A 54,873-nucleotide genomic window follows, 5' to 3' on the forward strand; every position below is an offset into this window, starting at 1 on the left:
CCCGCGCCAAACCGTGCATACGAGCACCAATCTGGCATTTTGCCGCACAAAAGTGTCCCTTGTGGACACTCAAGGCACGGCTCCCGTGGTCGATCCGGAACCCCGGCACGAAGACCTTCCGTCTCCCCTTGAATCAGCGAAAAGTGTCTTCATCACAGAGTCTGCACAACGCTACCTTTGCCTTACTCCTCACTACTTGAGTACCAGCGACCGCGTCATCTGCTTGAAGGCGGGAAGCTGGTCGCCGTCCTTGGCCGGGTCGAAATCGCCGCCGACGAGGATGTACCCGGTTTCGGTGAACGTCATGACGGCGTAGGTGGTCTTGCCCTTGCTGTCGTGGCCGACGATCTCGAAACCGGGCATCCCCGCGATCGTCACCTCGGTCACCGTGTCGGCGGACGGCGCCGACGGCATCTTCCCGAACCTGTCGACCGCGTAGCCACGCTTGTCCTCGGGCAGTCGCGGATCGCCCATCGACGGTGAGGCGATGAGTTTGGGGCCGCCTTGCGCGCCACGGGTGAAGCTGAGGCTCGCGGTGGATTCCTTCCGCTGGTAGCCCGCCGCGGGGGTCAGGTCGAAGCCGATGCTTCCCGGCGCGGTTTCGGTGCTCCAGCGGGCGCCGGTGATGGCCTTCTTGAAGTCGTCGACGGTCAGCGGATCTCCCGGTTCGAGGGTGCCGGTGATGATCACCAGCACGTCCCCGGCGGCGAGGAGCGCGTCGACCTTGGCGAAGGTGCCCATCGAGGCCCGCTGGACACCGCTGGTCAGGTAGGCCGGGAACCCGGCGATCGTGGTCTCGACCGGTTTCTCCAGATCGAGCCCCTACTGCCGGGCCTGTTCGCTGGTGAAGCCGGCCGCTATCTCGGTCATCGCTTCGCGGGCCGGTTTGCCGCTCGTGGGCTGCTCCACGACCACGATGGAGGTCCCGGAGTTCGACCGGCCGAGGCCGGGCAGACTCGGCTCCACGTGCATGCCCTCCGGAACCGGTAGCGAAATCCGGGTGCGCGGGATGGCCTGCTCGGTCCCGGTGGGAGCCGCCGTGGTCGCCGGACTCGACGCCGCGGTGCTCGGCACAGAGACATGGCCGGTTTTCTGCGTGCTTCCGCATCCGGCGACGAACAAGATCAAGACAGCACAGGACACGGAACGAAGACGCACTGATTCCCCCTTGGATTCACGGGGACTTTACGCCATGGGGCCGGTGAGCAGCGTCTCGATTTCGTCGATGCTGTCCCGGTGCGCCGCGGTCATCAGCAGGCGGTGCGCGAGGTCCGGCTCGGTCTCCGGCGGGACGACCAGCAGGGTCAGCCGCCGCCTGCCCGCGGTGCCGATCACCGTCACGGTGCCGGGGTGTTGCGAGCGGAACCCTTCGAGCCGGACCTTTCCGCTCTCGACGACGAGCCGCCGGGGAGTGGACGGCCAGGCCGTGAGGTTGTAGGTCACCCGCTCGACGTGTTCCAGCTGGGCGGCCAGTACCACCAGCAGGAACGGCAGTTCCGCGGCGAGGTCACGGGAGGCGGGCCACCACGCGCCGTCGACGTGACCGGTCGCGGACGCTTTGGGCTTCAGGCGCAGGCGGGCGACATGTTTCGGAGGGGCAACGGTGTTCCTGTGCGAGACCGTCGTCATGGCGGTGCTCCGTCCCGGGCCGAGCGGCCGGATGGGGCCGAGGACGACGCGGACTCGAACGCCTGCGCACGAGATGCTCTCGGATACCCTGAGTCTACGCCACGCCCCTGCGTTTAGACTGAAGGTCTATTTAAGGGGCCCCAAGTGGACCAACTCACTCTCGGCGTAATTTGTCACTCGCGAAAAGAAAACGAGTGGCGGCTTCCGATCCATCCGCGACATCTCGAGCGGATCGACCCTGGTCTCCGAAAGTCGATTTTTCTCGAAAACGGCTACGGTGAACGCTTCGGCATTCCGGACGAGGACCTCGCGCCCCTGGTCGGGGGGACGCGTTCCCGTGAACGACTGATCGCGGACTGCGACGTCATCCTCCTGGCCAAACCCCTCGCCGACGATCTGGCCGATCTACGGCCGGGGCAGATCCTGTGGGGCTGGCCGCACTGCGTCCAGGACGACAAGCTCACGCAGCTGGCCATCGACCGGAAGCTGACCCTCATCGCCTTCGAAGCGATGAACCATTGGCGCCGTGACGGTTCTTTCGGCCTGCACGTCTTCCACAAGAACAACGAATTGGCGGGCTATTGCTCGGTGCTGCACGCGCTTCAGCTGATCGGCTCGACGGGCGACTACGGCCGTCGTCTCCGAGCGGTCGTGATCGGCTTCGGCGCGACGGCGCGCGGTTCGGTGACGGCGTTGAACGCGCACGGGATCCACGACGTGCACGTCCTCACCCATCGCGGCGTCACCGCGGTCGGGTCGCCGATCCACTCGGCGAACATCGTGCATCTCGACCACGATCTGAAGGGCCCGGCGGACCTCCGCCGCAGTCACGCGATCACGGAGGACGGCCGCGTGCCGCTGGCGGAGTTCCTCGCCGGGCACGACGTCGTCGTCAACTGTGTACTGCAGGACCCTAAGGCGCCGTTGACGTTCCTCGTGGAGGAAGACCTCGCCGCATTCCGGCACGGGAGCCTCATCGTCGACGTTTCCTGTGACGAGGCTATGGGTTTCGGCTGGGCCAAGCCGACGACGTTCACGGAGCCGACCTTCCAGGTCCGCGGCGTCACCTACTACGCCGTCGACCACAGCCCGTCCTACCTCTGGGACTCGGCGACCTGGGAGATCAGCGGTGCCCTGCTGCCGCATCTGGAGCGGGTGCTGGCGGGGCGCTCCGCGTGGGCCGCCGACCCGACGCTCGACCGGGCGATCGAGATCAGGGAAGGCACGATCCGGAATCCCGACATCCTGGCCTTCCAGCACCGCTCGCCGGAGTATCCGCACGCGCACCGGTGAGCCCGCCGATGAGAAAGTTCTCATCGAGCCCTCATCGGTGACTCACCCGCGCCGGGCAGCCTGGTGGTATGCGAGTCCGAATGATCGTCCTGGCCGGGGTCGCCGCCGTCGTGGTGGCGGCCACCGGCACGTTCGCCGTCATCGCGGCCACCGCGGCCTCGCCACCCGACCTCGGCCCGGCGGTCGTCGCCCCGGCAGGGCAGGCCGTCACCGGGCCGGGTGAAGCGGGTGCCCCGCCCGCTGTCGTCCCGCCCCGGCTGGCCGGACACGACGACGACCTCGATGATGGCGATGACCATGCCGGTGACGACCATTTCGACTTCGACCTCGACGACTGAGCCGGGCCGATGAGCGCCCGCGCCCGGATCCTCGCGTGGGTCCTGCTGGTCGTGCTGCTCGCGCTCGCCGGATCGCTGCTGGCCACCCGCACCGTCCTGCACAACCAGCTCGACCAGCGCCTCGACAACGAGATCGCGCACGAGACCGGCAAGCTCAGGGCCTTCCTGGCGTCGCCCGATGCCCGTCCGGCAGGGCAGCCCGCCACCGTCGAGGCGGTCCTCGGCCGTCACCTGGAACGGAACCTGCCCGAGAAGTACGAGACGTTCTTCTCGATCAGCGACGGCGCCGCGTCGAGGCGGAGCGCGATCGAGCCGCCGGTCCGGCTCGACACCGACCCGAAGTTCGTCGCGGAACTGTCCCGGGCGACGAGCCCGGCGTACGGCACGGTCACCACCGCGGTCGGATCCGCGCGGTACGGCGTCGTCCCGGTGACCATCGAGGGCACGCCGGGCCGCGGCGCGCTGGTGATCGTCGAGTTCGTCGACCACGCCGCCGGCGAGATCAACGACGTCGTCGGCGTGATGGCCGCGATGTCCGGGGCCGCGCTCGTGCTGGCCGGGCTGATCGGCTGGCTGGTCACCGGCCGCATCCTCGCACCGGTGCGGGAGGTCCGGCTGGCCGCCGAGCAGATCGGCGAGACCGATCTGTCGCGCCGGATCGAGGTCCGCGGCTCGGACGACGTCGCCGCGCTCGGGCGCACCTTCAACACGATGCTGGACCGGCTCGAAAGCGCCTTCGCCGGGCAGCGCGAGTTCATCGACGACGCCGGGCACGAACTGCGCACGCCGATCACCATCGTCCGCGGCCATATCGAACTGATGGGTGAAGATCCCGAGGAGAACGCCGCCACGCGGCATCTGGTCCTCGACGAACTCGGGCGTATGCAACGGATCGTGGACGACCTGCTCGTCCTCGCGAAGTCCGGCGGCCCCGACTTCCTCACGCCCGGTGAGACCGACCTCGCCGATCTCACGGTGGAGACCCTCGCCAAATCCCGTCCGCTGGCCGACCGCGTCTGGCGGCTCGATGCGGTCGCCGAGGTGAAGGTCCGCGCGGACGGCCAGCGGCTCGCGCAGGCGTTGCTGCAACTGGTCTCCAACGCCGTCCGGCACACCTCTCCCGGCCAGGAGATCGCCCTCGGTTCGGAGGTGACCGCGACGACGGCGCGCCTTTGGGTCCGCGACACCGGCGAGGGGGTCCCGCCGGATTCGAGAAGCCGGATCTTCGAACGGTTCAAACGCGGCAGCAACTCGAACGGCGACGACGGCGCCGGGCTCGGCCTGGCGATCGTCGCCGCGATCGCCGAAGCGCACGGTGGCCGTGTCCTGCTCGACACCGTGCCCGGCGAAGGCGCGCGGTTCACCATGGAGATCCCCGTCGCGGAAGGTGCGGACCGGTGACCAGTGTGCTCGTGGTGGAGGATTCCGCCCGGATCGGCGCGTTCGTGGAGAAGGGCCTGCGGGCGCAGGGTTTCGCGACCCGCTGGGTCAAGACCGGCTCCGAGGGGCTGACCGAGGCGCTGACCGGCACGCACGGCCTCGTCGTCCTCGACCTCGGGCTCCCGGACCTCGATGGTTCGGATCTGCTGCGGGCCCTGCGGGCGGCGGGCCGGACGGTGCCGGTGATCATCCTGACCGCGCGGGACAGCGTCGTCGACCGCGTGGCCGGGCTGTCCGGCGGCGCCGACGACTATCTGGCCAAGCCGTTCGCCTTCGAAGAACTGCTGGCCCGGATCCGCCTGCGGCTACGGGGAAATCCCGAAGCCGAGCCGGCGGTGCTGCGCGCCGGGGAGCTCTCGCTCGACCTGCGCACGCGGAAGGTTTCGGTGGCGGGGGAGGAGAAGGACCTCACCGCCCGCGAGTTCGCGCTGCTGGAGACGTTGCTGCGGAATCGTGGCCAGGTACTGTCCCGGGAACAGTTGCTCGGCGGGGTCTGGGGTTTCGACTTCGACCCCGGATCGAACGTGGTGGACGTCTACATCCGTTACCTGCGCGGGAAGATCGGCGCCGAGCGGATCGAAACCGTGCGAGGCATGGGATATCGGCTCGGTGAGTCCGGATGAGACGGTTCTCATCCGGCTCTCACAGCGGTCTCTTCTTCCTCCGCCACAGTGGTTTTCATGACCACGACACTGCTTCATCTCGCTGTCGACCTCGTCGTCGCCGTCATCCTCGCGTACGGCATCTACGCCCGTCGCCACCACCGCGGTGATCTTGCCTGCGCTTATCTCGCGCTGAACGTCGGCGTCTGCGTTTCGGTCGCCGTGCTGCTCTCCGTGTCGACCGCGAGCGCGCTCGGACTCGGCCTGTTCGGCGTGCTGTCGATCATCCGGCTGCGGTCCGATTCGATCAGTCAGCAGGAGGTCGCGTACTACTTCGTCGCGCTGGTGCTGGGGCTGGTGAACGGATTGCCGTCCGCGGACTGGCGGATCGTCGCGGTCTTCAACGTCCTGCTGCTCGCCGTCATGTACGTCGCGGACCACCCGTCGCGCACGCGCGGCCCGCAGCGGCGCACGGTCGTGCTCGACGCCGTGTACCCCGACGAACAGACGATGCTGATGGAACTGCGGGCGCGGCTCGCCGGAACGGTCGTGCGGCACAGTGTGTCCGAAGTGGACTATGTTCGTGAGGTGACCGTCGTCGGCGTCCGGTTCCGCCCGGACGCCTCCGTCGTCGTCCACGGCGCCCCGGCGGGGCAGCGGTGAGCGGACGCGCAACGGCCACCGTCGCGGTGGTGGCGAAAGGGCTTCCGTCGCTGTCGCTGGCCGAAGTCGTCGCCACGAGCGGGCTGATGAGCCGGACGGACCGCAAGTACGTCCTGCCGCTCAACGACTTCCTGGCCGTCACCGAAGTTCTTTCGCTGCGCTGCCTCGAGATCGACGGGCAACGCGTGTTCGGCTACTCGTCGACGTATTTCGACACCCCGGACCTCGCGATCTACCGGGCGCACCGGCAGGACCGGCGGCGCCGGTTCAAGATCCGCACCCGGACCTACACCGACTCGGCCGACACCTACTGCGAGCTCAAGGTCAGCGGGAAGCGCGACGAGACGGTCAAGGTCCGCCGTCCGCACCCGGCCGAGGCGGCGCACGGCCTGACCGCGCCCGCGCTGGCGTTCCTCGACGACGCCCTCACCGCCGCTTACGGCCGCCCGGCGCCCCGGCCGCTGACTCCCGCGCTGATCACCGACTACCGGCGGACCACCCTCGTCGCCGCCGATGCGCGGATCACCTGCGACACGTCGCTGGTCTGGCGTTCGGGTTCGCGGAGCCTCGCCGCCGGGGGTGATCTGGTGCTGCTGGAGGTGAAGTCGGCGGCCGAGCGCAACAGCGTCACCGAGGCGCTGGCGAAACTGCGGATCCGGGAGCAGTCGGTGAGCAAGTACTGCGCGGGCCTGGTGGTGCTGGGGCTGGCCACCGGCGGGAACCGGTGGCGACCTGCGCTGCGGCGGCTCGGCGTGGCGTAACGATCGCGGCATGGCCGCCGACCCAAGCTGTCGGGCCGTCCGGCCCCCAGTGAGGGAGGACGAACATGAGGACCAGGGAAAGGCCGCGCTCGCCGTGGCGGGGCTGGCCGTCGCCGCGGCCGGAGGCACCGTGTTCGCCGGGACTTCCGGCGCCGTCGGCCCGTCGCCGTCACCGAGCGTGCAGGCCGCGGAGACGTCGTGCGTGACCGACGGAGCCGGGATGTGCACCGTGCGGCACGCGCTGGGCGCGGTCCCGGCGGTGGTGGTCGTCTCGGCGAACACGCCGGGACAGTTCAACGCGTACATGCTGAACACGGTGCAGGGTTCGTACACGGCGACCACGTTCCAGGTGCGGGCGATGTTCACCCAGACCACGCCGAAGGCGGGCGGCTGACCGTCCAAAGAGGACCGGTAATCGACTACCTCGGCGGCGGCTGGTCGTCCAGCTCATCGGAGAGGATCGCGTCGACGCGGAGACCGGCTCGCCGCAGTATCCGGATGCTCGCCCTCAGTAACACCACTACGCCGAGGACGGCCACGACACCGAGCCCGATGGCGACCGGATTCGCCACGAGCGCCTCCCTGCCCGATGGGCCCGGGCGGCGTGCCGCCCGGCGCTGGTCCCTGAAACCTAGACGAGCCGGCTTCGCCCGGCGCCGGAAACCAGCTGATCGGCCTAGGCGATCGTGGCAGGTGAGCGCTGTGATAACTTGGAGCGAACTGGGACTTCTGTGCGTTCGCAAACCCGCTGTTCGGGCTGGGACGGCTCCCGCGGAGGTGTCAGGGCACCGTTGGGGCCGGTAGCTCAGTTGGTTAGAGCAGGGGACTCATAATCCCTTGGCCGTCGGTTCGAGCCCGACCCGGCCCACCACGTCAACATCGTTGCCGACCTGCAGGGATGTTGGTCCTTCGGCAGCAATTTCTCCTAGGCGTTAATCGCGGTTGGGCTCCGTTTCGTCTCCGTTTGCTCCGGTGTGCCGTTCCTCGCCCCTGTCGACCGTGGTGACATGATCACGCCAACGGGCGGATGGCGCCGGGGTGGTGGTGCTCGGGTGATGGCCGAAGGTTGCTCATCGGCGGTCGCGGGGAGTACGTAGCGCCGCGAGGGTCAGCATCTCGACGATCGTGAGCGCCGCGGCGCGGTGTGCCGGTTCTCGGGTGGCGGATGGCGACCAGGTTTGCACGGCTACTACCGGCTCTTCCCGAGCTGTATCCGTGGCGACTCGGTGATGCAGCGTGGATCACGCCTTGCCGCCGTCGGCCTTGCTTGCCGATGAACCGGCGCCAGGTTGCGCTCTCGGGCTCCCTTGTGGCTTGGTCCTCGTGGTGTGGCGGCGTAGCGTTCTGGGGGCGGTGTGCCGGTGACCCAGATTCTGCCAGGAGCGGGCTTTTCCGGAGGGATCGCCTGCGTTGCAAATCGTTTCAGCACCATTCAGGTTGGAATACCGGCTGGTAGAGGTTGCGAGTGGTACCGCCGCTCCCGGAGTATCGGCGACGCACCAGCAATCAACAGCATGGCTCGCGGCCTGCTGTGCAGTGCTTGAGGAGGGCGGGAAACCGTGGCGAGCATCTTCGGGAATCACCTCGGATGGGTTCCACAGCCGGCGCCTGCGGTTGCCATGAAATCCGCAGGTGGTACGGGGGGCTTCCTCTTCGTGGGAATGATGGCTCCTGCGGCGCCGATCGGTCAGCTCCTCGCTTGGGTTTCGGTTCTGTCGACGCATGTCCATTTCGGACCGTCCACAGAGGTCGTTCCGAGCCGCACGCTCCGGAAGGCTTTTGAAGATGAAGTCGCGTTGCGCGAAGCCGATGGCACTCGGGCATTGATGAGCATGGGCATGGACTTCGTGCTCTCGTCTGCCTTGTCGCTTGCGGCGGTCGTGCTGGAGCAGGATTTGGGCCCGAATCGCCTGCCCTGGGCGGACCGCTGCTCGCCGCGCCCTGCTCCAGGGCAACCGTCCGCACGGATAGTCAGGAATTCCGCTCTCCGCGGCGCCGGCCTGGGCTCTCGGCCGACGCGGCCACTGCGGCGGCAGGATGCCGGCCTCTCGTGCGGATGCTGGGCAGGGCACCCTCACTACTTCTGCCCCGATCCAACCGGTGGTGGGATGGCATCGGCGATTGCCAGGCTGGTGGATCCCTCGTATCGAGAGCGGAATCCGCTGACCAAGCCAGCGTGGCTTGACGCCCTCTCTTTCATTTTCGGAGACCGGTACGCACTCGGGATCGCAGGGACAGGCCGAACGGGCAGGCGAAGCTTGGTTGCTGCCGCGGAGAACCAGGATCTCGGCATACACCATGGCCGTACCCCGTTCGGCGACTCCGCGCAACGGTCGTACGCTTCGCCGCTGCCGCCGCTGCCGCCGCTGCACATGTTCGTCAGCCTCTCCGATCGCGGCAAGAGTCACACGCAGCAGTGGCTTCAGCTGATCCTACGGCTGGAGCGCGACGCAGAACATGCCGATCAGCTCGCCACACTGGTCCATTGCAACCGCCGAGCCGCCCGCATACGCCGCCACGACGAGCACCTGATGGTCATCCCCGGCGCCGAGCCGGGCAGACGGTCCGGCCGGTCGGTGTCCGGGATCGAGAAGTACGAACGGATCGCCGTGCGGAACCCACCGTGCCGTTCGCTGGCTGGACAACGACGAGCCAGGCCTTCGGGCCACGATGGGACGCTCGGGGTGACAGGTTCGCATACGGATTTGGTTGCGCGCGATTCCCAGCCTCAGTTTGGAGGCGGAACCAGCGGAATCGTTGTCATCGACGATGGGGTGATCACCGTCGGTCCGCTGGACCTCTTCCGGACCGCGCTGGTGGAGCGGCCGTCGCCCGTGGGTCAGGAATTACGCGCAAGCCTGCTGCTCTCCAATCTCTCAAACAGCGTTGTCACGGTCGCGGGAATCGGAGCCAGACCAGCGGCTGAACTCGACGGAGCACATCGGCTCTGGGGTGGACAACGCCGCCACGGATCGTTGGCCTCGCAGCCCCGCAACGTGGTGGTTGTGCCACCGTTGGCGACGTGCCCCCCAGTCATCGAGGAATGCGAGGACACCGGACTCGAGTTCACTCCTTCGGTTGGCGAGTCAGCCAGCCGCGTCGAAGCGCACGAGCCTGTCTGCTCACGATCCGTTCACTGCGACGGCATCAGCCGTCGCTCCCGGTCGACGACGGGACTCAGTAGGCGTGCGAGCCGACCCGGTCACCTGGGGAACCGGCCGAACCGGGGAGCGGCACGCGGCGATTGGGTCCGGCCGCATGCCGCGCGTGCTGGGACGGCTGGCATGGTGCGGAGGTCCACACCGATGCCGGGAGCCTGCGGCGCGCGACCCGCATCGCCTCTCGCTGCGATGTCGACGTCGGCATCCGCAGGTGACTGGCGGCGGCCGCGGACAGCGCTGGGGCCGGCTGCAGCACCTGCGATGACATGCCCGGTCGAGGGTTCATAACGGAAGTATCGTTGCGAAGTCTGTTGCGGCTGCCACCTTCCGGACGTACCGTGGGAATAGGTAACCCCGACCTCCGCAGGAGTCTCTGACCTGCGCTGATAGAACTCCATAGTCTCCCGTTCAAATCCAATCCGTGGTGCGGTTGAGTTTGCTCGGGGATCAGGAAAGCCTCCGCGTCTCGTCAGCGCAGGGGGCTTTCCCCTTTCAGGGGCAATCGTTTTCCCGCGCGAACCTCGTAACGAGGTGACGGCCATGGCTCTGAATATAGAACGTTCGCAACCGTCGTCACGGTCATGACATTTTGATGCGGTCTTACTATGCGAGCCGCCACGTTATTGGATCAGGATTGATCCAAATTTAGGCTATCTATTTTTCGGCCTGACTCGAATTTGGAGGGCTACTTTCCGGTTGCTAACGTGATGAGAGCCTGAGTGCCTGCTCCGGATTTCGCTCGATTATCACTGAAAGTGACATGTGGTTGTCGATGAATAACCGGCCGCCCTTTTCATGGCGTCTCAGAACGTTCCAATTTCCGCTCATCCTGATATCCGGCTAAGAGTTGGGTTGGCTCCGATTGCCGGGCTCGGAGCGATTCATGTATTACTTGGGGTGGCGAGTCGGTTGCTTTGACGGGTGGCCGATGGTCTCGCCGAAAAATCCGCACCACGGACTGGTTTGAATGGGAGGAGGTGATCTTCCATGAACATTCGCATCATCGGTGTCGTCCTGGTACTCGCGACGATGCTGCTCTTCCTCGCGGAAGCGATGGCCTTCGGGCACGACCTGGGTACCGCTGTCGGCTTTGCGGGCGCGGTAGCCCTGGTGGCTGCAGAAGTTGTTCGCCGAGGGCTCGGCGGCGGAGACGGTGACGGGTTCGTCCCGGCCATCTGCCGGCCGTAAGTCCGAGCGAATGCCGTGAGGTGAGAGCGTCCAGACGGACGTGCTCACCTCACGGCGCGGCTACCCATTTTTCAGTCGTACCAGGGAGATCATCATGTCAGACCGCAAGTTCACGCCGGACGTCGGCGAGGTCGTGCAGTTCCTCCGCGACCTCGGCACGATCAAGGTGTACGCCGGCGATCCATCGCTGGCGACGATCAGGAAGCGCGGCAAGGACCTCGCGATGAACGGCCGGAAGGTCACTGAGGTCTCGAACGCGACGCTGAGCCGGATGTTCACAGGGACGGCGTTGCCCAGATGGGAGTCCGTCGAGTTCTTCCTGCGTGCGTGTGGGATCGACGAACGAGAGGTCGAGACGATCTGGCTGCCGCGGTGGGCCCTGCTGAAGGCCGGCCCGGAAGCAGCGGTCCGGCCCGGCGCGGCACCGTCGCGATCGTGCGGGCACGCGTGCGAGACGTGCGAGACGGAGACGTCCAGGAGCACGGCGACCCGCCCGCAGCTGACCGTCGTGACCGCCTAACCGGACGCACTACCAGCAGGGGGCCCCGCCGACGACCCGTCGGCGGGGCCCCCTGCTGGTAGTGCAGCACCGAATCATGAGCCTCCGATGCCCTCGTCCGGTCGAGCGTCCGCATGAAACGGATCTGGGAAGTCCTTGTCACCTCTACCTGCTTTCGATGGCGCGACCGTCTAAGATCTCGCCCTCGACGTCCTTGGGGGTCGGCGCCGGCGGCATCACCTTCCTCGATCTCGAAGACGAAACCGGCATGCTCAACATCGTCGTGACCCAGCGCCTCTTTCACCGGAGTAGGACGGTGTTGCTGGCGAGCAACGCGTTGCTGATCCGCGGAATCGCTCAGGTGACCGAGGGAACCTGCACCGTCGTCGCGGATCAGGTGCGGCCGTTGGATCTGCAGGGTCTGGTGTCGAAGTCGCGTGATTTCCGGTGACCGGGGCGAACCGGGAGTGGCGGACGCTGGAGGTGCCGATCCGGCCAGGGGCGGGCGCCCCGAAGCGGTGACCGTTGGGTCACGACCTGGCGGTCGGCGGGGTACGGCAGGGTTGGTCGCAGGACTATCGGGCGCCGGAGTGGTTGTGCGAGGCCTGCCACGCTCTTGCGGGTGATGGCGGCGTCTGGGCGGTGGTCGACACCGCTGTCGAGCGGCAGGTCATGGAAACCGGTGTGGACGAGTACGGGTTGAGGTTGGTCGTCGTGCCCCCACCTGTTGCGGCGGGCACCGGAGTCATCCAGCTTCGTTTAGGGCACACGGTTTTCGGTGAAGTTCGCCTGTCGTTATGCCCGGTCGATAGGCGGGCGATCTTCGTGCACGTCGAGGTCGAGGAGAAACACCGTCGTCGCGGCGCGGGACGTGTGCTGGTGAACGCCGCCCTGGACCGAGGAGCCCGGTATGACTGGACGATGCTCCCGATCGGGCGGGATCCGGTCGCCGTCGGTTTCTGGGCCCGGGTCGGAGCGGCCGGGCCAGCGAGTCCGCATCCGTGCACGCATCAGATCGAAGCGAAAGTGGTCCCCGCCGAGGCGCGCTGGACGAAGTGGTGGTGACCGGCTTCTGGAGTCATCACTGCAGGATCGCCGCCATGCGAGCGTTCAGCACCTCGTGTCACGTTCCGCGTCGGTGAGGCGGGCGGGCCGGTCGGCGAGCGGGCCGCCTGAGCGGAGCAGGGTTTCCAGGGTTCCCAGCGGTTCAGGGACGACGGTGTACCAGCTCCAGGTTCCGCGGCGTTCCCGTTCGAGGATGCCGGCGGAGACCAGCACACGCAGGTGATGACTGAGTGAGGGCTGGGGCATGTCGAACTCTTCGGCCAGGTCGCAGAAGCACGCTTCGCCGCCCGGCGAGTACCGCACGAGCGAGAGCAGGCGGATCCGGACGGGGTCCGACAACGCTTTGAACAGCTTCGCGGCGGCTTCTGCGTCGCCGGGGTCGACGACAGCGGCGGGTTCGGCCATGAGCAGGGTCACCGCGATCGGTTTGCGGGTACGGCCGGTCTCGCTCGCCACGGGCCCTCCTTCACTCCTGACGTCCCTCGAAGCTCACCATACCCGCTGAATTGACAAAGCTCGATCCAAGCTCTTCAATTGCATCGGCAGACTTCGATCCAGCTAGCCGTGTCTCCGAGGGAGATGTCATGACCTATGCCACCGAGGGCCTGCCTGGCCGTGAGGTGCTGGACCAGCTCGACCGGATCACCGACGAACTCACCGACAAGTTCCATGGCACGTTCGGCCGTGCGACGGTTGAGCGGTTTGTGGAGGAGACCTTCGGGCTGCTGGATCGCTCGGCGACGGTCAAGGTTCATCTTCCGACGCTGACCGCCCGTTTCGCCCGTCAGCGTCTGGTCGACCTCGCCAAGGTTGATGGGCTCACCTTGGTGACCGCGCCGCAGGTGCTGTTCGTGTGCGTGCACAACGTCGGTCGTTCCCAGCTGGCGGCGGCGCTGCTCAACCACCATGCCTTCGGGCATGTGATGGTCCGTTCCGCTGGATCGCAGCCCGCCGGCGTGATTCCGCCGGTCATCACCGAGGCGCTGGCGGAGCTGGACATCCAGCTCGCGGGCGCCTATCCGAAGCCGTTGACCGACGAGGTGGTCCGCGCGGCCGACGTCGTGGTCACGATGGGCTGTGGGGACGCGTGCCCGGTCTATCCGGGCAAGCGGTATCTCGACTGGGACGTGCCCGACCCGATGGGCCAGCCCTTGACCGTGGTCCGCGGGATCCGGGACGACATCGGCCGCCGCGTCCGGCACCTGCTCGACGAACTCACCGACTGACCTCTCCAGAGAAAGGAAACGGGCATGACCCGCACGCCTGAAGTGCTGTTCGTCTGTGTCCACAACGCGGGCCGGTCGCAGATGGCCGCCGCGCTGTTGCAGCACTACTCGCTCGGCCGCATCGCCGTCCGGTCCGCCGGGTCGGAGCCCGCCGAGAAGGTGAACCCGGCCGCCGCCGCGGCGCTCACGGAGTGGGGATTGGACATCACGGCCGAGGTGCCGACCAAGCTGTCCACAGAGGACGTCGAAGCGTCCGACGTGGTGATCACCATGGGATGCGGCGACACCTGCCCGGTGTTCCCCGGAAAGCGCTACCTCGACTGGCCACTGGAAGACCCCGCAGGGCAGGGCGTGGAGGCTGTGCGCCCGATCCGGGATGAGATCGACCGCCGCGTCCGTGGCCTGGTCGCCGAAATCCTCGACGCCTGACCCTCACCTTCCACACTTTCTGGAGACCAGCCCGTGACTCAAACCGCCGACAAGGCCGGTACCCCGGCCGACACCGACGTCCTGCACAAACTGTCCTTTCTGGACCGGTTCCTTCCCGTCTGGATCATCGTCGCGATGGGCGCCGGGCTGCTGCTGGGCAGCGTGATCCCCGGCCTGCAAGGCGTGCTGGACGCGGTGAAGATCGGGCAGGTCTCCTTGCCGATCGCGCTCGGGCTGCTGCTGATGATGTACCCAGTGCTGGCGAAGGTCCGCTACGACAAGCTCGACACCGTGACCAAGGACAAGCGCACCATGGTGCTGTCCCTGGTACTCAACTGGATCCTGGGCCCGGCGCTGATGTTCGCGCTGGCGTGGCTGATGCTGCCGGATCTGCCGGAGTACCGGACCGGGCTGATCATCGTCGGTCTCGCCCGCTGTATCGCGATGGTGATCATCTGGAACGACCTCGCGTGCGGTGACCGCGAGGCCGCGGCGGTGCTGGTCGCGCTGAACTCCGTGTTCCAGGTGATCATGTTCGGCGTGCTCGGCTGGTTCTACCTCGACCTGCTCCCTGGCTGGCTGGGCTTGGACACCACGAGCATCGACTTCTCGCCGTGGGAGATCGCGCTCAGCGTCATCATCTTCCTCGGCATCCCGCTCGCCGCCGGCTATCTCTCGCGCCGCATCGGGGAACGGAGCAAGGGACGCGACTGGTACGAGGGGAAGTTCCTGCCCAAGATCGGCCCGATCGCGCTCTACGGCCTGCTGTTCACCATCGTGATCCTGTTCGCCCTGCAAGGCGACAACATCACCTCCCGACCGCTCGACGTCGCCCGGATCGCGCTGCCGCTGCTGGTCTACTTCGCGATCATGTGGATCGGCGGCTACCTGCTGGGCAAGGCGTCCGGACTGTCGTACGAGCGCACCACGACACTCGCGTTCACCGCCGCGGGCAACAACTTCGAACTCGCGATCGCCGTCGCCATCGGCGTCTTCGGCGTCACCTCCGGGCAGGCACTCGCCGGTGTCGTCGGCCCGCTGATCGAAGTCCCGGTCCTGGTCGCCTTGGTCTACGTGAGTCTCTGGCTGCGCAAGCGCTGGACGACGAAAGCGCCCGCGGAGTGACCGGAGCCGCGCGGGTAGCGGTCATCGGCGGTGGCCAGACCGGTCTCGCCGCAGGCTACTACCTGCGCCGCGCCGGTCTGGACTTCGTCATCCTCGACGCCCAGCCCGAGCCGGGCGGCGCCTGGACCCGCGGCTGGAACTCACTGCGGCTGTTCTCACCGGCGAGGCACAGCTCGCTGCCGGGCTGGCCGATGCCGCCCCACCCAGGGCCCGGATACCCGACCGCCCAACATGTTGTCGAGTACCTTGCCGCGTACGAGAAACGCTACGAACTCCCGATCTACCGCGGGGAGACGGCGACCGCCGTGTCCCGCGACGGCGACCGGTTCCAGGTGAGCACCGATACCGGGGCCTGGAGCGCCGAGGCGGTCATCAGCGCAACCGGAACCTGGTGGCGCCCGTTCCTTCCGCTCATGCCGGGCGGGTTCACCGGCCGTCAGCTGCACACGGTCGATTACCGGGGGCCGGAGGAGTTCGCGGGTCAGGACGTCGTGGTGGTCGGCGGCGGCAACTCCGGCGCGCAGATCGCCGCCGACCTCGCCCGTACGGCGAACCTGACCTGGGTCACCCGCCGCCCACCGCGCTACCTGCCCGACCACATCGACGGCAAGGCCCTCTTCGACGTCGCCACCCGACGCCGCCAGGCCTTGGAGACCGGGCAGCCCGACACCGCCGGAGTCGCCGGACTGGGCGACATCGTCGCCGTCCCGCCCGTCCGCGAAGCCCGCGACACCGGGCTCCTACGGCCGAGCGCGATGTTCGCACGCCTGGACACTGACGGTCCTGTGTGGACGGACGGAACCCGGCAACACGCGGACGCGATCATCTGGTGCACCGGCTTCCGCCCCGCCCTGGGGCATCTCTCCCCGTTGCGGCTGCGCACCACGCGGGGCCGGATCCACACCGCCGATACTCGCGCGGTCGCCGAGCCCGGCCTGCACCTGCTCGGCTACGGAGACTGGACCGGACCGGCCTCGGCCACGCTCATCGGCGTCGGCATGACCGCCCGCGCCGCCATTGCCGACATCACGGCCTACCTAGGCGCCGCTCGCTAGCCTCCGCACGGTCGAGATCACGAGGCGGGTCGCCGCGACGAGCGTGTCGGTCTCCACACGGTCCGCGGTCTCGGCCGGGGTCTGATACCCGGGCATCCCCATGCCGATGCCGATGGCGGCGAGCCCGGCGGCGCCGTCGACATTGATCACCACGGTGCCGGCGCGGACATCAGGCGCGTGATGCGCCGAACCCTGGGCACCGGCTTCCTCGGCGTCCAGGAACGTCACCGCCAATCCGGCGGCGGCGGGCAGCAGCGGCGCCAGCACACGGGCCGCTTCCAGGACGACGGCGACACCGGAGGCGTTGTCCGCTGCCGCGGGAAGCCGCTGCCCAGGATCGTCGCCCACGCCGTCGAAATGCGCGGTCAACAGCACGCTGATGCCCCCGGCCGCGGGCATGCGGAGAAGATGTTCACCCGCCGGTCACCACAACGGCGCCCTCCGGTCCGTCCGACGATTGAGCGAGGGACGCGCCTTCCTGGAAGAACCGCCGCAGGGTTGTGATCGACCTATCGCCAAGGTCGTCTGCGGCGGAGCCCGGCGAGAAGGCGACAGTACTGTTACGTGAGAGTGTGGTCGGCGGCGCCGCCGACGGCGGATCGAGTATCCGGCGCGGTGGGCGGCAGGTGAAAGGAAACCGGTGTGGGTGAGCAGATGCAGATCGGCGAGGTGGCCGAGCGCACCGGGCTGTCGTTGCGGACGATCCGCTATTACGAGGAAGTCGGCCTGGTGGTCCCCAGTGCCCGCAGTCAGGGCGGTTTCCGGCTCTACACCGACCCGGACGTGGACCGGCTGGAACTGATCAAGCGGATGAAGCCGCTGGGATTCCAGCTGGAGGAGATGCGCGACTTGCTGGCCATTCTCGACCCGATCCCGGGGAGTCCCGAGATCGAGGACCCGGCGGCTCGTCTCGCGGAATTCGGTGAGACCGCCGAGAAGGCCTGCGTGGAGCTGCGCGCGAAGCTGGTCATCGCCGAGGAGTTCGCCGCCCTGCTGCGCTCGCACAACGCCACCGAAGAAACGTCGCGGTAGCCCCCGCGTCGGCGATCACCGGGTGCGCTCGGCGAAACACCTGCCAGGAGCGACGTTGTGGGTTGAACGTGATCCCGCCCTCATTCCGGCCTGGGGCCTTCGCGGGCGGATGATCTCTTCTCTAACGTAAGGTGAGAGTTGTCGACGGTGGTGGCGTCATGCTCACCAGTCCGCTGGGTCACCGACGCCCCGACTCCCGTCCTTTCGAGCCGAGGAGCTGTTCCTTGCCGGCAGAGCAGGTTGCCGTGATCGTTCCGGGTTAGCCCGCAGATACCAGGCGACGCCTGTACCGCTGACGGTGCGCGCCTCTCTCCCGCAGGATCTTTCAGCACGCCGTGATGGCGTGAGAGTGTTCCGCGCCCCGATGTGGCGCCCGAGAAAGTCAGGTTGTCTTTCTGTGTCGAGTCTTGTGTCCCAGGTGTCGACGCGCCTGCGCGGTTCGCGGCCGTCGTGGCTGTCGCCCAAGGTCGCCCGCACCGAGATCCTCGCCGGGCTGGTGGTCGCGCTCGCGTTGATCCCGGAGGCGATCTCCTTCTCCATCATCGCGGGCGTGGACCCGAGTGTCGGGTTGTTCGCCTCGTTCACCATGGCGGTCGTGATCTCGATCGTGGGCGGACGGTCGGCGATGATCTCGGCCGCGACCGGCGCCATTGCGCTCGTCGTCGCCCCCTTGGCGCGGGAACACGGACTCAACTATCTGATCGCCACGGTGATCCTGGGTGGTTTGTTCCAGGTCGTGCTCGGTTCGCTGGGCGTGGCGCGGTTGATGCGGTTCGTGCCGCGCAGTGTGATGGTCGGGTTCGTCAACGCGCTGGCGATCCTGATTTTCCTGGCGCAGGTGCCTGAGCTGATCGACGTGCCGTGGCCGGTGTACCCGCTGTTCGCGGGCGGGCTCGTGCTGATGGTGCTGTTTCCGAAGCTGACCAAGGTGATTCCCGCACCGCTGGTGTCCATTGTGGCCTTGACCGCGCTGACGATCGCCGCGGGCATCGCGGTCCCGACCGTGGGCGACAAGGGTGTCCTGCCCTCCTCGCTGCCGTCACTCGGTGTTCCGGATGTGCCGTTCACCTTCGCCACGCTCGGCATGCTCGCGCCGTACGCGCTCGCGTTCGCGCTGGTGGGGCTGATGGAGTCACTGATGACCGCGAAGCTCGTCGACGACATCACCGACACCCACTCCAACAAGACCCGTGAGGCGATCGGCCAGGGTGTCGCCAACATCGTCACCGGCTTCTTCGGCGGCATGGGCGGCTGCGCGATGATCGGGCAGACCATGATCAACGTGAAGACCGCCGGCGCCAGGACTCGCCTGTCCACGTTCTTGGCCGGGACCTTCCTCATGGTGTTGTGCATCGTCTTCGGCCCGCTGGTATCGCAGATCCCGATGGCCGCGCTAGTCGCGGTGATGGTGCTCGTCGCGTTCGGCACCTTCGACTGGCACAGTGTCGCTCCGGGCACGCTCAAGCGGATGCCGTGGGGCGAGATCATCGTCATGGTCGTCACCGTGGCCGTCGTGGTGGCCACCGACAACCTCGCGATCGGCGTGGTCGTCGGTTCGATCACCGCGATGGTGATCTTCGCGCGCAGGGTGGCGCACTTGGTCGAGGTGACCGCCGTGGTCGATCCGGACGGCACCCAGGTCGTGTACGCCGTCACCGGCGAGTTGTTCTTTGCCTCCAGCAACGACTTGGTCTACCGGTTCGACTACGCGAACGATCCGGACAAGGTCGTCGTCGATCTCACCGACGCGCACATCTGGGACGCCTCCACCGTCGCGGCCCTCGACGCGATCACCACCAAGTACGAGTCACGGGGCAAGACCGTCGAGATCGTCGGGCTGAACAAGCACAGCGCACGGATGCACGGGAAGCTCTCCGGCGAACTCTCCGGCAGCCACTGACACAGGCCGGACAGTGAGGGGCGGAGCCGTCACGGCTCCGCCCCTCACTCGTTCGATGCGGCGGTCGAGTGTGACAGGGTCGCCACGCTTTCCCCGTTGTGCGCCGAAAACAGTGCGTGCACGTGATAGCGCAACACCGCGGTCGCGCCGTCCACATCCTGTTGTCCGATCAGGACACTGGTGCCCAGGCCATGGCTGAGCGTCACCAGGCGAGCCGCCTCCAGCGATACGTCCACGCCCGGCGCCAGCTGCCCGTCGGCCTGTGCGCGACGCAGCGCATTAGCGAGCTGCCGGTGGATGTCGTCCACACTGGACGCGAACGGTTCGGCGCTCAGCTGGGAATCGGTCATCGCCAGCACCGCGTACGAGGCGCCGACCAGATGGAAGACCCGGCTTTCCTCGTCCGACGGCAGTGCCTCGGCGAGGAACGCCTCGACGAAGTCCCGCGGGGGCACCGGATCCGGTAATCCGGCGAGACGCGCTGCCCACCGCTGACGGCTCCGTCGTTCGAGATGCCTCAACGCACCCAGCAGCAGCTGCTCTTTGGTGTCGAAGTAGTACTGAACGAGCCTCAGTGACACTCCTGATTCGGCGGCCACTGCGCGCATCGTGACCGCGTGCAGCCCTTCTCGCGCGGCGACCCGGACCAGCGCCTCGGCGATCTGAGCGCGCCGTTCCTCATGGTCGACGGTCCTCGGCATCAGGCGGCCTCCTTCACGCAGGAGCTATGATACAAGCGTATATGATACGCATGTATCACAATGCGGCCGGGAGGCGTGGTGGGTTTTCGTGACCTCGAAGCCAGTGGCCCGGCGGCGAGGACCGCTGGGCCGCGGGTGGTGCTGGCGCTGGCGTGTGCGGCGCAGTTCATGGTCGTGCTCGACATCTCGGTGGTGAACGTTGCCCTGCCGTCGATCCAGCGATCGCTCGGTTTCGACGACGCGGGTCAGCAGTGGGTGGTCAACGCCTACGCGCTGACGTTCGCCGGGCTACTGCTGCTCGGCGGGCGGCTGGCGGACCTCTACGGTCGCAGGCGGGTTTTCCTCGCCGGGCTCGCGTTGTTCTCCGGTGCGAGTCTGGCGGGTGGTCTGGCGGATACCGCGGGGTTGCTGATCGCCGCTCGTGCGGTGCAGGGCGTGGGTGCGGCCGTCCTGGCACCGGCCACGCTGACGGTGCTCACCGCCACTTTCCCCGAAGGCTCTGGTCGTACTCGTGCACTGGCGATGTGGACCGCGGTGGGAGTTGCCGGCGGTACCGCGGGAAACCTCATCGGTGGGGTGCTCACCGAGTACCTCTCCTGGCGATCGATCCTGCTGATCAACGTCCCGATCGGTGCCGGAGCCATCATGCTCGCCCTGCGGTATCTCTCCGGTGGCGGCCGTCCGGCGACGCGCCCACGGCTCGACCTGGCGGGCGCGGTCCTGGCGACACTGGGGCTGACCGCGCTGACCTACGGCATCACGCAGTCCCATGACGCGGGCTGGGACGCGGCGGTGACGGTGGTGAGCTTGCTGGCAGGGGTCGCGGCGTTGGCGGGATTCGTCGTGGTCGAGGCGCGCTTCGCCGCGGTCCCGGTCATTCCGTTGCGCCTGTTCCGGGGACGGGCGATCAGTCTCGGGAACGTGGTGATGCTGCTGGCCGGGGCTTGTCTCAACCCGATGTGGTTCTTCCTGACCCTGTCGATGCAGAACGTCCTGCACTACAGCCCGCTGCTGGCCGGTCTCGCGTTCCTGCCGCACACCGTCGTCACCATCCTGGCCGCCGCCCGTGTCACCCCGTGGCTGATGCGGCGCGTCGACAGCCGCACCCTGATCGCGATCGGCGCTGTCCTCGCCGCCGCCGGATTCGCGTGGCAGAGCCTGCTGACACCGGACAGTGGCTACCTGTCCGGGATCCTCGGCCCGGCGGTCGTGTTCTCGATCGGCGGCGGCTTGCTCAACACGCCGATCACCACCATCGTGACCTCCGGGATCGACACGGCGGACGCAGGTGCCGCCTCAGGGCTGATGAACACCACCAAACAGGTCGGCGGTGCGCTCGGCCTGGCCGTCCTGGTCACCGTCGCGGGCAGCCACACCGCCGGCACCGAAGCGCTTTCCGCCGCCTACAGCCGCGCGTTCGTGGTGATCGCGGCACTCATGGTCATTGTGGCCGCGCTCGCCTGCACCCTGCCGTCACAACGAGACGGCGCTATCCGGTAGCCGACCGGCTGTGATGGAGGTGGCAGCGCCGGCCACCGAGCGGGCGGCCGCTGTGAACAAGGAGCCGGTACCCCCCCGGATCCTTAGCAGCCGGTGGTCTTCTCGGCGGTCCGTGTACAGACGGCGATGACCGCGATCGTCAAGCATACGGTCATGGTGGCGGCCATCGGCAGAACGCTCGACTCGCCGAACGCTCCAACGATCGGGGAGGCGGCGGCGCCGATAAGGAATTGGCTGCTGCCCAGCAGCCCCGACGTCGCCCCGGGCGCGTCCCGGCCGAGGTTTTGTGCCGCGGTGATCACGGCGGGGAAGAACACGCCGAACGCCGTGATCGCGACGAACAGGCACGCCCACGTCACCACGACACCGGCCAGACCTCCAGCGGCTGTCAGCACCAGGATCACCGTCGCCGTGCCCGCTGCCGCCGAACCGCCGACGAGTGGCACACGCAGACCGGCACGGTCGGCGATCCGCCCGGACGCCACCGATCCCAGCAGATTGCCGAGCGCGTTCACCCCATAGACGACGCTGGTGAGGGGCGCCGACATGCCGAAGATCCCGGTGAACACGAACGACGTCCCGGCGATGTAGGCGAACACGGCCGCGTTGCCGAACGCCAGGCCCAGGACCAAGCGCGTCAACGCGGCCCGGCGAACCAGACCCGCGATCCGGCCCAGCGTCACCGCCAGCCCGCCACGGCTGCGACGCTGCAGGGGCAGGGATTCCGGAACCCAGGCAGCGACACCCGCGACCAGCAACGCGCCGAGCGCTGCCAGGACAACGAAAACCTCCCGCCAGGAGCCGAGCGTCAGGATCGCCCCGCCCAGCAGCGGCGCCAGGATCGGCGCGGCGGAACTGATCGCCCCTAGCGTCGCGAAACCTCGCGCCGACCCGCGGTCATCATGGGTGTCGGTGACCACCGCGCGGGCCACGACCAGCCCAGCCGCACCCGTGACACCCTGAAGCACCCGCCCGGCGATGAGGATCTCCATACTCGGGGCGAGCGCGCACGCCACCGAACACAGCGTGAACCCGGTGCCGCCGCCGAGGAGAACCCGGCGTCGCCCGAGGCGATCTGACAGCGGCCCGAACAGCAGTTGGCCGAGCACCACGCCGGCAAGAAACCCGGCGAGCGACGCCTGGGCCTGGCTCGGCGACGCGCCGAGGGAAGCGGCGAGCGCGGGCAAACCGGGGATGTACATGTCGGTGGCCAGCGGCGCCGCCGCGGACAAACCCCCAAGTACCCCCAGCAGCCGCAGCCGCCCCCGCTCGCGGACCGCGCTCCCGCTCACAACGGCGGCGCCGCGCCGAGAGCGGGCTCGCCGTCCGGATCGCCCTGAAAGCTGGCCGCGCGCAGCAACAGGTCCGCGGCGATCCCGACCACGGCGAGCTCGGCGTCGGACAACGTGCCGGCCAAGGCCTGGGCCAACCAGGCGTTTCCGGCCCGGACATGGTCCTCGAGCGCGGCGAGCCCGGCCTCGGTGATCAGGGCACGCTGAGCCCGGCGATCGTCCTCGTCCGGTATTCGCCTGATCCGCTCCTCACCGGCCAGCTGGTTCAGAACCCGGGTCAGCGACTGCGGCTGCACACCCTCGATCCGCGCCAGCGTGGTGACGGTGAGCGGGCCACTGTGTCGCAGATTCGCCAGCACCGAGGCGGCCAACCGGGTCAGAGGCCGCTCGGCGCCACTCTGCGCGCGCAACCGGCCCGCCACTCGCGAAATCGCCCATCTGGTCCGCTGTGCAACATCATCCGCTTCGGTCACAATACCAAGCTAACACTTGCTAAAAAGCAGCGCAAACGTAGCAGTTCTCCGTTTAAAGCGAAGCTTTTAGGTGTCAAATGACGGTGTCGCGCTGGCGTCGAGGGGCGAGATCGGGAGGGCCGAGGTGAGACAAAGATCGTCTCCCCGTTCCCTGATCAGCCGAAGGAGCAGGCAGTAACCGCGCGGGGGTGTGCTCAGGGGGCTTGCGGCCAGGTGAGGTTCGCCGTGGCCGGTGTTGCCTAGCTCGGTCTGACAATAGGCATGCCGATGCTCACGGGGGCGGCGCGGTTCGCGGTGTGGCGGTCGAGGGCGGCTAGCTTCGCGTGCGCGGCCTTGAGGCTGACAGTGAGGCCGTCGATCTCTCCTCGCCATCCGGTGTGTCGCAAGGTTTCGATCGCCGCCCATGCCCAGAAGCGTTCGTCCTCCCGGTGGGTCAGGTTGATCTTCTCGCCGGTGCCGAGATCGCGGACGTGGACGTTCTGTGCCCACTCTCGCTGCGGGCTGGTGGGTTCGAAGCGCTGGTAGAGCCGCCCAGAAACTGTGAACTCCGTGCCCGGCGGGTGCTGCTGTGCGGTGGACAGCAGTTCCGCGGTGTCGGTCATGGCGCGGTGGGCGGTGTCGACCAGGATCTGCAAATGAGGCATCCGGTCACGGCTACGTTGGTGCATGCGGGTCCGGGCCGCGCGCTGCGCCTTGGCGAATCCGCGGCAGTCGCTCTTGCGGACCGGGCTCGGGACTGCCCATCGCGCCCAGCTCGCATCCTCCAGGGCCCATGTCCCGTGTCGCGCATGCTGTGGGATACGCGACGCCGAGTGCTTTCCTAGCGGCATTCCGTCGCACAGTGGGAACTTCGCCCAAGCGCTACCTCAACGGCGGTTGAGCCGTCAGATGAGCGTTTGGACGGAGGTTTGTCGAGGGTCAGCATGTGGACGGGGACACTGCGCTAGGACCGACCTTGCCGCTCTGGGCACGAACGCCAGCGGAGCGCTTCACGCCCGTGCGTTCGGCGCGGATGCCGGGTTGATCCGGTGGCTCTGGCGGGGGCGAGTAGGCCCAACGACTCCCAATGCCGCAGCACGTGAGTGGCCGGCCCGAACCGTTGTGCGACCTCTCCGATGCTCAAGTCCGCAGTGCTTGACTTCATGTCGCCATCAAGTCGCAGCATGGCGGCCATGTCCAACGACACGACCACACAGCCCGAGACCACCCGGCCTGACGACGCGACCGGCTCCTTGATCCGGATGCTGGACGTCGTCGACAACCTGCCTGGCGCCGCCGAGTTGCGCTCCGACACGTACGACCTCCTCGCTCTGGCTCCTGGGCAGGCAATCGTTGACGTCGGGTGCGGTGCAGGTCGCGTGGTCGTCGAGCTCGGCGACCGATCTGCGGGTCAAGCCCGACGAGGCTGGGTGTCCTCTGAGTGGCACGTCTCGGTCCCGGGCACTTGCCCCGCACCGACGGGGCTCCTGGGGCGACCTGTGAATCGCAAGGTTATCGTCAGGTGGACTCACCGGCGGCTCCGGCAGACTGAGCTTTGGGCGGCGTTCGCCGGGCAAAGCGTCCGCGACATACTGGAGCGCTGACGAGATGAAATCTTGGACGCGCGACGTCCGGGCCATCGCCGAGAATCGCAGTGTAGTACTGGCCGTCGCCGACGCCCTCGTGTTCTTGATCGGCCTATGGCTGCTGTTGTCCCCGTTCACGTCGGACGATCCGGTCGGTGAGGTCGACCCGCTGACCGGTTTGGTGGCTGGTGCAGCTCTCGTCGCGGTCGGTGCGGCTGCTCTCGCCGAGCCGGGCACGAGGCGGGTTTGGTGGCCGATCCAGCCGGTCAGTGCGGGCTGGCTGCTCCTGGCCCCGTTTCTGCTCGGCCGTGACACTCTTCCCGGTTTCGACGCCGGAATAGCCGCGGTCTCACTGCTTGCTTTATGGGCAGTCAGAGAGAAACGAATGCTATAGGGAATATCGCAGGTTCCTCGCACCGCCATTCTCCGGCCAGTTACGTCGGTTGGGCACGCACAATTCGCTCTAGGTCCATAGTGGACAGCTGGATTCGATGTGGCCCAAGTGAGTTACAGGTGGGCCTGGCGTGTGGCACGATCCGGGTCGTCACATTCGCCTTTCTTGGAGGGTTCTGCAGTGCGGTCGTACGATGTCTTGGCCGAATCGGCGGCGCCACCGGCGGTCGTGTGGGCATTGTTGCTGGACCCGAGGATGTGGTCCGCCTGGTCACGCGCCGGTGAACTGGACGTCAGCAGTTCGAGCGGCCTCTCCCCGGACGGGCGTGACGGAGTCGGTGCCATCCGTGTCTTCCGCTCGGGTAAGGCGGTCATCCGGGAGCGGATCACGAGCCTCACGCCTGGTCGGCGGTTCGCATACGAGGGGCTGGAGGGTCCGCATATGGCCGACCACCAGGCGACGATCGACCTCCACGAGGTGCCTGGCGGTGGAACACGGATCCGTTGGCAGGGAACGTATTCAGCTCGTGGCATGGGGCGCTGGTCGTCAGAGAGGCAGGTCCAGCGCACGATGTCGAAGATCGCCACAGGGCTTGCCGAGTATGCCTCTGGTGAAATCGTAAGGTGATTGTCAGGTTCAGGTGCGTAGTTCTGCGGCAAGCTGGTCGCCGTCCGGCGAATGCCGGAGGGCGTATGCGACAGCTCGGAAAGCGCGGCGATGATCGATCGGCGAAGCCCAGGTATGGATCGTGAGGTGGCCAGACGGTGAACTCTGGTCGCGATCTTGGCCGCACCGGAGTGTGAAGCGGCTGCCGTGGATGTGCTGACGGGTCTGGAGCAACGTGCCTGGTGCGCGCTCGCGGCCGAACCCGTTGCCGCACGGTCGTACTACGAGAGGGTTCTCGATGACCGCATCGTGCTGTTGCTGATCGACCAGCGGCCCATCCAGGAGCGTGAGGCGGCTTTGGCCGCCTTGTGCGGGGTGCGGTGGAAGGCGTGCAACCTCGATGGTTTGAGCGCGACAAGGCTTAGTCTCGCCGTCGGCACGGTCAACTACCGCATCGCTGCCATCAAAGATGGGGTGCCTTACTCAGCGCGGGTGAGCAGTGTTTACGTTCGCCGGGACGATGGCTGGAAACTGACCTTTCACCAGCATATGAGTCGGTAGGTCGCTGTCGCCATTTTCGTCGTCGTGACCAGCCTGCCGTTGATGGTGCCGGCTGGATCGGCGAGAAGCGAATCGATGCCGGTGGAACTGCTCGTGGCATGAATGTCGTATGTGTGGGCGTACACAGTCCTGATCGGACACGATGCCGGTCGGCCGGCGCTCTCATCGGCCGCCAAGTGTGCGGAGCACACGGAACCGAGCCAGCCGATGCAGCGTTTCTCCCATGGCATCGGGTGCGACCTGGCCTTCGAGATCGGCGTGGGCCGAGCACACGATCTGGCTGACGGCCGATTCGGTCATCGAGGACGCGAATTCGCGGGCAAGCCATTGGCGGACTTCGTCGGCGATGTCGTCGGGATGGTGATCGCGGACGGGCATGTCCCTCTCCTCCTTTCGACGACTTCCTCATTGTGTTGGAGATGCAGGAGTCTGCACCTGACGACTGCCTGACGATCGCGTCGGACTCAGGGGCGGTGAGGGTGGAGCTGTCCGGCTGGAGACCGTGGGGGTGGTGCTTGGTGCGAGGGTGGTGATGGGTTCGGGTTCGTCCTGGTCGGTCACACCGCAGCCGCCGAAGCAGAGGGTGGCGGTGATAGCGAGGATCATCGGACGGAGTTTCACGCGGTCGCCTCCGGTAGTTCGACGATGAAGCGTGCGCCGCCGCCGGGCCGGTCTTCGACCCAGACGGTGCCGCCGTGCCGGTGGACGTGGTCGGCGACGATGGCCAACCCGAGTCCGCTGCCGGTGTCGCGGTCGCGGCGGCCGGAATGCAGGCCGCGGGCGAAGCGTTCGAAGATGCGCTCCCGGAGGGCTGGTGGGACGCCGCTGCCGGCGTCGTCCACTTCTATCCTCGCGTGGTCGTCCCGCCGCCGAAGGGTCACGGCGACAGTGCCTCCGCCGTAACGGTCGGCGTTGTCGAGCAGGTTGGTGACGACCCGGTCGATGCGGCGGCGGTCGGCGAAGACGAGCGGGATGTCGGGAGCGGCGTCGACAGGGACATCGGACTTGCCTCTGCTGTCGAGGACGTTGTGCACCAGTGCGTCGAGATCCACCAGTTCAGCCGGGCCTTCGTCGTCCTGGTCCGCGCGGGAGATTTCGAGCAGGTCGACGACCATGCCTTGGAAGCGGTGCAGTTCCGAGCTGAGCAGACCGAGGGCTTTGCGGGCGGTCGGATCCATCGTGTCCTGGCGACGGGTCAGGACCTCGGTGACGTTGACCATCGTGGTGAGAGGCGAGCGGAGTTCGTGGCTGACATCCGCGGCGAAGCGCTTGTCACGGCGGACCCGTTGCTCGAGTTGTTCGGTCGTGGTGTTGAAACTGGTGGCGAGGGGGGCGAGATCGGGGTCGTTCTGGTGGGGGAGCCGGGTCGTCAGATCTCCGCGTGCCACACGGGCTGCGGCTCCGCGGAGTGCGGAGAGTGGGCGCAGGGCACGTTTGGTGGTCCAAGCGCCGAGCAGGATTCCGAACAGCGCGGCCACGACGGTGCCCGTGATCAGCAGGATGCTGAGATAGCGGAAGGTTCGATCCAGCTCGAGCAGCGGGTACAGCTCGACGTAGATGCTGTCGCCGTTGCCGACCGGGGTCGCGATGGCGAGCACGGGTATGCCGTCGGCGGCGAAGCGTTGCCGGGCTGCGACACCGTCTCTCGCGCCTTTCAGCAGGGCGGCAGGGATGGCCGTGGGCTCGATCTGCCGTCCGCTGGTAAGCCAGCCGTCGGGGCGGGACAGCAGAATCGAGGAGTCCGGACCGCTGGCGAGCCCGGTCAGAAGCTCGTTGAGATTGTCGGAATGTTCAGCCAGTGCCTTGTTGACCAGGTCGACGTTGACTTCCGACTGCCGCAAGGTGCTCTGTTCACGCTGGTCGAGCATGTAACCGGTGGTCAGGTTCCAGGTCGCGGCACCGAGCACGCTCATCACCAGCGCCAGGCCGAGACCGAACGCGCCGGCCACGCGCCAGCGCAGGGAAAGCCGCCGCAGCGCCGACCGGAACCCGACCCGGCTCATGATCCCGGAGCGATTTGATAACCACGCCCGCGTACGGTCAGCACCAGGCTCGGATCATCGGGATCGGGTTCGACCTTGCGGCGCAACCGTCTGATGTGGACATCCAGTAGCCTCGTGTCGCCGAAGTAGTCGTGTCCCCACACGCGCTGCAGCAATTGCTCTCTGGTGACTACCTTTCCCACGGCACTGGCCAGTTCGGCGAGGAGGCGGAACTCGGTGCGGGTCAGATGCACCTGGTTCCCGTCCCGGTGCACGCTTTCCTCATCGGGCCGGATTTCCAGGCCGCCCACGGTGATCCGGGTCGGGGGAGGGGGTGCGGTGCGGCGGAGCAGCGCGCGGATCCGGGCCGCGAGTTCACCGGCCACCAGCGGTTTGGTGACGTAGTCGTCCGCGCCGGCTTCGAGGCCCGCGATCACGTCCTGGGTGTCCGCGCGGGCGGTGATCACGATGATCGGCAGGGGGCCTTGATCGCGCACCGACCGGCACACGGTGAGGCCGTCGATGCCTGGCAGCATGAGGTCGAGCAGAATGACGTCGAATCGGCTGTCCGCGAGTAGTTCGAGCCCGTCTTCGCCGGTTTCAGCGCACTCGACGTCGAAGCCTTCGTCGGCCAGCGCGAGGCTCAAGGCCTCGCTGATCATCACGTCGTCCTCGACCAGAAGAACACGGGTGGACACAGTCGGTATCTCCTTCCACCGGCCAGGCTAACAGCCTCCGATCGTAAGGCACTCGTCAGTTTCAGGGGGTCCGGTTCATGCCAGGGTGGAATCACGCTCACCGAAACACGGGAGGACCAAGCCCATGACCGCCGACGTTTTCACAACGCGCGCCGAAGTCACCCCCAGAACGGAAACTCATCCGAGGGTGCGACGGCTGCGCGATGACGCGGATCGGGCGTGGGCCATCGCGGACGGCCATCGAACCTTGGCCGCGGAAATCGAGGCAGGAGGTGAGCCGGACGCGTTCCGCCGCGCGAAGGCGCAGCACTTGCTCGGCGAAGTGGCCGCACACCACGGATTCGCCTATCACGAACTCGCCAACGCCGCCGAAGCCCGCACCGGAGCGAAAATCCATCCGCGCGAGTCTCCACAATGGAGGATCTTGATCGATCGCTCCTTCGCGGCTGTCCGTCGCGCCGAGGCACATCACGAACGCGCGGCGGCGTTTTCGGCTCGAACCGCAGGAGACGAAGCGGCTGCCCGAAGGCACGAGATCGCGGCACGTGAGGCGGACAGCCGTGCGGTGGATTCGCTCGGAGAAACCGGCGACCTTCTGTCGTGACAACGGTTTGGCATAGAAGCACCGGTTGCCGCGACGACAGAAGGTATGAACGCGTGAGCGCCGGGTGATCCGGTGAACCGGTCGATCGTGGCACTCCGTCAGAACCTGGTTGTCATATTCGGCGCCGGAAATGCTCCGTCAATGTCGAAGTCAAGCGGGTGCAGGACCGCTAGTTCGATACGAGGTGGAAGTCGAAGGCCTGGGCGATGCTGCGCTCGTCGACGTCCGTGAATCGCCGGGACACCCCGAACGGCGGCATCGCTACCAGGTCGCCAGGATCTGCGAGGTCGACCCATCGGGCGCCGCCGGGTGGTCGGGCTCCGCGGTCGTTCGCCAGTGAGGACCTCCGCCGCCGGCCTCCTTCGGCGCTCAGGATGACGCGCGCTTGCTCGACTGGCTGGCCCGTAGGTTGGAGCGACTCGAGTGAGCGGATTCAGGCGAAGACGAAGTACCGCAGCCACAGATAGGGCGCCGCGACGAGCACGGTGATCAGTGTGACGAGAGCGCCCTTCTTGGTGAATTCCCAGAAGGAGATGGGACTCCCGGCGCGGGCGGCGATCCCGAGGACGACGACGTTCGCGCTCGCGCCGATCGCGGTGGCGTTGCCGCCGAAGTCGGCGCCGAGGGCCAGCGACCACCAGAGGGCTTCGGAATGGGTGGGATCGGCGATGCTGTTGGTGAGGTCGAGGACCAGCGGGCTCATCGTCGCTACGTAGGGGATGTTGTCGACGACGCCTGACAGAAGCGCGGAGACGCCGAGGACGAGCATGACGGCCAGGAGCGCGTTGCCGCCGGTCGCGTCGGCGGCGAGTTTCGCCAGGTCGCCGATGACGCCGGTTTTCACCAAGGCGCCGATCATGATGAACAGGCCGGCGAAGAACAGCAGTGTTTCCCATTCGACGCTGGCGAGGTAGTCCTTCGGCTTGGCTTGGGACAGGAGCACGAGGGCTCCGGCGCCGAGCAGGGCGACGACCGACGGTTCGATGTGGAAGATCGAGTGGCCGATGAACGCGGTGAAAACGGCCAGGAGCACGACGCCGCATTTGACGAGGAGCTTCTTGTCGTGAATGGCTTCGCGTTCGTTGAGGGCCATGACATCGGCGACCCGTTCCGGGTCGACGGTGAAGGAACCGCGGAAGAGCCTCGGCAGGACCAGGCAGAAGACGACCAGTTCGATGGCCACGATCGGTGCCATGTTGACGAGGAAGTCGTTGAACGTCAGGCCGGCTCGGCTGCCGATGATGATATTGGGCGGGTCGCCGATCAAGGTCGCGGCGCCGCCGATGTTCGAGGCCATGACTTCGGCGATCAGGAAGGGCACCGGCTTGATGTCGAGCCGATCGCAGACCAGGAGGGTCACCGGGGCCATCAGGAGCACCGTGGTGACGTTGTCCAGGAACGCCGACGCGACCGCGGTGATGAGCACCAGCAGAAGCATGATCCGCAGTGGCGAGCCCTTGGCGCGTTTGGCGGCCCAGATCGCGGTGAACTCGAAGACGCCGGTCTTCCGGAGGACTCCGACGATGATCATCATGCCGAGCAGCAGGAAGATGACGTCCCAGTCCACACCTGTGTCGTGGGAGTAGAACGCGTCCTCGGAGTCGAGCACGCCGAGGCCGAGCACGATGCCCGCGCCGACGAGTGCGGTGACCATCTTCGGGATCTTCTCGGTGGCGATGAACAAGTACGCCACCACGAACACGATGATCGCGACGGCGGCGCTCATGCCACGTCCTCGTGAACGGAATCAACGGCGAATACCGGCCGAAGACACTGCCAGATCACTTGTACTCTCACCGATTCCTGTCCGTGCCGACCGCCCCGACCCGGTCAGGGACGGGGTATGCCGACCAGACTTCCCGGCGCTCCACGCGTCAAGATGCCGTAAACGAGAAGCAGAGGCAACCCGGACAATCGCGACTCCGTCCAGTGGATTCGGTGATGGTGCCGTCCTGTACTCTGGATTGTGCCGGTGATCACAGTGATGTGAGATGGAGAGCTTATGTCCGGACTGCTCGGTCCACTCGCGTTGATCGCCGTGTTCGTCGTCCTGATGGCCGCGCTCCGCCTCATGCACCTGCGGCAGAGACGCGGAGAATCGCCGAATCACACCGGAGTCTCGTCGGGCCGTAAAGAATCGAACAGTAACGACGGATGACCCGGGCACACCTGCCCGGACGGTCGTAGTCTTGCGCTATGCAAGCCAGCGAGATGGCCGAGGAATTCCCGGTCGTGGACATGGATTCCGACGCGCTCGACGCGGCGCGGCTTCTCGCGGAGCACCGCCTGCCCGGCATCGTCGTGACCGACCGGAGTGGCTGCCCTCAGTCGGTCCTGCCCGCTTCAGAGGTGGTCCGTTTCCTGGTGCCGACCTATGTGCAGGACGACCCGTCGCTCGCCGGTGTCCTCAACGAGTCGATGGCCGATCGTGTCGCCGACAAATTGGGCGGCCGCAAGGTGCGGTCGTTGCTTCCGGAGGAGCCCGCCGAGCTGCCTCGGGTGAACTCCGACGACACGATCATCGAGGTCGCCGCGATCATGGCGAGGCTGCACTGTCCACTGGTCGCGGTGATGCAGGACAAGACGCTGCTCGGCGTGATCTCCGCGTCCCGCCTCCTGGAGCTGGCGCTCGCCCCACGATGATCAGCTGATCTCGGTTAGTGCTCCGGTCTTCACGTCGTAGACGAAGCCACGAACATTGTCGGTGTGCAGGAGAAAATCTGACCGCTTCACGCGTTGCATCGAGCGGCGGACGCTGTCGGAGACTTCGCGGAACGCCTCGACCGCCCAAGTCGGTCGCAGTCCGGTGTCGGCTTCCAATTCGTCTTTGAAGTCGTCTTCGGTCACCAGCGACAACCCGCAGTCGGTGTGCTGCACGATCAGGACCTCGCGGGTGCCCAGCTTCCGCTGGCTCAGCGCGAGCGAGCGGATCACGTCGTCGGTGACTACTCCGCCGGCGTTGCGCAGCACATGCGATTCGCCCTGGATGAGACCGAAGATCTCGAACACCCGCACGCGTGCGTCCATGCAGGTCAGGATGGTCACCTGCAGGGAAGGCCGGGGCGAACGCCGATCGCCTGGCACCGCGTCGCCGAGTTCGTCATTGCGTTTGAGCAGTACGTCGATCGCGGTCATGACTTCCCATCGTTCGGCCGGTTCGCGGCACTGGGCGCGTTCCTGATGACGGCGGTGAGTTTGCCGCGCTGTTCGTCGTTCGCGAGCGCGGTCAATTTGTGCTCGACGTGCGGCGGCAGGTCTTTGAAGTCGAGTTCCACGTCGGATCTGTGGGAGTGGTCGATGAAGGTCAGCAGTCCCTTGGCTCCGGACATGTCCATGTAGCTCACGTGCTGCAGGCTGAGCGACAGTTTCGGCTCGTCGTCGCGCAGTCTGGTCAAGACGCGGTCTATGGAGAGGAACGACAGAGGGCCCTCGATGTGGTAGGTACCGGTCTCGTCGTAGATGACCGAAGCCCTGCTTCGGCGCGATTGCACGAAGTGCACGATGAGCGCCACGGCCACGCCGACCGCGACCGCCACGGTCAGATCGACGAGGACGGTGATGATCATCGTCGCGAACATCACGACGACATCGCCCCTGGGTGCGACATGGGTTTTGCGGAGGCTTTCCCAGTCGAACATGCCGATCGCGGTCAGGATCAAGATCCCCGACAGCACGGCGAGCGGGATGTACTGGACGACCGCGCCGAGACCGGCCACCAGTGCCAGCAGGATGACGCTGTGGGTCGCGGCCGACACCGCGGTGCTGCCGCCGCTTCTGACGTTGACCACGGACCGGACGGTCGCCCCCGCGCTGGCCAAGCCGCCGAACAGCCCGCTGGCCATGTTGCCGAGACCCTGGCCGACCAGTTCGCGATTGCTGCGGTGCCGACGGCCCGTGATGTTGTCCATCACGACCGAGGTCAGCAAGGAGTCGATCGAGCCCAGCAGCGCGATGCTCAGGGCGGGCAACACGAGGGTGAGGATCAGCGAACCGCTGAACTCCGGGATGGTGAGGGAGGGAATCGATTCGGGGATCTGGCCGATGTACTCGACCGTGCCGTTGAGGGAAACCGGCCCGATCCGAAGGTTCTGCAGCACGGGCTCCGCGAACGACAAAACGGCGGTGATGATCACGAGCGCGATCAGGCTCGCCGGGATGGACTTGACCACCCGTGCGGCTACGAGCATGAGCACGATCGTGGCTGCCACCACCAGGAAGCTCTTCTGCACCTGGTCGAGCTCGCCCAGGATGATGATCAGCGCGATCCCGCCCATGAACCCGGACACCACCGGGTGCGGGATGAAGCGGATGAGAGAACCGAGCCGGCAGACGCCGAACAGGATCTGAAGCGCGCCGGCCATGATGAACGCGAGAAACGCGCCTTCGAGTCCGTGCGCCGCGATGACACCGGTGGCGACCACGGTGATCGGGCCGGTCGGACCGGTCACCTGCGCCGGTGTTCCTCCGAAGACCGCGGCGAAGAATCCGGCGAAGATCGCGCCGTATAGGCCGACGAGGGCTCCTTCGGAGGTGCCGGTCGCGGTGATGCCGAAGGCGATCGCCAGTGGCAGCGCCACGATGGCCACGGTCAGCCCGGCAAGGAGTTCTCTGGCGAAACGCTGGAGCATCGGTCCCCGCTCGTCGGCATGCGTTTGACCCGGCCCTCGGTGGGCCAAGCCGCCGACCAGACTTCCCGGCACTCCTGGGCGTAAAGATGCCCTAAAAGAGTGTAAAGGTCCAGTAAAGAAGGCTTGCGGTCGAGATCCTCACGCCGACGGCCTAACCGACGCTCGATCGTCCGCGGCATGGTTGAAATGACCGATTTGCCGTACTCTGCGGAGATGCACGCCGCCGTCATGGCCGAGAAGTTCCCGGTAGTGCGCCTCGATTCGCTCGCGCTGCAGGCGGCTCGGCTTCTTGCCGAAAATCGGCTACCCGGGCTCGTCGTCATCACGGTCGATGGACGGCCCTACGCGGTCTTGTCCGCGTCGGACGTGGTGAAATTTCTGGTGCCCGCCTACGTCCAGGAGGCGCCCACGCTGGCCGCGGTGCTCTCGGAATCGATGGCCGACCGGGCCGCGGACAAGCTGGCTAGCAAGACAGTCCGCGACGTCCTTTCCGCTCGGTCTTCTGAACTGGCTGTTGTCGAGCATGACGACAACATCGTGGAAGTCGCCGCGACGATGGCTCGGCTGCGCTGCCCGCTGGCCGCGGTCTTGCGTGACGGCACGATGATCGGTGTGATCACGGCATCCCGGCTGCTGGAACTCGTGCTCTCGTCGGACTGACTGCTCGTCAAGCGGCCTCGCCTTGACGGAACTGAACAAGTGTTCAATACTCTGAACATGAGTTCAGTCTCTGATCTGACGGCGCGGGCTCGTATCCGCGATGCCGCGCTGGCCAGGTTCGGCGTCGACGGCATCGCCGGAACTTCGGTGCGCGCGGTCGCGGCGGACGCCGGGGTGTCTCCGGGCTTGGTGCTGCACCACTTCGGTTCAAAGGACGGGCTGCGGCAGGCCTGTGACGAGCATGTGCTCGACTCGATCCGGGGCGGAGGCGAGGCAGGCGACGATGCGCTGGCGGAAGTGCTGCAGGCGGCCACGCCGGTGCGGCGTTATCTGGCCCGGGCGTTTCTGGACGGGTCGAGCGGGGCGTCCGCCCTGTTCACCGAGATCGTGGACCGCACCGAAGGGTGGCTCGCCGACGGCGAGCGGGACGGCTGGGTGCACCCGTCGGACGACTCCCGGGCGCGCGCGGTCGTCTATGTGTCCTGGCTGCTGGCACCGCTCGTGCTCGGTGACCACGTCGGTCGGTTGCTCGGCGGGGACGCCGCGGAGACCGTGACCGCGGTCCGGGGTGCCAGGGCTGGGCTGGAGATCTTGACCAATGGCCTGTTCGCCGATGACCGCTGGCTGACCGCCTACACCGCCATCAACGACCAGGAGCGGTCGAAGTGAGGGCGCTGCTGGTCACCCACGGCACCCGTGGTGACGTCCAGCCGATGCTGGCTCTCGCTGTCGCCCTCCGCGATCGCGGGCACGAGGCGGTGCTGGCCGCGCCGGACTCGTTCGCCGATGCCGCGGGGGAGTACGACATCGAGTTCGCCCCGCTCGGTGAGGGCGCGAACCGGCTGATGGACGACCCGGTGGTGAAGGAGGCCATCGAGGGCGGTTACCGGGGCATCCGGGGCAAGATCACCGCCCTACGGACGGCCCAGCGGGTCAAACCGATGATGGCGGAGGTCCTGCACCACGTCGGTGTGGCCGCGAAGGCCTCTCGCGCGGATGTCGTCGTGCACACGACGGGGGTGCCCGCCCACCACGCGGCCGAGATGCTCGGCGTTCCCGCGGTGGTCGTCGCGCTGCAACCCGGCTGGATCCCCACCGGCGAGTTCCCGTGCCCGATGATTCCCTTGCCCCGTCTGCCGAGCATGGTGAACCGCGCCACGTATCTCGCGGTGGCTGCGATCTTGCGCGCTTTCACCGGGATCACCTCTACCTGGCGCACGACCGAACTCGGGCTGCCGCGCCGCAGGGGGAGCCACGACATCTTGCACGACGCGGAAGGCCGTGACCGACTGGTCCTGCAGGCATTCAGCCGTGAGGTCACCCTCGCGGCCTCGGACTGGCCGGATTCTGTGCACACCACCGGTTTCTGGTATCCCGCCGCCGCGTCAGCGTGGGAACCGCCTGCGGCGTTGCGGGACTTCCTCCACGCGGGCCCCGCTCCGGTCTACATCGGATTCGGCAGCATGGCCGGCAGGGACTCACGCCGCACCCGCGCGGTGGTCGAGGAAGCCGTCCGGCAGGCCGGGGTGCGTGCGGTGCTCGCCACCGGCTGGGGCGGCATGGCCGCGGACGCCGGAACCGGCGACCTGTACGTGCTCGACCACGCGCCGCACGACTGGCTGTTCCCGCGCATGAGCGCGGTCGTACATCACGGAGGCGGCGGCACGACCGGAGCCGCACTGGCCGCGGGCATACCGCAAGTGGTGTGCCCGTTCGTCGCCGACCAGCCGCACTGGGCGAACCGCATGCACGCCGTCGGCGTCGCGCCGCCCCCGATACGCCAGCAGCACCTCACGGCTGACCGGCTCACCGCGGCGCTGCGGCAAGCCACCGGTGACGCCGGTATGCGCGAACGGGCCGAACGACTCGGCCGGGAAATCAGCGCGGAGAACGGCGTGGCCGCCGCTGTCGACCTCCTCGAAAACCTGACCTGACAAGGAAAACACCATGGAACTCACCGACGCGGTGACGAAGACCTTCCGCATGGACGACGAAGCCTGGCGCCGCCACGCGAACCCTTGGAGCGTATGGACCCGCTTCGCCGCGATCCCGCTGATGCTGCTCGCGATCTGGAGCCGGACCTGGATCGGCTGGTGGTGTCTCGTGCCGATCGCGGCGGTCGTCGTGTGGCTGTTCCTCAACCCCTCGGCGTTCCCGCCGGTCGAACCACGCAGCTGGGCCGCGCGCGGCATCTACGGCGAACGAGTCTGGGCACACGACAAATCCATGGTGCCGCCGGACCATCGCGCGGTGCTGCGTGTCCTGGTCGTGCTCGGCCTCGCCGGTTTCGGGCTCATCACGTGGGGCCTGATCGCGCTCGACTTCTGGCCGACCCTGTACGGCGCGACGGTGGTCGTCGTGGCCCAGCTGTGGCGCATCGACCGGTTCGGCTGGCTCTGGGAACGGGCCGAAGAGAAGATGGCCGAGTGAATGGCGTCAGTCGTCGTCGATCATCCGTACCGTGCCCGCGGTTCCGTCGATGGAGATCAGCTGGCCGGTGGTGATCTCGCGGGTGGCGTCGCGGACGCAGATGACGGCAGGAATGCCGTATTCCCGGGCGACCGTGGGGCCGTGCGCGACCGGTGAGCCGGTTTCGGTGACCAGGCCGGCCGTGGTCAGGAACAGCGGGGTCCATCCGGGGTCGGTGGACGGTGCCACGAGAATCTCGCCCGGCTCGATGTACGCGCCGACCGGGTCGCGGATCACGCGCGCTCTCCCGGTCGCCTGGCCTGCCGCGCCTGCCATCCCGACCAGTACGCCGTCTTCGGCGGGCCCGGGTGGGGCAAGGGCTTCCACGTCGGTCCCGTCGGAGAGCAAGGCGCCGGGAACAGTGTGCCGTCGTAGTTCTCGCCGGTGGTCCGCGCTGCGCGCGGCGATCAGGTGACGGTGGTCGGTCGCGTCGTGGACGGCCGCGCGTGCTTCGGCGAGGGAAAGGAACATGATGTCGTCGCCGCGTTCCAGCAGGCCACGCGACACCAGGTCGTCGCCGACGAGGAGGAGTTGCCGGCGAGCCGCTTGGATCGCGGGCAGCCACGCGAACTTCCCGATCTCCCGCAGGCCGGTGAGCTTGCGCGAGCGGCGCATGAGGAACGTCGCGACCCTGCCGCGGACCGGACGCCGGTGCCGCGCTCGCTGGGACAGCGTCTCGATCATCGCCTCGGCCTTCCGCGCGGCTTGGCGGAATCGCCGGTCGGATGCCTGCTCGGGGTCGTCGACACGGAGGTAGTTGGCGATCGTGGCGAACAGGGGCGCCGGGTCCTCGTCCCAGCGGGGCATGCCGACGTCGATCTCGGCCGCGGCGCGCATGCCGTACTTGTCCAGGAATCCGGCCATCCCGATGTCGGGCAGTCGCCCGGCGCGGTACTTCGCGGCCAGTTCGCCGGGTGGGGTGGAGAGGAACAGCCCGTGGTGCTGTCGCGCGTTCACCGCGAGGCCCCACAGGGCGAGATCCATCTCGGTGGTCACGTTATGGGGCATTCCGCCAAGGACGATGTCCAGCTCCTCGTCCGTGGCGATGCCCTTGAGCAGGCCGGAGGGCGCTATCCCGAGGACGATCCCGGCCATCAAAGGCCCCGTGAGCCCCAGCATGCCGTGGCTCATGATCGCTCGATGCGAGTCCTCGATGACCCATCTCAGCCGCTCAGCAGTGGTCGCCGAGTCCGGGGGCGGTACGGTCAAGCGCCGGATTTCCTCCACCGCCCGGTAAGCGCGGGCGCGCGCCGCGTCCGGGCGGGCCAAGCCCGCCGCGAACCCCGTGATCACGCTCGGCGCCACTTTCGCCGTGGCCCTGAGTATGTTGCTCGTCCGGAACGGAAAGCCGCGCCGCGGGGCGAAGCGTGGATCGGTCAGCATGCGCTCGACGGCGCCCTGCACTCGTGGCCCGTACACCTGCAGGGACGTCGGCAGCCGCTTGCGCATGGCCTGGCTGCGGACGAAGTCGGTCAGGTCGAAGTAGAGCCGCCCGCCGATCGGCACCAGCCGGGGTAGCGGATCCCGTGGGTCGCTTCGGACGCCGTTTGCTTGGAACCACATCGCCGATCCGGTCTTGAGCAAGGAGATCCCCATCGGCGTGCACGGGCGGAGCATCCCCTGGATGTGGCCGAACTCGAGGTACAGCCGGTTATCGCCGGTGTCCGGTGGCAGCGGGAACAGGGTGGTGATCGGCCGGGACTGCACCAGCCACAGCACGCCGTCGGAATCGATCGCCCATTCGATGTCCTGCGGCGAGCCGAAATGCCGTTGCAGCCGCAGACCGGCGTCCCGGAGCAGTTCGAGCTGCCGGGTGTCGAGGCATCCCTCGTCCTGGTGCGGCATGGTCCGCGCACGGTGGCCGAAGACGTAGTGAGCGGGAACGACGGTGCCCTCGACTATCGCGGTCCCCAGCCCGGGGGCGGCGTCGACGACCATCTCGGTGCGGCAACCGGTGATCGGGTTGGCGGTGAACAGGACACCGGCCACCACGGGGTCGATCATCCGCTGGATCACCACCGCCATCGCGACGTCGTCGATACCGACGGTGGCCCGATAGGCCACCGCCCGATCCGAATGCAGGGACTCCCAGCACTTGCGAACGGCGTCGACGAGTGCGGCGGCCCCGTCGACGTCGAGGAAGGTGTCCTGCTGTCCTGCGAAGCTGGCGTCCGGCAAGTCCTCGGCGGTGGCGCTGGAACGCACCACGACCCGGCCGCCGCCGAGCCGCTCGTAGGCGTCGAGCAACTCCTGCTTCGGGAGATCTCGCGACGTATAGGCCTCGACGGTCAAGCAGAAGCCATCCGGTACACGCTCGCCCGCCTTGATCATCTCACCGAGCCCGGCGGCCTTCCCTCCCACCAGATCGATCATCGAGGCATCGATCTCGGACAGCCGAAGCAGTTTCATCTCTCGTCCCCCTCGCCGCGTGGGTGGTCAGGTGGTCCGGTGGCCTGCCCGATACGTCACCGCGGCGACGAGCACCAGCCACGCGATGCCGAACACGATCGCGTGCCCGGCATGGCCGAGCGCCATGTTTCCGAGGCAGGCGAGGAGAAGCACGATGGAGATCGGTGCCCACATGGTCTTCGTCCTTTTCCTGGTGGTCGGAGTACCGAGATAGTGCTCGTAGAGCGTGGTCCAGACCTCGACCCGATTCAGCTGCCGAGTGAATTCGCGGCCGGTAGGGGTGAGCTCATAGCGGGTCGAGGGCGGGGGGAGGCTGTCCCAGCTGCCACAGTGATCGCGGCGGCGGACCACCCCGGCCGCGGCGAGGACGCGCAGTGCCGAGTGGATCGTCCGGCGAGTCGCCCTCAGCCGCCGGTGCAGGTCCGCGAGCGGGCGGGGCGCCTCGGCGAGGACGTCGAGGATCTCGACCGCGCAGGGTTGGCTGACCAGCCAGGCCAGCTCTGCTGTGGGGTGGTCGGGCACCGGCCGTGGGCCCCCTTTCCCGCCGTTGGGATAGTCGGCATTAGACGATAGGCGTGCTGGCGCGACGGGCACGGTCGATGTGCTGCCGCACCGCCGTATTTTGATGCTTTCTCTACGGCGTTGGACCGGTCAGACGAATCCCGGTGTGCCAATAGGCTCACGGTTTGTGCCGGTCTCCGCCGTTGGTGTCCTTCGTGTAGAGGCCGCGGCGGATCGAGCCGGGAGCGAGTTCGGACCTATGCCGGACCTTGGTGGAGGAGTCGAGTTGCCAGGGCACGCTGGTGACCATGACGCCGGGCTGGAACAGGAGTCGTCCTTTGAGCCGTAGTGCGCTCTGGTTGTGCAGCAGATTCTCCCACCAGTGCCCGACGACGTATTCGGGGATGAACACGGTGACCACGTCGCGCGGATTGGTGGTGCGTATGCGTTTGACGTAGTCGAGGATCGGTTTGGTGATTTCCCGGTAGGGGGATTCGATGACCTTGAGCGGGATGGAGAAGGGTTGTTTGGCCCACCGGTCGAGGAGTTCGTTGGTTTCTTGGTTGTCGACGTTGACGGTTATCGCCTTGAGTACGTCGGGCCGGACCGCTTTGGCGTAGGCCAGTGCCCGGCGGGTGGGGCGGTGCAGTTTCGAGACCAGGACGATCGCGTGGTTGCGTGAAGGCAGGACGATCGGCTCGTCCTCGTCGCTGTCGTGGAGTTCGTCGCCGACGCGCTGGTAGTGGCGGCGGATCGCGGTCATCAGCAGGTAGATGGCGGCCATGGCGGCGAGGGAGATCCACGCGCCCTGGGTGAACTTGGTGACGAGGATGACGACGAGGACCAGGGCGGTCATGGAGAAGCCGAAGGCGTTGATCGACTGGGAGCGGCGCATCCGGCGGCGCGCGGCGGGGTCGGTTTCGGTGCGCAGCCGCCGGTTCCAGTGCCGGATCATCCCGCTCTGGCTGATCACGAACGACATGAACACGCCGACGATGTAGAGCTGGATGAGCCGGGTGACCTCGGCGTCGAAGGCGACGACGAGCAGGATGGCGGCTGCAGCGAGGAAGACGATGCCGTTGGAGAACACCAGCCGGTCGCCGCGGGTGTAGAGCTGACGGGGCAGGAAGCGGTCCTGAGCGAGGATCGCGCCGAGCACCGGGAAACCGTTGAACGCGGTATTGGCCGCCAGCACCAGGATCAGTCCGGTGAAGAAGATGACATACCAGCTCGCCGGCGGGAAACCGGCGAACACCGCGTTGCCGAGCTGGGCGATCAGCGTCTTCTGTTCGTAGCCCTCCGGAGCGCCGATCAGCTGGTGCGCGGGGTCTTCGGCGACCTGGGCGCCGGTGAGCCGGGCAAGCATGATCAGCCCGAGGAACATCGTGATCGCGGGCACGCCCATCATCAGCAGCGTGGTCGCGGCGTTGCGGCCCTTCGGTTTACGGAAGGCTGGGACGCCGTTGCTGATCGCTTCGACCCCGGTCAAGGCCGCGCTGCCGGAGGAGAACGCGCGCAGGATCAGGAAAGCGAAGCCGAGACCGGCGAGATGCCCGCCTTCTTCGACCAGAGTGAAATCGGCGCTCTCCGCCCGGATCTCGTCACCCACCACGAAAACCCGCACCAGCGCCCAGACGATCATGGCGAGGACGCCGAACACGAAAGCGTAGGTCGGGATGGCGAACGCGGTGCCCGATTCTCTGACACCGCGCAGGTTCATGGCCGTCAGCACCAGGATCGCGCCGACGGCGAACTCGACCTTGTGTTCCCCGACGAAGGGCACGGCCGAGCCGATGTTGGCCGCCGCGGAGGCGATCGACACCGCCACGGTCAGCACGTAGTCGACGAGCAGGGCGCTGCCGACCACGAGACCCCATCGGGGGCCATGGTTGACCGTGGCGACTTCGTAGTCGCCACCGCCGGAGGTGTAGACGCGGACGTTCTGCCGATAGGAGGCGACGACCGAGATCATCACCACGGCGACCAGAAGAGCGATCCAGGGACTGAACACGAACGCCGACGCCCCCGCGACCGAAAGCATCAACAGGATCTCTTCGGGTGCGTAAGCCACGCTCGACATCGGGTCCGAGGCGAACACCGGCAACGCGATCCGCTTGGGCAACAGCGTGTGGGACAGGCGATCGCTACGGAAAGACCTGCCGACGAGGAGACGCTTGGCGATGGAGGCGAACTTGGGCATGGACGGCGCGGCCTAGCTTTCTGTGAGGGTGTGGGTCCGCAGGAGCACGATCTGATCTCCAGGCGCCACGCGTAGTCCGGCTGCGTGGGCGCCCCAGTGACGGCGGCCGTCGCGGATCAGTCCGACCGCGGTGGGGTCGCTGTCCCGAAGCTCGCGCCCCACCTCGGATGCCCGGGCCGGTCGTTGAGCGATCGCCCACGGTGTACGCGCCGGACGGCGACGTTCGAGCAAAGCTCCAGCCAAGGCGCCGCCGGCGGCCTCGGCGGTGACCACCGCGTGGTCGGCGCCAACGCGGCGGGCAATGGGCACGTGTGCGTCTGCGCGCACAGCGGTCACGATCATCGCGCACGGGCACAGCTCGCGTGCCAGCATCGTCGACATCACCGCGGTTTGATCCGGTACCAAGGCGATGACGATCCGATCGACCTCTACGGAGGCCGCCCGCGCGAGCGCGAGGCGATCGGTCCCGTCGCCTTGGAACGCACTGGCGCCCAGTTCGGTGGCCGACCGGACGGCGTCCGCGTCGGCATCGAGCACGACGAGGTCAGCGACGTCAGCGCCACAGGCGAGCAAGTGACAAGCAGCGCTGGAGCCGGTGACACCAAACCCGACCACCAGTGTCTGACCGTGCATTCGGGACCTCCGCGAGGCCCCTAGTGAGACACGCCTGAATTGTCCGCATGCGTCGATGGTTCCTGACGTGGTTTTGATAGCCCCAGGTCGAGCGCGCGATGGTCGTCAAAATATCGCAAAAATAGCTCTGGTGCGGTTGCAGAGTCCGACGGATTCTGCGGGTGGCCCCGAGGTGAGCGGTTTCGTGTTGTTACGTCCGGATCGTCCGGACAAGAGCTACGGTGGCCCACGACATGGGCGGGTTCGTGCTGGTGGGAGAGTTGCGTGCCGATCATCCTCATGCGGCTTCTGCGGAAGTTCGTACGCTTGCGGACCGGGTTGCCGCCGCTGGTCGTGATCGTGTTCGTCTTCGTGACGAGCTGGCCGCTGATGCTGCTTGCCGAGCCATCGGACAACCCGATCACGGAACCGGAGAACTACTGGTGGTGGTTCGTCGTCACCGCCGCGACGGTGGGATACGGCGACTTCTATCCGGAGTCGTCGTGGGGGCACGTGATCGGTGTGTATGTCATCGTGGGCGGGATCGTCACACTGACGACCGTGTTCGCTCAGCTGGCGGAGATCATCGAGAAGACGAAAGGGCGCCGGATGCAGGGGGCGGTCACGCTGGACATCGAAGACCACGTCGTCGTGCTCGGGTACTCGCCAGGACGGACCCAGCGCATCGTCGATGAACTGGTCGCGGGTGGGGACCGTCCGATCGTGCTCGCCGCGTGGGACGAGGTCGACACCCACCCGATGGCGGACCGCGGTATCGGCTTCGTCCGTGGTGATCTCGCCGAGGACGACGTCCTGCGGCGTGCCTGTGTGCACCGGGCGAACAGCGTACTGATCGACGCGCGGGACGACAACGAGGCCTTGGCCGTCGCGGTCACCGTCGATCATGTCGCGGCAGGCGCGCATATCGTGGTCGCCCTTCGCGACCTCGCCAAGGAGGCGCATTTCCGTTACGTGAACGACGGAATCCGGTGCGTCCAATGGCACAGCCCGCATATGGTGACCGAAGAGATCCAGGCACCGGGTATCACCGAGGTCTACGCCGAGCTGATGACCCACGGCGGCGGCAACACCTACACGCTACGGCTGACCGAGCCCTCGACCTTCGGCGATTGCCAGGCGGCGTTCGGCTGGAGACACAGTGCGACCGTGCTCGCCGTCCGGACCGCCGACCAGCTGCTGATCAGCCCACCGTGGCAGACCGCTCTCCCCGCTGGGACGGTGCTCTACTACGTCGGGCACCAACCGATCATGCCTGGCCAGCTCACCGCCGCGATGGCGGCTTCGTGACTATCCGGAAACCGATCGAGCTTCGCGGTGGGCCGTGGTGAACTCGTTCCTCGGTGCTTCGCCGTGGTGGCGGCGGCTGATGCCCAGCTGGCGGCACCCGGCTCGGGCGGTCGTGTTCGGCTTCGGGATGGCGACCCTGGCAGGCACGCTCCTGCTCAGCCTGCCGGTCGCGACCGAGTCCGGTGAGTCCGCGAGCGTGGTGAGCGCGTTGTTCACCGCCGTGTCGGCGATCTGCGTGACCGGCCTCGTCGTGGTGGACACCCCCACCTACTGGTCGACGTTCGGCGAGCTCGTCGTACTCGGCCTCATCCAGGTCGGCGGGTTCGGCATCATGACCCTGGCCTCGCTGCTGACGTTGCTGGTGTCGAGACGGATCGGGCTGCGGATGCAGCTCACCGCCCAGGCCGAGACGAAAACACTCGGGCTCGGTGACGTCCGCACGGTCATCCGCGGTGTCATCGTCGTCAGCCTCGGCATCGAGGCGATCATCGCCACCGCGCTGACCATCCGGTTCGCCGCCGGATACGGCGAACCGTTCGGGCGCGCGGTGTATCTCGGGGTCTTCCACGCGGTGTCGGCGTTCAACAACGCGGGTTTCGCGTTGTACACCGACAGCTTGATCGGGTTCGCGACCGACCCCTGGATCTGTGTGCCGATCATGGTCGCGGTGATCGCCGGCGGGCTCGGCTTTCCGGTGCTGTTCGAGGTGATCCGGCGACGTCACCGGCGGCGCTGGTCACTGCACACGAAGATCACCGTGCCCGTCTACTTCGGACTGTTGCTGATCGGGACCGTGGCGGTACTGCTGTTCGAATGGGGGAACACCCTCGGCAAGCTCGACGTCCACCACAAACTCCTGGTCGGCTTCTTCCACGGTGTCATGCCGCGCACAGCCGGGTTCAACAGCCTCGACGTCGGCCAGCTGCAGCCGTCCACCCTGTTCGTCAGCGACATCCTCATGTTCATCGGAGGAGGCAGCGCGGGCACCGCGGGCGGCATCAAGGTCACCACGTTCGCGTTGCTCGGATACGTGATCTACGCGGAGATCCGCGGCGAACCGACCGTGCACGTCATGGGCCGCAGGCTCACCGACCAGGTCCAGCGCCAGGCCCTGACCATCGCCCTGCTCGGTGTGGGTGCCGTCGTGGCGGGCACCCTGGTGCTGCTGTCGGTCACCTCGTTCGCCTTGGACGATGTCCTGTTCGAGGTGACGTCCGCGTTCGGCACGGTCGGCCTGTCGACCGGTATCACCGCGCAGCTTCCCGTCTCCGGCCAGATCGTGCTGATGGTGCTGATGTTCCTCGGCAGACTCGGCCCGATCACGCTGGCGTCCGCACTGGCACTGCGCGAACGCGCGCGGCGCTACGAATACCCCGAGGAGCGACCCATTGTCGGATAAGCAGGTTTCCCGTGTCGTCGTGATCGGTCTCGGCCGGTTCGGCAGCTCGCTCGCGTCGGAGCTCGTCGCTCGCGGGTCGGAGGTGCTCGGGATCGACTCGGACCCGAAGATCGTCCAGCGGCACGCCGACGACCTCACCCACGCCGTCGTCGCCGACACCACCGACCCGGACGTGATGCGGCAGCTCGGCGTGCATCAGTTCTTCCGTGCTGTCGTCGGTATCGGCACCGATCTGGAAGCCAGCATTCTCACCACCGCGCTGCTGGTCGACTTCGAGATCCCGAACATCTGGGCCAAGGCGATCAGCCGTCAGCACGGCCGAATTCTCGAACGGATCGGCGCGCACCACGTCGTGCTCCCCGAACACGAGATGGGTGAACGCGTGGCTCATCTCGTGACCGGGCGGATGCTGGACTACATCGAATTCGAAGACGACTACGCGATGGTCAAGACCCGTGCGCCGGAAGAGGCGGTCGGGCGGCAGCTGGGTGACAGCCGGCTGCGGGCCAAGTACGGCGTCACCGTGGTCGGGGTCAAACGACCTGGTGAGGGCTTCACCTACGCCACCGCGGACACCGTGGTGAACCGGGGCGACGTGCTGATCGTCGCCGGACGGACCACCGAGGTCGAACGAGTAGCGGATTTGACCTGATCAGGAGACGGGGGAATGGCGATGACGGGCACAGTGGCCGGGACCGCGGTCGGGCCGATGGTGATCGCGGCGGTGGAACAGCACCATCCCGCCCCGCGGCGCCTGGTTCAGGACGAGATGGCGATCCAGGTTCTTCCCGCGGCGGTGCGATTCCTGGCCGGGTTGGCCAGGTGGCGGGTGATCCGGGATCTGCTGGTCGCGGCGTCGGAGAAGAAGGCGCCCGGGATCTGGGGTGGCATCGCCTGCCGCAAGCGCTATCTGGACGATAAGTTCGCCGAGGACCTGCGCGCGGATGTCGACGCCGTGGTCGTACTGGGTGCCGGTCTGGACACGCGCGCGTGTCGTCTGGCCGTGCCCGCGGGGGTCCGGGTGTTCGAAGTGGACCTCCCTGGCAACGTCGAGGCCAAGCGTGAACGGATCCGGGTGCTGGACGCGGTGACACTGGTCCCGATCGACTTCGAGAACGACGACCTGGAGACCGTCCTCAGTGGACACGGATACCGGCCGGACGGTGTCACGCTGTTCGTCTGGGAAGGAGTGACCCAGTATCTGACTGAGGCCGGTGTCCGCAAGACGCTCGATGTCCTGGCCAAGGCCGGTTCCGGAAGTCGGCTGCTGTTCACCTACGTGCGTAAGGACTTTCTCGACGGAACCGCGATGTACGGCGCCGATGCCCTGCACCGGCAGTTCGTCGGGAAAGACCGGATCTGGCGGTTCGGGTTGAACCCGGACGACGTCGACCGGCTTCTCGCCGAGTACGGCTGGCGTGAACTCGAGCAAGTGGGCTCCGGCGAACTCACCGCCCGGTACGTCCGGCCGTCCGGGCGGGCCACGCCGGTCTCAGACCTGGAACGAACCGTGCACGCCGAAAAACATTGACGAGTCACCTGTCCTGGTCAGTGCCAGAACGGGCACGCTTCCAAGTCAAGGCCGGCCAGAGCAGGCTGAAGCCAGTGATAGTCACGCCCAGCGAATCGGTCCAGTGACCGGTGAACGCGCTGTCGATCCAGACCAGGACCCAGCCGAGCACGGCGGGCAGCCGCAGGTACCAGTAACGCCTGGGGATGACGCCGAGCAGGACCATGAACAGCAACGCGAACACGAGGGCGGGTGATGCCTCCCATCAGGAATTCTCTTTCTGCGGAAGCTTTTCCGGTTGTCCGGTTGTCCGGTGGGCAGGTTGTCCGGTGGTTCGATGCGCAGTGCTTTGGCGACGGGGACGTCGGTGGAGGAGTGCAGCACGATCGACAGTGCGATGGTGATCGCGACAAGGTCGAAGACATGCTCTCCCGCCGGGATCCCGGCTTGTAGTGCGAGGAGTCCGTAGACGACGGAGGCGAAGCCCTTGGGGCCGAACCAGGCCGCGGCCGAGCGTTCCCGGGCGGGCAACGTAGTGCGGATCAGCGAGAGCATCATCGCGGCGGGCCGGATCAACACGATCGCGATAACCGCGACCGCCCAGTCGCCGACGCTGAGGTGGGACAACCGTTCCGGCGTGATGAGCGCGCCGAACACCAGGAGAGCGGCGAATTTCGTCGTCTCGGACAGCAGATCGCCGAAATGCTCGAAGTGCTCAGCCGATACCCGGTCCATTGTGGCCAGTGTGGCGCCGGCCGCGAACGCGGCGAGGTAAGGATTGGCGTGGGTGAGGTGGCAGGTCGCGTACAGGATCACCGCGACCGCCAACGGCCCCAAGGCCTGTAGTCGTGGTTCCGCGGTGAGGACTTTCAGCCGCCAGGCGAGCGCGATGGCCGCGGGAATGGCGACGCCGAGCGCGAGACCGGCGACGAGTTCGATGGCGATGCCGCCGAAGTCGGTGTCCCGGTTCGCGGCGGTCGCGAGAAAGATCAGCACGAAGGGGAGCGCGAGGCCGTCGTTAAGGCCGGATTCGACGTTGAGCAGCCTGCGCAGCCGCAGCGGCACATCCGTCCGTCCGACGATCGCGGAGGCGAACACCGGGTCGGTCGGCGACAGGATCGCGCCGATCAGGAACGACGTCGTCCAGTCCAGACCGGTGAGGAAATGCGTCGGCACCGCGATGCCCACCATGGTCAAGGGCATCGCCAAGCCCAGCGCGCGGCCGGAGAGCCGCCAGCCTTCCTTCAGGGAGGGCAGGCCGGCGCGCTGGCCGTCGGTGAACAGCACGGTGAACAACGCCAGATCGGCCAGGCCGGTCACGAAGGCGCCATTGGAGGGGATCTCGACGAGGCCGAATCCGCCTTGCCCGATCAGTGCGCCCGCCACCAGGAACAGCAGTGCGGTCGACAGCACGGTGCGTGCCGCGAGTCCGGAGAGCGACACGCTGATCAACAGCACCAGACCGAACGCCAAGGCAAGTGTCACGGAAACCCCGTCCACGTCGAACGACCCACCCCTCGTGGATGGGTCGTGCCGACCAGACTTCCCGGCGCTCCGCGCGTAAAGATGCCGTATGGGCGCTGCGGACGCAAACCGCGTGCAGGCGTGACCCTCGGTTCTCCGCATTGATCGTAAGATTTTCGTCAGGTCGGCTCTGGCATCTCCGTGACAGGCTCGGTGTGCGCCGCACACCGGGTCCATGAATGAGGAGACGCGATGCCCCAAACCGTCAGGCTGCGGAGCAGGGCGCTCACTGAGCTGCTTTACGGGACCACCGGACGTCCGGCGATGACCCTGAGTGGACCGCAGACCACCGGGTGTGCTGCCGACGACGGGGTGGCGCGCGCGAAGCGGCTGCGGTGTGACGCGGCGCGCCTGCGTAAGGTCGCGGGGAAGTACCTCGAGCGAGCTGCCGAACTGGTGGCAGACGGCGAACAGATATTGGCTCAACAGCAACGGGATCTCGCCGAGATCTCGGCCTGCCACTACATGGCCTACGACGAGCTCGCGATCGCGGCGGAGTACCGAGGCAGGGCAGGACGGTTCGCGCGCGGGTCGATCGCGCACGAGGTCGAGGTGCAGCGTGCTTACGCGGCCATCAGGCGCGCCGAGGGACAGCGGGAGCGCGGAGAAGCCGTCCGGCGCCGAGGTGACGCGTTCGCGGAGATACGTCATCGAAAGCTCGCTGAAGAGTCCGAGGAGAAGGCGAGAGTCGCAGAGCTTCGAGCGTCCGAGTTACTGGAGGCCCAGGCCGGAGTGACAAGGGGAGTGCCATGAGTTCGAGTCACGGCCGACGTCCTGTTTTCGGCAGGCTGGATCCCTTCTGCCTGCTCGCCGCCGTTCCCGCCGTGCTGGTCGGAGTCCTGATGGCCACTCAGGGGTTGTGGCTGCTCGGGCTCGCCTGCGCGGTCTTCGCCGGGTGCATCCTGCTGTTCGATTCCTGGGCAAACCGCCCGGCCTCGGTATCGACGCGTCCAAGGGTCTCAGCGCGGTCTCGGAGTCATCAGCGAACGTCGTGGGCATCGACGGCCGCTCCGCGGCGGCAAGTACCGAACAGGCCTATGAGGACAGCGTCGGCGCGCCCACCTCGCTAGGATTCCCGCTGCTGGAGAAGCGGCTCGTGCCGAGCCAAGCGATGGCCTCGCGCACCGATCCACGAGGTCCGGTGATCACGATGGCCTTCTCCCGCAGCGCTCCCAGCCAGTCTGTGTGACCGAGCCAGACCCGGGCCAGCGCACCCAGAGTGCAGTCGATCCGCATCGCTTGCGGCAGCCTCGGATCATGGACCGTCGGCGCGGCGACGGACTGCGAGAGAACAAGCCACCACCAACGCGGTCCTGGCGACTCGGCGAACCGGAAATGGATCGTCACCGCGTTCGGGGGCAAACCGGACCGGTCGATCCCACGCGCGATGTCACGCAGGAGCAAGGCCGGATTGAGGTCACCGTGCCGAGGTGGCGGCAACCAGCGCGCACCCCAGTTGCCGAGGGGCTCGACGACCGCCGACAGTTCGCGGCCGGCCTCGGTCAGCACTGCGCTACTTGGCCGCCCCGACGGATGAAGGGTGACGATACCCGCTGCTTCGAGGTTCCGGAGTCGTTTGGTCAGCAACCCAGTTGACATGCCCGGCACGCCTCTCGCGATATCCACGAAAGTAGTGCTGTCGTGCAGAAGTTCACGGAGGATCAGCAGCGTCCATGGTTCGCCGACCACCTCGGCCGCCAGCGCGATCGGGCAGTGCTGCTCGTAACGCATCACAGAACCTGGACAAGACGGGTGATCCGGTGCCGTGCCATCCGGTGCAGCATTTCGCCGAGCGCTTCGGGGACGATCTGTTCCCGAAGGTCGCGGTGGGTGGCGCGGACGATGGCGCCGACCGCGACCGGAGACAACTTCGTCGAGAACTCGCTGGCCAACCAGACGGACACGTCTTCGACGACGTCGTTCGCGCTCGGGCTCTCTACACTCATCGCTCTCCTCGCGTGCTCTCGGCCTCGGTTCATTCTTCCGGCTAGGCACGGTGGGGAACCTGACGACTACCTGACAATTGCGGGCACGCTCTCACGAAGGTCGGCGTGATCCTCCTGGTGCGGGCGGGGTAGCGGAAGTACCTTTTCCCAGGCGCGCCGGGAAGCCTGGTCGGCAGTGGACGCTCAGGCGTATTCACGGCTCAGATCACGCTCACCCGGCTCGGCCACCGGACTGGCCGCGGCGCTGATCATTGTCTCCTCGAGCGAAGTGGCTGGGACCTGACTCGTGTTGATCAAGCTTGTCGTTACGCGCGGGGGAGGCGTTCGCAGGCTGTCCAGGTGGCGATGAACGCGTCCAGCCAGCCGAACAAGGCCGCCACCCCGGACCGGACCGCGACCGAGCAGGTGACGAGCGACAGCAGCCACGCCCGGTAGGCCGCGAGCCGCCACATCAGGCAAGGCGGCCACCGAGAGCGACCGTCCGATGAGGACGGTCCGCCCCGGCGGCCGCGGTGGGTCAGAACGGCCAGTCGGCGCTCCGCCCCGCTTCGAGGAGCGGAATCATCCGGAAGGCCTGGTCGGTCAGGCCGCCGAAGGTGTGCCGGTTCCCGTAGCCGGACGTCGAGTGGCCGTGCTGGTAGCCCGCGAGGTTCCACGTGTACAGCGTCGTGTCCTTCGGCACCGCCTGGTCGACGTTGCCCGCCGAGTGCTGCTCGTCGGTCAGGATCACGAGCCGGTCGTGCTCCGGCCGCAGGTGGCGCTGGATCGCACCGACGGTGTCGGTGCCGGCGCCGATGAAGTAGCCGTCGTTCTTCCACCGGTCGAGCGCGCGCAGCAGCGACTCGCCGCCGCGCACGTCGAAGGCCTTCGAACCGGTGCCGCCGTAGTAGCCGTTCGAGAACGACACGACATCCGCCGTCTCGCAGCGGGCCCCGAGCGCGATCCCGAAGATCGCGGCCGCGTCCCAGCGCATCAGCGTGCCGTCCTTGCTGAAACCGGCGTTCATCGACCCCGAGGTGTCGACGAGGATCAGGGTCCGTCCGGCGAGGCGAGGCACATTCGACAGCGACTCGGAGATCGCCTTTTCCAGCGCGTACGACCAGCGAAGCGACGGCGCCGCCCGATACGCGGAGAGGAACCTCATCGGGAACTGCCGTGACTTCGCCACCTGCTCCGGATCGGCCAGGCGCGCCGCGACCTGCTCGGCGACCTTGTCGGACACTCCTGCCTGGTCGAAGTTCCGGAGGTTCCGCAGGAGCGCCATGTAGCCCATGGACGGGATCATGGCTTCCCAGGCCTGCGCGCCCATGGGCCCCTGGAGCCAGCCGGCCAGGGACTCCCACGTCATGCCCGCCTGCCGGAGAACCGACCGCGCGGTGTCGAGTTCGGGGCCGAGGAACAGATCCCGGCGCTTCTCCTCGTCCCACGCCATGACCTCCGCGCGGAAGCCGAGCACCGCCAATTCGGCGGGGATTTCCCGGCCGGGGTTGAACCGGACGTCGACGATGTGCTTGAACAGGGCGTCCTGCACCGCGTCCTTCGGGTCCGGGTGGGCCAGGCCGAGGACGTCGGCGAACCGGAAGGCGCGCGCGTCGGAATCCCACTTGAGGAACGACTTTTCGTGGAAGAGCCGGACGGCCGCGTCGGCGACGCCACGCTTGACTGGCTTCGGGATCTTCCTGCCGTACAAGGAGGTCCAGTACGCGAGCAGCTCGCCGGGCTCGTCGGCGCGCTGGAGCACGGAGTCGACGACGGCGCGGTTCGCGGTGGTGGCGACGTACGACTGATCGTCCGTCGCGGTGGTGAGCCGAGCCCGGACGTATTCGGCGGCGCCGACGATCGCGGCGGTACGCATGTTCGCTTCCGTGCGGAGCCAGCGCAGGAAACGCGCTGTCCATTCCGGGTCGGCGAGCGACGCCTTCCGGACGAGGTCGGCGTAACGCGTGTCGCGTTCGTCGCCCGTCTCGTAGAAGGTGTTCTCGCCGACCATGTTGGTGACCGCGAGCAGGAACAGTTCGGACTTGGTGTCCCGCCGGTAGCCGTCGCCGCCTTCGTGGGTGACGCCGCCGGGGCTTCGCTCACCGGCGATCGGTGAGCCGGTCGCCGGGCGGGTGCCGGCGGTGTTGAACTTCGACACCTCAACCCTCGTTTCGTTCGAGGGGAGCTTCGACTCCGGATGCGGCCCGAGAAAAAGTCGGTGACGGTGCTTGTCCAATGCTCTGCCGACTGAGCTACCGGCAGCATGGCTGCCGGGCGGGACTCGAACCCGCGACCCTTGGAATACGATGAAGTAGCCGTCTCCTGCGCACCGGGCACATCTGAAGTTGTGGGCTCCCGAGAAATAATCGGTGACGGTGACGTAGTGACCTGGGCCGCTGGTCGACGCCGGCCGGAGCCCGCGGCGGGATTCGAACCCGCGTCTCTCCTGTGGAAGAGGAAGTAACCGTTACCTGCGCACCGGGAGTGCTCGCCCAAGCTAACAGAGCGTTCTTGCCCACGTCACCGGAATTACCGGGTCTCAGAAGCGGGGGAGCTCCTGCAGGTTGTTCTTCCAGATCCCGTCCGCGCGCGTGCGGAGGAACTCCGGGCCGAAGGTCGGCTTGATGATCTCCACGGTCACCCGGTGGATTCCCTCGTCCACATAGGCTTTCCCGTCATCGTCTTCGATCCACGCCACGATCGCCGAAACGAAGCTCTCGCCGTTGCCGGGGTTGATCCAGCGCAGTTTCGTGATGTTTTCGCGGAACTTCCCACCTTCGAGCCGCGCTGCGATGATCTTGATGGCCATGGTGCTACCTCTTCGGCTGGGTGCCCTCGATGCGAACAGGGGTAATGCGGTACTCGTCGCCTGTCCGCGCCTTGTTACGCCGTGCCTCGAACGTTACGAGTTCGAGCGTTCTGAGTCAGATGACGCAGACCGCGCTCGTTCCGCCATGTCAAAGTCCTCGCGCCGGCGGGAACACCGGCCGGCGGAGAGGGGAACGGACATGCGCGCTGCCCACAGGACATTCGCCCGGATCGCGGGAATCGCCTTGGCCGCGACGGCACTGGCCGGTTGCACCCCCGATCCGGCGCCGTCCGCCGCGGTGACCTGGATGAACGGATTCTGCGGCGCGGTCAAGGAGTTCATCGAAGGCAACAACAAGATGACGTCGGCGGGCGGCGAAACCGTCGAGGCCGTCAAGAAGAGCACGAGTGACCAGCTAGGGCACTACGCGGCGATTTTGGCCAAGACGGTCGACGGTCTCCGCGCGCTGCCCGCGGCGCCGGTTCCCGCCGGAGACACGGCGAAGCAGGACTTCCTCGCGAAGTACACCTCGGCCCGCGACAAGACCGTGAAAACGAAGGCGGATCTGGACGCGGCGGGCGAGAACGACACGGCGGCGCAGGACCGTGCCGTCGAGGGGCTCATCGCCGCGCAAAAGGACGCCTACGGCGCGCTCGACCCGGTCGCGGCCATCCTGGAGGCTCCCGAGTTGAAGACGGCCGCGGCGACCGCGGAACGTTGCCGCCCGTGAACAACGCCCTAGCTGAGGCCACGTAACCGGGCGGCCTCGTGCTCGACGGAGGGCGGCGCGGTGGAGATCACCTGGTCGAGGGTGCTGCGGGCAGTGGTCAGTTCGGCGATCGCGGCACTGAGCCTGGCGCGTTCCCGCTGGAGGTCCAGCAACAGTTCGGGGCAGTCGGCGATGAGCTGTCCGCCCGCGGAACCCATACAGGGCAGCAGATCGGCGATCGTGGTGGTGGACAGTCCCGCGGCGAGCAGGTTGCGGATGTGCTCGACGGTGGTGACATCGTCTTCGGCGTACACGCGATAGCCGCTGGGGAGACGCTCCGGCCGCAGCAGCCCTTGTTCCTCGTAGTAACGCAGCAAGCGCTGGCTGACACCGGTCCTGCGTTCCAGCTCGCTGATGCGCACGGCCCC

General features: G+C 67.1%; 64 protein-coding genes and 2 tRNA genes. 35 read left to right on the plus strand and 31 right to left on the minus strand.

Annotation, left to right across the window (positions count from 1 at the left end; translation table 11 throughout):
* Positions 1–192: 192 nt before the first annotated feature.
* The 3 genes from AC069I_RS21555 to AC069I_RS21565 form a co-directional block, all read right to left on the minus strand.
* Positions 193–741: a hypothetical protein gene (locus AC069I_RS21555; RefSeq protein ID WP_478266263.1), complete on the minus strand. Its 549-nt coding sequence runs from the start codon at positions 739–741 to the stop codon at positions 193–195.
* Between the two features lie 81 nt (positions 742–822).
* Positions 823–1,128: a hypothetical protein gene (locus AC069I_RS21560; RefSeq protein WP_478266264.1), complete on the minus strand. Its 306-nt coding sequence runs from the start codon at positions 1,126–1,128 to the stop codon at positions 823–825.
* 57 nt (positions 1,129–1,185) lie between these two features.
* Positions 1,186–1,629: a DUF5994 family protein gene (locus AC069I_RS21565; protein WP_478266265.1), complete on the minus strand. Its 444-nt coding sequence runs from the start codon at positions 1,627–1,629 to the stop codon at positions 1,186–1,188.
* Positions 1,630–1,773: 144 nt separating this feature from the next.
* On the opposite strand from AC069I_RS21565, the gene AC069I_RS21570 reads away from it, so the two are divergent.
* The 7 genes from AC069I_RS21570 to AC069I_RS21600 all read left to right on the plus strand — a co-directional run bounded on the left by AC069I_RS21570 (position 1,774) and on the right by AC069I_RS21600 (position 7,120).
* Complete coding sequence (locus AC069I_RS21570) at positions 1,774–2,922, plus strand: N(5)-(carboxyethyl)ornithine synthase (protein WP_478227424.1); 1,149 nt, start codon at positions 1,774–1,776, stop codon at positions 2,920–2,922.
* Between the two features lie 68 nt (positions 2,923–2,990).
* Positions 2,991–3,260, plus strand: coding sequence for a hypothetical protein (locus AC069I_RS21575; RefSeq protein WP_478227423.1), 270 nt, complete (start codon positions 2,991–2,993; stop codon positions 3,258–3,260).
* Between the two features lie 9 nt (positions 3,261–3,269).
* Positions 3,270–4,661, plus strand: coding sequence for a sensor histidine kinase (locus tag AC069I_RS21580; RefSeq protein WP_478227422.1), 1,392 nt, complete (start codon positions 3,270–3,272; stop codon positions 4,659–4,661).
* Positions 4,658–5,323 (plus strand): response regulator transcription factor, encoded by a 666-nt coding sequence (locus AC069I_RS21585; RefSeq protein ID WP_478266266.1) that lies wholly within the window; start codon positions 4,658–4,660, stop codon positions 5,321–5,323. Before AC069I_RS21580 ends, AC069I_RS21585 begins: the two co-directional genes overlap by 4 nt.
* A 57-nt stretch (positions 5,324–5,380) precedes the next feature.
* The gene (locus AC069I_RS21590) at positions 5,381–5,965 is read left to right on the plus strand and encodes a DUF4956 domain-containing protein (RefSeq protein WP_478227421.1); all 585 of its coding nucleotides are present in this window, start codon (positions 5,381–5,383) and stop codon (positions 5,963–5,965) included.
* Positions 5,962–6,726 (plus strand): polyphosphate polymerase domain-containing protein, encoded by a 765-nt coding sequence (locus AC069I_RS21595; protein WP_478266267.1) that lies wholly within the window; start codon positions 5,962–5,964, stop codon positions 6,724–6,726. Before AC069I_RS21590 ends, AC069I_RS21595 begins: the two co-directional genes overlap by 4 nt.
* 10 nt (positions 6,727–6,736) lie before the next feature.
* Positions 6,737–7,120, plus strand: coding sequence for a hypothetical protein (locus AC069I_RS21600; protein ID WP_478227419.1), 384 nt, complete (start codon positions 6,737–6,739; stop codon positions 7,118–7,120).
* A 25-nt stretch (positions 7,121–7,145) separates the two neighbouring features.
* Here the strand turns inward: AC069I_RS21600 and AC069I_RS21605 are convergent, their stop codons facing one another.
* Entirely contained in the window at positions 7,146–7,298 is a 153-nt protein-coding gene (locus tag AC069I_RS21605) for a hypothetical protein (protein ID WP_478227418.1), read from the minus strand.
* 222 nt (positions 7,299–7,520) lie between these two features.
* Between AC069I_RS21605 and AC069I_RS21610 the strand changes: the two genes are divergently transcribed.
* Positions 7,521–7,597 (plus strand) — tRNA-Ile (locus AC069I_RS21610).
* A 1,561-nt stretch (positions 7,598–9,158) separates the two neighbouring features.
* Here the strand turns inward: AC069I_RS21610 and AC069I_RS21615 are convergent.
* A complete protein-coding gene (locus AC069I_RS21615; RefSeq protein WP_478266268.1) occupies positions 9,159–9,395 on the minus strand; it encodes a hypothetical protein in 237 nt (78 codons plus the stop codon).
* Positions 9,396–9,903: 508 nt separating this feature from the next.
* Entirely contained in the window at positions 9,904–10,173 is a 270-nt protein-coding gene (locus AC069I_RS21620; RefSeq protein ID WP_478227417.1) for a hypothetical protein, read from the minus strand.
* Positions 10,174–10,874: 701 nt separating this feature from the next.
* Here AC069I_RS21620 and AC069I_RS21625 point away from each other — a divergent pair.
* The 4 genes from AC069I_RS21625 (at position 10,875) to AC069I_RS21640 (ending at position 12,639) form a co-directional block, all read left to right on the plus strand.
* Entirely contained in the window at positions 10,875–11,075 is a 201-nt protein-coding gene (locus AC069I_RS21625; protein ID WP_478227416.1) for a hypothetical protein, read from the plus strand.
* Between the two features lie 94 nt (positions 11,076–11,169).
* Entirely contained in the window at positions 11,170–11,595 is a 426-nt protein-coding gene (locus tag AC069I_RS21630) for a hypothetical protein (protein ID WP_478227415.1), read from the plus strand.
* Between the two features lie 157 nt (positions 11,596–11,752).
* Entirely contained in the window at positions 11,753–12,025 is a 273-nt protein-coding gene (locus AC069I_RS21635) for a hypothetical protein (RefSeq protein ID WP_478227414.1), read from the plus strand.
* A 74-nt stretch (positions 12,026–12,099) separates the two neighbouring features.
* Positions 12,100–12,639 carry a GNAT family protein gene (locus AC069I_RS21640; protein WP_478227413.1) on the plus strand — a complete coding sequence of 180 codons (540 nt, stop codon included), beginning with the start codon at positions 12,100–12,102 and terminating at the stop codon, positions 12,637–12,639.
* 45 nt (positions 12,640–12,684) lie between these two features.
* Here the strand turns inward: AC069I_RS21640 and AC069I_RS21645 are convergent, their stop codons facing one another.
* The gene (locus AC069I_RS21645; RefSeq protein ID WP_478227412.1) at positions 12,685–13,095 is read right to left on the minus strand and encodes an ArsR/SmtB family transcription factor; all 411 of its coding nucleotides are present in this window, start codon (positions 13,093–13,095) and stop codon (positions 12,685–12,687) included.
* A gap of 128 nt (positions 13,096–13,223) precedes the next feature.
* On the opposite strand from AC069I_RS21645, the gene AC069I_RS21650 reads away from it, so the two are divergent.
* The 4 genes from AC069I_RS21650 to AC069I_RS21665 are packed head-to-tail and all read left to right on the plus strand — an operon-like array spanning position 13,224 to position 16,474.
* Positions 13,224–13,865 carry an arsenate reductase ArsC gene (locus tag AC069I_RS21650; RefSeq protein ID WP_478227411.1) on the plus strand — a complete coding sequence of 214 codons (642 nt, stop codon included), beginning with the start codon at positions 13,224–13,226 and terminating at the stop codon, positions 13,863–13,865.
* Positions 13,866–13,889: 24 nt separating this feature from the next.
* Positions 13,890–14,294 carry an arsenate-mycothiol transferase ArsC gene (locus AC069I_RS21655; RefSeq protein ID WP_478227410.1) on the plus strand — a complete coding sequence of 135 codons (405 nt, stop codon included), beginning with the start codon at positions 13,890–13,892 and terminating at the stop codon, positions 14,292–14,294.
* 33 nt (positions 14,295–14,327) lie between these two features.
* Positions 14,328–15,419 (plus strand): ACR3 family arsenite efflux transporter, encoded by a 1,092-nt coding sequence (gene arsB, locus AC069I_RS21660; protein ID WP_478266269.1) that lies wholly within the window; start codon positions 14,328–14,330, stop codon positions 15,417–15,419.
* Complete coding sequence (locus AC069I_RS21665; RefSeq protein WP_478266270.1) at positions 15,416–16,474, plus strand: ArsO family NAD(P)H-dependent flavin-containing monooxygenase; 1,059 nt, start codon at positions 15,416–15,418, stop codon at positions 16,472–16,474. The genes arsB and AC069I_RS21665 overlap by 4 nt, the downstream gene beginning before the upstream one ends.
* On the opposite strand, the gene AC069I_RS21670 is transcribed toward AC069I_RS21665, so the two are convergent.
* Positions 16,457–16,873: a M28 family peptidase gene (locus tag AC069I_RS21670; protein ID WP_478266271.1), complete on the minus strand. Its 417-nt coding sequence runs from the start codon at positions 16,871–16,873 to the stop codon at positions 16,457–16,459. The two genes, AC069I_RS21665 and AC069I_RS21670, sit on opposite strands and share 18 nt — an antisense overlap.
* A gap of 243 nt (positions 16,874–17,116) precedes the next feature.
* On the opposite strand from AC069I_RS21670, the gene AC069I_RS21675 reads away from it, so the two are divergent.
* Both AC069I_RS21675 and AC069I_RS21680 read left to right on the plus strand, forming a co-directional pair.
* Positions 17,117–17,506 (plus strand): MerR family transcriptional regulator, encoded by a 390-nt coding sequence (locus tag AC069I_RS21675; RefSeq protein ID WP_478227406.1) that lies wholly within the window; start codon positions 17,117–17,119, stop codon positions 17,504–17,506.
* 364 nt (positions 17,507–17,870) lie between these two features.
* Positions 17,871–19,406, plus strand: a complete 1,536-nt coding sequence (locus AC069I_RS21680) for a SulP family inorganic anion transporter (RefSeq protein WP_478227482.1) — start codon at positions 17,871–17,873, stop codon at positions 19,404–19,406.
* Between the two features lie 44 nt (positions 19,407–19,450).
* Here the strand turns inward: AC069I_RS21680 and AC069I_RS21685 are convergent, their stop codons facing one another.
* The gene (locus tag AC069I_RS21685; RefSeq protein WP_478227405.1) at positions 19,451–20,107 is read right to left on the minus strand and encodes a TetR/AcrR family transcriptional regulator; all 657 of its coding nucleotides are present in this window, start codon (positions 20,105–20,107) and stop codon (positions 19,451–19,453) included.
* Positions 20,108–20,185: 78 nt separating this feature from the next.
* Here AC069I_RS21685 and AC069I_RS21690 point away from each other — a divergent pair, with 78 nt between their 5' ends.
* Positions 20,186–21,607 carry an MFS transporter gene (locus AC069I_RS21690; RefSeq protein ID WP_478266272.1) on the plus strand — a complete coding sequence of 474 codons (1,422 nt, stop codon included), beginning with the start codon at positions 20,186–20,188 and terminating at the stop codon, positions 21,605–21,607.
* Between the two features lie 83 nt (positions 21,608–21,690).
* Here AC069I_RS21690 and AC069I_RS21695 read toward each other — a convergent pair whose 3' ends face one another.
* The 4 genes from AC069I_RS21695 to AC069I_RS21710 form a co-directional block, all read right to left on the minus strand.
* The gene (locus AC069I_RS21695; RefSeq protein WP_478266273.1) at positions 21,691–22,899 is read right to left on the minus strand and encodes a multidrug effflux MFS transporter; all 1,209 of its coding nucleotides are present in this window, start codon (positions 22,897–22,899) and stop codon (positions 21,691–21,693) included.
* Positions 22,896–23,372 (minus strand): MarR family transcriptional regulator, encoded by a 477-nt coding sequence (locus tag AC069I_RS21700; RefSeq protein ID WP_478266274.1) that lies wholly within the window; start codon positions 23,370–23,372, stop codon positions 22,896–22,898. Before AC069I_RS21700 ends, AC069I_RS21695 begins: the two co-directional genes overlap by 4 nt.
* Positions 23,373–23,611: 239 nt before the next feature.
* Positions 23,612–24,007, minus strand: a complete 396-nt coding sequence (locus tag AC069I_RS21705) for a hypothetical protein (RefSeq protein ID WP_478266275.1) — start codon at positions 24,005–24,007, stop codon at positions 23,612–23,614.
* A gap of 308 nt (positions 24,008–24,315) precedes the next feature.
* Positions 24,316–24,546, minus strand: coding sequence for a MerR family transcriptional regulator (locus tag AC069I_RS21710; RefSeq protein WP_478266369.1), 231 nt, complete (start codon positions 24,544–24,546; stop codon positions 24,316–24,318).
* A 413-nt stretch (positions 24,547–24,959) separates the two neighbouring features.
* Between AC069I_RS21710 and AC069I_RS21715 the strand changes: the two genes are divergently transcribed.
* The 3 genes from AC069I_RS21715 (at position 24,960) to AC069I_RS21725 (ending at position 26,498) form a co-directional block, all read left to right on the plus strand.
* Entirely contained in the window at positions 24,960–25,331 is a 372-nt protein-coding gene (locus tag AC069I_RS21715) for an SPW repeat domain-containing protein (RefSeq protein WP_478227400.1), read from the plus strand.
* 180 nt (positions 25,332–25,511) lie between these two features.
* The gene (locus AC069I_RS21720) at positions 25,512–25,958 is read left to right on the plus strand and encodes an SRPBCC family protein (protein ID WP_478227399.1); all 447 of its coding nucleotides are present in this window, start codon (positions 25,512–25,514) and stop codon (positions 25,956–25,958) included.
* 156 nt (positions 25,959–26,114) lie between these two features.
* Positions 26,115–26,498, plus strand: a complete 384-nt coding sequence (locus tag AC069I_RS21725) for a hypothetical protein (RefSeq protein ID WP_478266276.1) — start codon at positions 26,115–26,117, stop codon at positions 26,496–26,498.
* Between the two features lie 162 nt (positions 26,499–26,660).
* On the opposite strand, the gene AC069I_RS21730 is transcribed toward AC069I_RS21725, so the two are convergent.
* The 3 genes from AC069I_RS21730 to AC069I_RS21740 all read right to left on the minus strand — a co-directional run bounded on the left by AC069I_RS21730 (position 26,661) and on the right by AC069I_RS21740 (position 29,178).
* Entirely contained in the window at positions 26,661–26,876 is a 216-nt protein-coding gene (locus AC069I_RS21730; protein WP_478227397.1) for a hypothetical protein, read from the minus strand.
* A gap of 239 nt (positions 26,877–27,115) precedes the next feature.
* A complete protein-coding gene (locus tag AC069I_RS21735) occupies positions 27,116–28,501 on the minus strand; it encodes a sensor histidine kinase (protein ID WP_478266277.1) in 1,386 nt (461 codons plus the stop codon).
* Positions 28,498–29,178 carry a response regulator gene (locus AC069I_RS21740; protein ID WP_478266278.1) on the minus strand — a complete coding sequence of 227 codons (681 nt, stop codon included), beginning with the start codon at positions 29,176–29,178 and terminating at the stop codon, positions 28,498–28,500. Before AC069I_RS21740 ends, AC069I_RS21735 begins: the two co-directional genes overlap by 4 nt.
* 247 nt (positions 29,179–29,425) lie before the next feature.
* Between AC069I_RS21740 and AC069I_RS21745 the strand changes: the two genes are divergently transcribed.
* On the plus strand, positions 29,426–29,782 hold the full coding sequence (locus AC069I_RS21745) for a hypothetical protein (protein WP_478266279.1): 357 nt from the start codon (positions 29,426–29,428) through the stop codon (positions 29,780–29,782).
* A gap of 184 nt (positions 29,783–29,966) precedes the next feature.
* Positions 29,967–30,122 (plus strand): hypothetical protein, encoded by a 156-nt coding sequence (locus tag AC069I_RS21750; protein WP_478227393.1) that lies wholly within the window; start codon positions 29,967–29,969, stop codon positions 30,120–30,122.
* 93 nt (positions 30,123–30,215) lie between these two features.
* Here the strand turns inward: AC069I_RS21750 and AC069I_RS21755 are convergent, their stop codons facing one another.
* Entirely contained in the window at positions 30,216–31,508 is a 1,293-nt protein-coding gene (locus AC069I_RS21755; protein ID WP_478266280.1) for an ArsB/NhaD family transporter, read from the minus strand.
* A 470-nt stretch (positions 31,509–31,978) separates the two neighbouring features.
* Between AC069I_RS21755 and AC069I_RS21760 the strand changes: the two genes are divergently transcribed.
* Positions 31,979–32,425, plus strand: coding sequence for a CBS domain-containing protein (locus tag AC069I_RS21760; protein ID WP_457952729.1), 447 nt, complete (start codon positions 31,979–31,981; stop codon positions 32,423–32,425).
* Here AC069I_RS21760 and AC069I_RS21765 read toward each other — a convergent pair whose 3' ends face one another.
* Both AC069I_RS21765 and AC069I_RS21770 read right to left on the minus strand, forming a co-directional pair.
* Positions 32,426–32,917: a beta-class carbonic anhydrase gene (locus AC069I_RS21765; RefSeq protein ID WP_478227390.1), complete on the minus strand. Its 492-nt coding sequence runs from the start codon at positions 32,915–32,917 to the stop codon at positions 32,426–32,428.
* On the minus strand, positions 32,914–34,410 hold the full coding sequence (locus AC069I_RS21770; RefSeq protein WP_478266281.1) for a SulP family inorganic anion transporter: 1,497 nt from the start codon (positions 34,408–34,410) through the stop codon (positions 32,914–32,916). Before AC069I_RS21770 ends, AC069I_RS21765 begins: the two co-directional genes overlap by 4 nt.
* A 213-nt stretch (positions 34,411–34,623) precedes the next feature.
* Between AC069I_RS21770 and AC069I_RS21775 the strand changes: the two genes are divergently transcribed.
* Genes AC069I_RS21775 through AC069I_RS21790 form a run of 4 tightly spaced genes read left to right on the plus strand, consistent with a single transcriptional unit; the run spans position 34,624 to position 37,500 of the window.
* A complete protein-coding gene (locus AC069I_RS21775) occupies positions 34,624–35,070 on the plus strand; it encodes a CBS domain-containing protein (protein ID WP_478266370.1) in 447 nt (148 codons plus the stop codon).
* Positions 35,071–35,127: 57 nt separating this feature from the next.
* Positions 35,128–35,739, plus strand: coding sequence for a TetR/AcrR family transcriptional regulator (locus AC069I_RS21780; protein ID WP_478266282.1), 612 nt, complete (start codon positions 35,128–35,130; stop codon positions 35,737–35,739).
* Complete coding sequence (locus AC069I_RS21785) at positions 35,736–37,004, plus strand: glycosyltransferase (protein WP_478266283.1); 1,269 nt, start codon at positions 35,736–35,738, stop codon at positions 37,002–37,004. The genes AC069I_RS21780 and AC069I_RS21785 overlap by 4 nt, the downstream gene beginning before the upstream one ends.
* A gap of 13 nt (positions 37,005–37,017) precedes the next feature.
* Positions 37,018–37,500, plus strand: a complete 483-nt coding sequence (locus AC069I_RS21790) for a DUF6653 family protein (protein ID WP_478266284.1) — start codon at positions 37,018–37,020, stop codon at positions 37,498–37,500.
* A gap of 6 nt (positions 37,501–37,506) precedes the next feature.
* On the opposite strand, the gene AC069I_RS21795 is transcribed toward AC069I_RS21790, so the two are convergent.
* The 4 genes from AC069I_RS21795 to AC069I_RS21810 form a co-directional block, all read right to left on the minus strand.
* On the minus strand, positions 37,507–39,948 hold the full coding sequence (locus tag AC069I_RS21795) for a PEP/pyruvate-binding domain-containing protein (RefSeq protein WP_478266285.1): 2,442 nt from the start codon (positions 39,946–39,948) through the stop codon (positions 37,507–37,509).
* A 27-nt stretch (positions 39,949–39,975) separates the two neighbouring features.
* A complete protein-coding gene (locus AC069I_RS21800) occupies positions 39,976–40,470 on the minus strand; it encodes a helix-turn-helix domain-containing protein (RefSeq protein ID WP_478227383.1) in 495 nt (164 codons plus the stop codon).
* A 157-nt stretch (positions 40,471–40,627) separates the two neighbouring features.
* A complete protein-coding gene (locus AC069I_RS21805) occupies positions 40,628–42,649 on the minus strand; it encodes an APC family permease (protein ID WP_478266286.1) in 2,022 nt (673 codons plus the stop codon).
* A gap of 12 nt (positions 42,650–42,661) precedes the next feature.
* Positions 42,662–43,282, minus strand: a complete 621-nt coding sequence (locus AC069I_RS21810) for an NAD(P)-binding protein (protein WP_478227381.1) — start codon at positions 43,280–43,282, stop codon at positions 42,662–42,664.
* Between the two features lie 264 nt (positions 43,283–43,546).
* On the opposite strand from AC069I_RS21810, the gene AC069I_RS21815 reads away from it, so the two are divergent.
* From AC069I_RS21815 to AC069I_RS21830, 4 genes are read left to right on the plus strand one after another with little or no spacing between them, the layout of a single operon-like run.
* Entirely contained in the window at positions 43,547–44,569 is a 1,023-nt protein-coding gene (locus AC069I_RS21815) for an ion channel (protein ID WP_478227380.1), read from the plus strand.
* A gap of 37 nt (positions 44,570–44,606) precedes the next feature.
* On the plus strand, positions 44,607–45,968 hold the full coding sequence (locus tag AC069I_RS21820; RefSeq protein ID WP_478227379.1) for a TrkH family potassium uptake protein: 1,362 nt from the start codon (positions 44,607–44,609) through the stop codon (positions 45,966–45,968).
* Positions 45,958–46,620, plus strand: a complete 663-nt coding sequence (locus AC069I_RS21825; protein WP_478227378.1) for a potassium channel family protein — start codon at positions 45,958–45,960, stop codon at positions 46,618–46,620. Before AC069I_RS21820 ends, AC069I_RS21825 begins: the two co-directional genes overlap by 11 nt.
* A 21-nt stretch (positions 46,621–46,641) precedes the next feature.
* Positions 46,642–47,499 (plus strand): SAM-dependent methyltransferase, encoded by an 858-nt coding sequence (locus AC069I_RS21830; RefSeq protein WP_478227377.1) that lies wholly within the window; start codon positions 46,642–46,644, stop codon positions 47,497–47,499.
* A gap of 81 nt (positions 47,500–47,580) precedes the next feature.
* On the opposite strand, the gene AC069I_RS21835 is transcribed toward AC069I_RS21830, so the two are convergent.
* Positions 47,581–48,963 (minus strand): cation:proton antiporter, encoded by a 1,383-nt coding sequence (locus AC069I_RS21835; protein WP_478266287.1) that lies wholly within the window; start codon positions 48,961–48,963, stop codon positions 47,581–47,583.
* Positions 48,964–49,194: 231 nt separating this feature from the next.
* Between AC069I_RS21835 and AC069I_RS21840 the strand changes: the two genes are divergently transcribed.
* Complete coding sequence (locus AC069I_RS21840; protein ID WP_478266288.1) at positions 49,195–49,755, plus strand: hypothetical protein; 561 nt, start codon at positions 49,195–49,197, stop codon at positions 49,753–49,755.
* A gap of 282 nt (positions 49,756–50,037) precedes the next feature.
* Here AC069I_RS21840 and AC069I_RS21845 read toward each other — a convergent pair whose 3' ends face one another.
* The 6 genes from AC069I_RS21845 to AC069I_RS21870 all read right to left on the minus strand — a co-directional run bounded on the left by AC069I_RS21845 (position 50,038) and on the right by AC069I_RS21870 (position 53,736).
* Positions 50,038–50,733 carry a winged helix-turn-helix transcriptional regulator gene (locus AC069I_RS21845; protein WP_478227373.1) on the minus strand — a complete coding sequence of 232 codons (696 nt, stop codon included), beginning with the start codon at positions 50,731–50,733 and terminating at the stop codon, positions 50,038–50,040.
* A complete protein-coding gene (locus AC069I_RS21850; protein ID WP_478227372.1) occupies positions 50,733–50,948 on the minus strand; it encodes a hypothetical protein in 216 nt (71 codons plus the stop codon). Before AC069I_RS21850 ends, AC069I_RS21845 begins: the two co-directional genes overlap by 1 nt.
* Positions 50,949–51,253: 305 nt before the next feature.
* The gene (locus AC069I_RS21855; RefSeq protein WP_478227371.1) at positions 51,254–51,400 is read right to left on the minus strand and encodes a hypothetical protein; all 147 of its coding nucleotides are present in this window, start codon (positions 51,398–51,400) and stop codon (positions 51,254–51,256) included.
* Between the two features lie 65 nt (positions 51,401–51,465).
* Positions 51,466–53,085 (minus strand): TROVE domain-containing protein, encoded by a 1,620-nt coding sequence (locus AC069I_RS21860; RefSeq protein ID WP_478235249.1) that lies wholly within the window; start codon positions 53,083–53,085, stop codon positions 51,466–51,468.
* A 259-nt stretch (positions 53,086–53,344) separates the two neighbouring features.
* A tRNA-OTHER gene (locus tag AC069I_RS21865) sits at positions 53,345–53,407 on the minus strand.
* 59 nt (positions 53,408–53,466) lie between these two features.
* Positions 53,467–53,736 (minus strand): DUF3892 domain-containing protein, encoded by a 270-nt coding sequence (locus AC069I_RS21870; protein WP_478266289.1) that lies wholly within the window; start codon positions 53,734–53,736, stop codon positions 53,467–53,469.
* A 199-nt stretch (positions 53,737–53,935) separates the two neighbouring features.
* Here AC069I_RS21870 and AC069I_RS21875 point away from each other — a divergent pair, with 199 nt between their 5' ends.
* The gene (locus AC069I_RS21875; RefSeq protein WP_478266290.1) at positions 53,936–54,466 is read left to right on the plus strand and encodes a hypothetical protein; all 531 of its coding nucleotides are present in this window, start codon (positions 53,936–53,938) and stop codon (positions 54,464–54,466) included.
* Positions 54,467–54,474: 8 nt separating this feature from the next.
* Here the strand turns inward: AC069I_RS21875 and AC069I_RS21880 are convergent, their stop codons facing one another.
* Complete coding sequence (locus AC069I_RS21880) at positions 54,475–54,867, minus strand: MerR family transcriptional regulator (RefSeq protein ID WP_340684016.1); 393 nt, start codon at positions 54,865–54,867, stop codon at positions 54,475–54,477.
* Positions 54,868–54,873: the final 6 nt, after the last annotated feature.

This window comes from Amycolatopsis sp. NPDC043885, assembly GCF_056435685.1.

Excerpts from the sequence above, each read along its gene's own strand:
- AC069I_RS21620 (WP_478227417.1), bottom strand. The coding sequence starts at position 10,173 with ATGAACCCTCGACCGGGCATGTCATCGCAGGTGCTGCAGCCGGCCCCA.
- AC069I_RS21630 (WP_478227415.1), top strand. The coding sequence starts at position 11,170 with ATGTCAGACCGCAAGTTCACGCCGGACGTCGGCGAGGTCGTGCAGTTC.
- AC069I_RS21680 (WP_478227482.1), top strand. The coding sequence starts at position 17,871 with ATGTGGCGCCCGAGAAAGTCAGGTTGTCTTTCTGTGTCGAGTCTTGTG.
- AC069I_RS21855 (WP_478227371.1), bottom strand. The coding sequence starts at position 51,400 with ATGTGGCGGCTCGCGGCCTACCGGGCGTGGCTGCTGTCGCTCGTCACC.
- AC069I_RS21830 (WP_478227377.1), top strand. The coding sequence starts at position 46,642 with ATGACGGGCACAGTGGCCGGGACCGCGGTCGGGCCGATGGTGATCGCG.
- AC069I_RS21670 (WP_478266271.1), bottom strand. The coding sequence starts at position 16,873 with ATGCCCGCGGCCGGGGGCATCAGCGTGCTGTTGACCGCGCATTTCGAC.
- AC069I_RS21765 (WP_478227390.1), bottom strand. The coding sequence starts at position 32,917 with ATGACCGCGATCGACGTACTGCTCAAACGCAATGACGAACTCGGCGAC.
- AC069I_RS21730 (WP_478227397.1), bottom strand. The coding sequence starts at position 26,876 with ATGCCCGTCCGCGATCACCATCCCGACGACATCGCCGACGAAGTCCGC.
- AC069I_RS21850 (WP_478227372.1), bottom strand. The coding sequence starts at position 50,948 with ATGAGTGTAGAGAGCCCGAGCGCGAACGACGTCGTCGAAGACGTGTCC.
- AC069I_RS21625 (WP_478227416.1), top strand. The coding sequence starts at position 10,875 with ATGAACATTCGCATCATCGGTGTCGTCCTGGTACTCGCGACGATGCTG.
- AC069I_RS21600 (WP_478227419.1), top strand. The coding sequence starts at position 6,737 with ATGGCCGCCGACCCAAGCTGTCGGGCCGTCCGGCCCCCAGTGAGGGAG.
- AC069I_RS21590 (WP_478227421.1), top strand. The coding sequence starts at position 5,381 with ATGACCACGACACTGCTTCATCTCGCTGTCGACCTCGTCGTCGCCGTC.
- AC069I_RS21650 (WP_478227411.1), top strand. The coding sequence starts at position 13,224 with ATGACCTATGCCACCGAGGGCCTGCCTGGCCGTGAGGTGCTGGACCAG.
- AC069I_RS21735 (WP_478266277.1), bottom strand. The coding sequence starts at position 28,501 with ATGAGCCGGGTCGGGTTCCGGTCGGCGCTGCGGCGGCTTTCCCTGCGC.
- AC069I_RS21635 (WP_478227414.1), top strand. The coding sequence starts at position 11,753 with ATGGCGCGACCGTCTAAGATCTCGCCCTCGACGTCCTTGGGGGTCGGC.
- AC069I_RS21845 (WP_478227373.1), bottom strand. The coding sequence starts at position 50,733 with ATGCGTTACGAGCAGCACTGCCCGATCGCGCTGGCGGCCGAGGTGGTC.
- AC069I_RS21810 (WP_478227381.1), bottom strand. The coding sequence starts at position 43,282 with ATGCACGGTCAGACACTGGTGGTCGGGTTTGGTGTCACCGGCTCCAGC.
- AC069I_RS21840 (WP_478266288.1), top strand. The coding sequence starts at position 49,195 with ATGCCCCAAACCGTCAGGCTGCGGAGCAGGGCGCTCACTGAGCTGCTT.
- AC069I_RS21685 (WP_478227405.1), bottom strand. The coding sequence starts at position 20,107 with ATGCCGAGGACCGTCGACCATGAGGAACGGCGCGCTCAGATCGCCGAG.
- AC069I_RS21795 (WP_478266285.1), bottom strand. The coding sequence starts at position 39,948 with ATGAAACTGCTTCGGCTGTCCGAGATCGATGCCTCGATGATCGATCTG.
- AC069I_RS21780 (WP_478266282.1), top strand. The coding sequence starts at position 35,128 with ATGAGTTCAGTCTCTGATCTGACGGCGCGGGCTCGTATCCGCGATGCC.
- AC069I_RS21710 (WP_478266369.1), bottom strand. The coding sequence starts at position 24,546 with ATGGCCGCCATGCTGCGACTTGATGGCGACATGAAGTCAAGCACTGCG.
- AC069I_RS21875 (WP_478266290.1), top strand. The coding sequence starts at position 53,936 with ATGCGCGCTGCCCACAGGACATTCGCCCGGATCGCGGGAATCGCCTTG.
- AC069I_RS21775 (WP_478266370.1), top strand. The coding sequence starts at position 34,624 with ATGCACGCCGCCGTCATGGCCGAGAAGTTCCCGGTAGTGCGCCTCGAT.
- AC069I_RS21565 (WP_478266265.1), bottom strand. The coding sequence starts at position 1,629 with ATGACGACGGTCTCGCACAGGAACACCGTTGCCCCTCCGAAACATGTC.
- AC069I_RS21790 (WP_478266284.1), top strand. The coding sequence starts at position 37,018 with ATGGAACTCACCGACGCGGTGACGAAGACCTTCCGCATGGACGACGAA.
- AC069I_RS21870 (WP_478266289.1), bottom strand. The coding sequence starts at position 53,736 with ATGGCCATCAAGATCATCGCAGCGCGGCTCGAAGGTGGGAAGTTCCGC.
- AC069I_RS21555 (WP_478266263.1), bottom strand. The coding sequence starts at position 741 with ATGGGCACCTTCGCCAAGGTCGACGCGCTCCTCGCCGCCGGGGACGTG.
- AC069I_RS21715 (WP_478227400.1), top strand. The coding sequence starts at position 24,960 with ATGAAATCTTGGACGCGCGACGTCCGGGCCATCGCCGAGAATCGCAGT.
- AC069I_RS21805 (WP_478266286.1), bottom strand. The coding sequence starts at position 42,649 with ATGCCCAAGTTCGCCTCCATCGCCAAGCGTCTCCTCGTCGGCAGGTCT.
- AC069I_RS21770 (WP_478266281.1), bottom strand. The coding sequence starts at position 34,410 with ATGCTCCAGCGTTTCGCCAGAGAACTCCTTGCCGGGCTGACCGTGGCC.
- AC069I_RS21760 (WP_457952729.1), top strand. The coding sequence starts at position 31,979 with ATGCAAGCCAGCGAGATGGCCGAGGAATTCCCGGTCGTGGACATGGAT.
- AC069I_RS21755 (WP_478266280.1), bottom strand. The coding sequence starts at position 31,508 with ATGAGCGCCGCCGTCGCGATCATCGTGTTCGTGGTGGCGTACTTGTTC.
- AC069I_RS21655 (WP_478227410.1), top strand. The coding sequence starts at position 13,890 with ATGACCCGCACGCCTGAAGTGCTGTTCGTCTGTGTCCACAACGCGGGC.
- AC069I_RS21580 (WP_478227422.1), top strand. The coding sequence starts at position 3,270 with ATGAGCGCCCGCGCCCGGATCCTCGCGTGGGTCCTGCTGGTCGTGCTG.
- AC069I_RS21575 (WP_478227423.1), top strand. The coding sequence starts at position 2,991 with ATGCGAGTCCGAATGATCGTCCTGGCCGGGGTCGCCGCCGTCGTGGTG.